General features: G+C 71.9%; 47 protein-coding genes and 2 tRNA genes (1 of these 49 running past the window's edge). 14 read left to right on the top strand and 35 right to left on the bottom strand.

Translation table 11 applies throughout. The annotated features are described in order from the left end of the window. Window positions 1–797, bottom strand: partial view of a folylpolyglutamate synthase/dihydrofolate synthase family protein gene (locus ACIP82_RS07770; RefSeq protein WP_363607553.1) — the 5' portion only. It extends 595 nt beyond the left edge of the window; 797 of the gene's 1,392 nt are visible here — the first part of the coding sequence; its start codon is at window positions 795–797; its stop codon lies off the left edge, out of view. Window positions 798–971: 174 nt separating this feature from the next. Between ACIP82_RS07770 and ACIP82_RS07765 the strand changes: the two genes are divergently transcribed. The 3 genes from ACIP82_RS07765 (at window position 972) to ACIP82_RS07755 (ending at window position 5,269) form a co-directional block, all read left to right on the top strand. Further along, entirely contained in the window at window positions 972–2,405 is a 1,434-nt protein-coding gene (locus ACIP82_RS07765; protein WP_400651940.1) for a glycosyltransferase, read from the top strand. Between the two features lie 25 nt (window positions 2,406–2,430). Beyond that, window positions 2,431–3,576 carry a non-hydrolyzing UDP-N-acetylglucosamine 2-epimerase gene (gene wecB / locus ACIP82_RS07760; protein ID WP_400651937.1) on the top strand — a complete coding sequence of 382 codons (1,146 nt, stop codon included), beginning with the start codon at window positions 2,431–2,433 and terminating at the stop codon, window positions 3,574–3,576. 169 nt (window positions 3,577–3,745) lie between these two features. Then, the gene (locus ACIP82_RS07755) at window positions 3,746–5,269 is read left to right on the top strand and encodes a glycosyl hydrolase family 18 protein (RefSeq protein WP_363607556.1); all 1,524 of its coding nucleotides are present in this window, start codon (window positions 3,746–3,748) and stop codon (window positions 5,267–5,269) included. A gap of 32 nt (window positions 5,270–5,301) precedes the next feature. Here ACIP82_RS07755 and ACIP82_RS07750 read toward each other — a convergent pair whose 3' ends face one another. The 8 genes from ACIP82_RS07750 to ACIP82_RS07715 all read right to left on the bottom strand — a co-directional run bounded on the left by ACIP82_RS07750 (window position 5,302) and on the right by ACIP82_RS07715 (window position 15,384). Continuing rightward, a complete protein-coding gene (locus ACIP82_RS07750) occupies window positions 5,302–5,829 on the bottom strand; it encodes a hypothetical protein (protein ID WP_400651934.1) in 528 nt (175 codons plus the stop codon). Between the two features lie 260 nt (window positions 5,830–6,089). Beyond that, on the bottom strand, window positions 6,090–8,729 hold the full coding sequence (locus tag ACIP82_RS07745; RefSeq protein WP_363607558.1) for a valine--tRNA ligase: 2,640 nt from the start codon (window positions 8,727–8,729) through the stop codon (window positions 6,090–6,092). Between the two features lie 171 nt (window positions 8,730–8,900). Then, window positions 8,901–10,190 carry an ATP-dependent Clp protease ATP-binding subunit ClpX gene (gene clpX, locus ACIP82_RS07740; protein WP_063347569.1) on the bottom strand — a complete coding sequence of 430 codons (1,290 nt, stop codon included), beginning with the start codon at window positions 10,188–10,190 and terminating at the stop codon, window positions 8,901–8,903. Between the two features lie 281 nt (window positions 10,191–10,471). Continuing rightward, a complete protein-coding gene (locus tag ACIP82_RS07735) occupies window positions 10,472–11,134 on the bottom strand; it encodes an ATP-dependent Clp protease proteolytic subunit (RefSeq protein WP_363607559.1) in 663 nt (220 codons plus the stop codon). 56 nt (window positions 11,135–11,190) lie between these two features. Further along, the gene (locus tag ACIP82_RS07730) at window positions 11,191–11,808 is read right to left on the bottom strand and encodes an ATP-dependent Clp protease proteolytic subunit (RefSeq protein ID WP_305067940.1); all 618 of its coding nucleotides are present in this window, start codon (window positions 11,806–11,808) and stop codon (window positions 11,191–11,193) included. A gap of 269 nt (window positions 11,809–12,077) precedes the next feature. Further along, window positions 12,078–13,490, bottom strand: a complete 1,413-nt coding sequence (tig, locus tag ACIP82_RS07725; RefSeq protein ID WP_363607560.1) for a trigger factor — start codon at window positions 13,488–13,490, stop codon at window positions 12,078–12,080. 256 nt (window positions 13,491–13,746) lie between these two features. Further along, complete coding sequence (locus ACIP82_RS07720; protein ID WP_363607561.1) at window positions 13,747–15,201, bottom strand: MDR family MFS transporter; 1,455 nt, start codon at window positions 15,199–15,201, stop codon at window positions 13,747–13,749. Window positions 15,202–15,310: 109 nt separating this feature from the next. Next, window positions 15,311–15,384 (bottom strand) — tRNA-Pro (locus ACIP82_RS07715). 145 nt (window positions 15,385–15,529) lie between these two features. On the opposite strand from ACIP82_RS07715, the gene ACIP82_RS07710 reads away from it, so the two are divergent. Beyond that, window positions 15,530–15,603 (top strand) — tRNA-Gly (locus ACIP82_RS07710). Between the two features lie 92 nt (window positions 15,604–15,695). On the opposite strand, the gene ACIP82_RS07705 is transcribed toward ACIP82_RS07710, so the two are convergent. After that, window positions 15,696–16,310: a hypothetical protein gene (locus ACIP82_RS07705; RefSeq protein ID WP_400651928.1), complete on the bottom strand. Its 615-nt coding sequence runs from the start codon at window positions 16,308–16,310 to the stop codon at window positions 15,696–15,698. A 186-nt stretch (window positions 16,311–16,496) separates the two neighbouring features. Here ACIP82_RS07705 and ACIP82_RS07700 point away from each other — a divergent pair, with 186 nt between their 5' ends. Further along, window positions 16,497–17,294 (top strand): DUF6348 family protein, encoded by a 798-nt coding sequence (locus ACIP82_RS07700; RefSeq protein ID WP_400651925.1) that lies wholly within the window; start codon window positions 16,497–16,499, stop codon window positions 17,292–17,294. Window positions 17,295–17,344: 50 nt separating this feature from the next. Here the strand turns inward: ACIP82_RS07700 and ACIP82_RS07695 are convergent, their stop codons facing one another. The 4 genes from ACIP82_RS07695 to ACIP82_RS07680 all read right to left on the bottom strand — a co-directional run bounded on the left by ACIP82_RS07695 (window position 17,345) and on the right by ACIP82_RS07680 (window position 20,779). Then, window positions 17,345–17,539, bottom strand: a complete 195-nt coding sequence (locus tag ACIP82_RS07695) for a hypothetical protein (protein WP_363607564.1) — start codon at window positions 17,537–17,539, stop codon at window positions 17,345–17,347. A 492-nt stretch (window positions 17,540–18,031) separates the two neighbouring features. Beyond that, on the bottom strand, window positions 18,032–19,186 hold the full coding sequence (locus tag ACIP82_RS07690) for a PP2C family protein-serine/threonine phosphatase (RefSeq protein ID WP_363607565.1): 1,155 nt from the start codon (window positions 19,184–19,186) through the stop codon (window positions 18,032–18,034). A 460-nt stretch (window positions 19,187–19,646) separates the two neighbouring features. Next, window positions 19,647–20,132, bottom strand: a complete 486-nt coding sequence (locus ACIP82_RS07685) for a ribose-5-phosphate isomerase (protein WP_363607566.1) — start codon at window positions 20,130–20,132, stop codon at window positions 19,647–19,649. 47 nt (window positions 20,133–20,179) lie between these two features. Beyond that, the gene (locus tag ACIP82_RS07680) at window positions 20,180–20,779 is read right to left on the bottom strand and encodes a biotin transporter BioY (RefSeq protein ID WP_363607567.1); all 600 of its coding nucleotides are present in this window, start codon (window positions 20,777–20,779) and stop codon (window positions 20,180–20,182) included. A gap of 289 nt (window positions 20,780–21,068) precedes the next feature. On the opposite strand from ACIP82_RS07680, the gene ACIP82_RS07675 reads away from it, so the two are divergent. Beyond that, window positions 21,069–22,478, top strand: coding sequence for an amino acid permease (locus ACIP82_RS07675; protein ID WP_400651921.1), 1,410 nt, complete (start codon window positions 21,069–21,071; stop codon window positions 22,476–22,478). Window positions 22,479–22,548: 70 nt separating this feature from the next. Here the strand turns inward: ACIP82_RS07675 and ACIP82_RS07670 are convergent, their stop codons facing one another. Continuing rightward, window positions 22,549–23,181, bottom strand: a complete 633-nt coding sequence (locus ACIP82_RS07670) for a DsbA family protein (RefSeq protein WP_363607569.1) — start codon at window positions 23,179–23,181, stop codon at window positions 22,549–22,551. A gap of 221 nt (window positions 23,182–23,402) precedes the next feature. Between ACIP82_RS07670 and pepN the strand changes: the two genes are divergently transcribed. Further along, the gene (gene pepN / locus ACIP82_RS07665; RefSeq protein ID WP_400651918.1) at window positions 23,403–25,967 is read left to right on the top strand and encodes an aminopeptidase N; all 2,565 of its coding nucleotides are present in this window, start codon (window positions 23,403–23,405) and stop codon (window positions 25,965–25,967) included. Between the two features lie 85 nt (window positions 25,968–26,052). Here the strand turns inward: pepN and ACIP82_RS07660 are convergent, their stop codons facing one another. Continuing rightward, window positions 26,053–27,354, bottom strand: coding sequence for a glycoside hydrolase family 18 protein (locus ACIP82_RS07660; protein WP_400651915.1), 1,302 nt, complete (start codon window positions 27,352–27,354; stop codon window positions 26,053–26,055). Between the two features lie 176 nt (window positions 27,355–27,530). Next, window positions 27,531–30,188 (bottom strand): aconitate hydratase AcnA, encoded by a 2,658-nt coding sequence (acnA, locus tag ACIP82_RS07655; RefSeq protein ID WP_363607572.1) that lies wholly within the window; start codon window positions 30,186–30,188, stop codon window positions 27,531–27,533. A gap of 401 nt (window positions 30,189–30,589) precedes the next feature. Here acnA and ACIP82_RS07650 point away from each other — a divergent pair, with 401 nt between their 5' ends. Together ACIP82_RS07650 and ACIP82_RS07645 are read left to right on the top strand one after the other, a co-directional pair. Next, window positions 30,590–30,997 (top strand): type II toxin-antitoxin system VapC family toxin, encoded by a 408-nt coding sequence (locus tag ACIP82_RS07650; protein WP_400651912.1) that lies wholly within the window; start codon window positions 30,590–30,592, stop codon window positions 30,995–30,997. Between the two features lie 133 nt (window positions 30,998–31,130). Further along, window positions 31,131–31,697: a superoxide dismutase family protein gene (locus tag ACIP82_RS07645; protein ID WP_363607574.1), complete on the top strand. Its 567-nt coding sequence runs from the start codon at window positions 31,131–31,133 to the stop codon at window positions 31,695–31,697. A 1-nt stretch (window position 31,698) separates the two neighbouring features. Here ACIP82_RS07645 and argF read toward each other — a convergent pair whose 3' ends face one another. From argF to ACIP82_RS07630, 3 genes are all read right to left on the bottom strand, one after another. Beyond that, window positions 31,699–32,700, bottom strand: coding sequence for an ornithine carbamoyltransferase (gene argF, locus ACIP82_RS07640; protein WP_363607575.1), 1,002 nt, complete (start codon window positions 32,698–32,700; stop codon window positions 31,699–31,701). A 126-nt stretch (window positions 32,701–32,826) separates the two neighbouring features. Further along, window positions 32,827–35,550 (bottom strand): polynucleotide kinase-phosphatase, encoded by a 2,724-nt coding sequence (locus ACIP82_RS07635; RefSeq protein ID WP_400651909.1) that lies wholly within the window; start codon window positions 35,548–35,550, stop codon window positions 32,827–32,829. Next, complete coding sequence (locus tag ACIP82_RS07630) at window positions 35,547–37,205, bottom strand: 3' terminal RNA ribose 2'-O-methyltransferase Hen1 (RefSeq protein WP_400651905.1); 1,659 nt, start codon at window positions 37,203–37,205, stop codon at window positions 35,547–35,549. The genes ACIP82_RS07635 and ACIP82_RS07630 overlap by 4 nt, the downstream gene beginning before the upstream one ends. 163 nt (window positions 37,206–37,368) lie before the next feature. Here ACIP82_RS07630 and dapD point away from each other — a divergent pair, with 163 nt between their 5' ends. Next, window positions 37,369–38,358 carry a 2,3,4,5-tetrahydropyridine-2,6-dicarboxylate N-succinyltransferase gene (gene dapD / locus ACIP82_RS07625; RefSeq protein ID WP_400651904.1) on the top strand — a complete coding sequence of 330 codons (990 nt, stop codon included), beginning with the start codon at window positions 37,369–37,371 and terminating at the stop codon, window positions 38,356–38,358. A 161-nt stretch (window positions 38,359–38,519) separates the two neighbouring features. Here dapD and ACIP82_RS07620 read toward each other — a convergent pair whose 3' ends face one another. From ACIP82_RS07620 to ACIP82_RS07595, 6 genes are all read right to left on the bottom strand, one after another. After that, window positions 38,520–39,260 carry a DUF6099 family protein gene (locus ACIP82_RS07620; RefSeq protein ID WP_400651902.1) on the bottom strand — a complete coding sequence of 247 codons (741 nt, stop codon included), beginning with the start codon at window positions 39,258–39,260 and terminating at the stop codon, window positions 38,520–38,522. Between the two features lie 167 nt (window positions 39,261–39,427). After that, window positions 39,428–39,811, bottom strand: a complete 384-nt coding sequence (locus ACIP82_RS07615) for a nucleotide pyrophosphohydrolase (protein ID WP_400652327.1) — start codon at window positions 39,809–39,811, stop codon at window positions 39,428–39,430. A gap of 83 nt (window positions 39,812–39,894) precedes the next feature. After that, entirely contained in the window at window positions 39,895–41,301 is a 1,407-nt protein-coding gene (locus ACIP82_RS07610; RefSeq protein ID WP_400651899.1) for an AAA family ATPase, read from the bottom strand. Between the two features lie 117 nt (window positions 41,302–41,418). After that, window positions 41,419–42,249: a putative RNA methyltransferase gene (locus tag ACIP82_RS07605; RefSeq protein WP_400651896.1), complete on the bottom strand. Its 831-nt coding sequence runs from the start codon at window positions 42,247–42,249 to the stop codon at window positions 41,419–41,421. A gap of 50 nt (window positions 42,250–42,299) precedes the next feature. Next, a complete protein-coding gene (locus ACIP82_RS07600; RefSeq protein WP_400651893.1) occupies window positions 42,300–43,211 on the bottom strand; it encodes a RimK family alpha-L-glutamate ligase in 912 nt (303 codons plus the stop codon). Continuing rightward, window positions 43,208–44,197, bottom strand: coding sequence for an ATP-grasp domain-containing protein (locus tag ACIP82_RS07595; RefSeq protein ID WP_363607583.1), 990 nt, complete (start codon window positions 44,195–44,197; stop codon window positions 43,208–43,210). Before ACIP82_RS07595 ends, ACIP82_RS07600 begins: the two co-directional genes overlap by 4 nt. 251 nt (window positions 44,198–44,448) lie before the next feature. Here ACIP82_RS07595 and ACIP82_RS07590 point away from each other — a divergent pair, with 251 nt between their 5' ends. Further along, complete coding sequence (locus tag ACIP82_RS07590; RefSeq protein WP_400651890.1) at window positions 44,449–45,342, top strand: GNAT family N-acetyltransferase; 894 nt, start codon at window positions 44,449–44,451, stop codon at window positions 45,340–45,342. Window positions 45,343–45,387: 45 nt separating this feature from the next. Here ACIP82_RS07590 and ACIP82_RS07585 read toward each other — a convergent pair whose 3' ends face one another. From ACIP82_RS07585 to ACIP82_RS07575, 3 genes are all read right to left on the bottom strand, one after another. Then, window positions 45,388–45,810: a fic family toxin-antitoxin system, toxin component gene (locus ACIP82_RS07585; protein WP_363607585.1), complete on the bottom strand. Its 423-nt coding sequence runs from the start codon at window positions 45,808–45,810 to the stop codon at window positions 45,388–45,390. After that, entirely contained in the window at window positions 45,807–46,049 is a 243-nt protein-coding gene (locus tag ACIP82_RS07580) for a toxin-antitoxin system HicB family antitoxin (RefSeq protein ID WP_363607586.1), read from the bottom strand. Before ACIP82_RS07580 ends, ACIP82_RS07585 begins: the two co-directional genes overlap by 4 nt. 208 nt (window positions 46,050–46,257) lie before the next feature. After that, window positions 46,258–46,839 carry a hypothetical protein gene (locus ACIP82_RS07575; protein ID WP_400651885.1) on the bottom strand — a complete coding sequence of 194 codons (582 nt, stop codon included), beginning with the start codon at window positions 46,837–46,839 and terminating at the stop codon, window positions 46,258–46,260. Between the two features lie 350 nt (window positions 46,840–47,189). Here ACIP82_RS07575 and ACIP82_RS07570 point away from each other — a divergent pair, with 350 nt between their 5' ends. Continuing rightward, on the top strand, window positions 47,190–47,387 hold the full coding sequence (locus tag ACIP82_RS07570; protein WP_363607588.1) for a hypothetical protein: 198 nt from the start codon (window positions 47,190–47,192) through the stop codon (window positions 47,385–47,387). Between the two features lie 93 nt (window positions 47,388–47,480). Here the strand turns inward: ACIP82_RS07570 and ACIP82_RS07565 are convergent, their stop codons facing one another. Both ACIP82_RS07565 and ACIP82_RS07560 read right to left on the bottom strand, forming a co-directional pair. Beyond that, window positions 47,481–48,845 carry a class I SAM-dependent RNA methyltransferase gene (locus ACIP82_RS07565; RefSeq protein WP_400652326.1) on the bottom strand — a complete coding sequence of 455 codons (1,365 nt, stop codon included), beginning with the start codon at window positions 48,843–48,845 and terminating at the stop codon, window positions 47,481–47,483. A 287-nt stretch (window positions 48,846–49,132) separates the two neighbouring features. Next, the gene (locus ACIP82_RS07560; RefSeq protein ID WP_400652325.1) at window positions 49,133–51,196 is read right to left on the bottom strand and encodes an APC family permease; all 2,064 of its coding nucleotides are present in this window, start codon (window positions 51,194–51,196) and stop codon (window positions 49,133–49,135) included. A gap of 236 nt (window positions 51,197–51,432) precedes the next feature. On the opposite strand from ACIP82_RS07560, the gene ACIP82_RS07555 reads away from it, so the two are divergent. Then, a complete protein-coding gene (locus tag ACIP82_RS07555) occupies window positions 51,433–52,101 on the top strand; it encodes a potassium channel family protein (RefSeq protein WP_400651883.1) in 669 nt (222 codons plus the stop codon). Next, entirely contained in the window at window positions 52,101–52,772 is a 672-nt protein-coding gene (locus ACIP82_RS07550; RefSeq protein ID WP_363607591.1) for a TrkA family potassium uptake protein, read from the top strand. Before ACIP82_RS07555 ends, ACIP82_RS07550 begins: the two co-directional genes overlap by 1 nt. A gap of 71 nt (window positions 52,773–52,843) precedes the next feature. Here the strand turns inward: ACIP82_RS07550 and ACIP82_RS07545 are convergent, their stop codons facing one another. The 4 genes from ACIP82_RS07545 to ACIP82_RS07530 form a co-directional block, all read right to left on the bottom strand. Continuing rightward, window positions 52,844–53,587: a DUF3159 domain-containing protein gene (locus tag ACIP82_RS07545; protein ID WP_363615271.1), complete on the bottom strand. Its 744-nt coding sequence runs from the start codon at window positions 53,585–53,587 to the stop codon at window positions 52,844–52,846. 2 nt (window positions 53,588–53,589) lie between these two features. Beyond that, entirely contained in the window at window positions 53,590–53,997 is a 408-nt protein-coding gene (locus ACIP82_RS07540) for an OB-fold nucleic acid binding domain-containing protein (protein ID WP_363615269.1), read from the bottom strand. Between the two features lie 65 nt (window positions 53,998–54,062). Next, entirely contained in the window at window positions 54,063–54,743 is a 681-nt protein-coding gene (locus ACIP82_RS07535) for a response regulator (protein WP_363615267.1), read from the bottom strand. Window positions 54,744–54,789: 46 nt separating this feature from the next. Next, window positions 54,790–57,396 (bottom strand): sensor histidine kinase KdpD, encoded by a 2,607-nt coding sequence (locus ACIP82_RS07530; protein ID WP_363615265.1) that lies wholly within the window; start codon window positions 57,394–57,396, stop codon window positions 54,790–54,792. Between the last annotated feature and the right edge of the window lie 275 nt (window positions 57,397–57,671).

Genomic DNA, 57,671 nt, shown 5'->3' with positions numbered 1-57,671 from the left:
CCGAGCCCACGCAGCGTCACCAGCTGCCCGCCGATGGCGACCTCACGGCGGATCACGCCGAACTCCATGCCCTCGCGGGCCACCGTGGCGTCCACCTCGACGGCGCGCTTGAGGATGGTCTGGGCGGCGTCCAGCTGCTGCTGGGCGACGACGGCGACCGCGCCGGACTTGATGATCCCGGACTTCTCGACCGCGATCTCGCCGGTGGTCCCGCCCAGCTTGTCGGTGTGGTCCAGGGAGATCGGGGTGATCACCGCGACGGCGGCGTCGATCACATTGGTGGCGTCCCAGGAGCCACCCATGCCGACCTCGACCACGGCGACGTCCACCGGGGCGTCGGCGAAGGCCGCGTAGGCCATGCCGGTCAGCACCTCGAAGAAGGACATCGCGACCGGCTCGCGCTCGTCGACCATCCGCACGTACGGCTCGATGTCCCGGTAGACCTCGACGAACCGCTCGGGGCTGATCGGGGCGCCGTCCAGGGAGATCCGCTCGGTGACGGACTCCACGTGCGGGCTGGTGTAGCGGCCGGTGCGCAGCTCGAAGGTGTTCAGCAGCTGCTCGATCATCCGGGCGGTGGAGGTCTTGCCGTTGGTGCCGGTGATGTGGATGGAGGGGAAGGACCGCTGGGGCTGGCCCAGGATGTCCATCAGCGCCTCGATCCGGTCGAGCGAGGGCTCCAGCTTGTTCTCCGGCCAGCGCTTGGACAGCTCCAGCTCGACGTCGCGCAGGGCGTCGCCGGAGCCGCCGTCGGCGGGGCGGAGGGTGTACGGGTTCGGGTCGGCCTTGTCGCTCACGACCACAGTCTACGGAGCGACGGCGGCCACCCCTCACGGGGTGAGAACGGCCACTTTGCCCAGACTTTCCGATTTACCCCTTTTACTATCGATTCGGCGGGTCTCAGACGCGATGAAGCATCGATTCGCACCCCAAGGAGACAAATCACCTTTGATCATGAGGAGAGCAGCGCCATGCCCGACGCCGTGCGCGACTACATCCTGGACAACCGGAACGGGATCGTCTGGGTCGCCGAGCTGGCCTCCCTGGCGCTGCTCGCCTACATGGTCTTCGTGTTCGGCCGCTTCCTGCTCTACTGGGCCGGCTCGCGGCACGCGTTCACACACGCCAGGCCCGCCGAGCCCGGCGACCCCTCGGCCTTCCGGTGGCACCTGGTGATCCCCTGCCGCGACGAGGAGGCGGTGGTCACCCAGACCCTCGCCGGTCTGCGGCGCAGCGCCCCCGAAGCCCATCTGTGGGTGATCGACGACGACAGCGAGGACGCCACCCGCGACCTGGTACTGGCCGCCGCCGGGCACGACCCGCGGATCCACCTGGTCCAGCGCCGGCGCCCGCACGCCCGGATCGGCAAGGGCGCCGCGCTGAACGCCGCGTACCGCGAGATCTCCGCCTGGCTGCCCGAGGGCACCGACCGCTCCCGGGTGGTGCTCGGCGTGGTCGACGCCGACGGCGAACTGGACCCGGGCACCCTGGAACAGGTCTGCGCCGACAAGGCGATGGGCCGCCCCGACACCGGCGCCGTGCAGATCGGCGTCCGGATGCGCAACGCCGACGACGAACGGCCGCTGCCCGGCCGCGGCCGGCTCGTCAACGCCCTGGCCCGCGCCCTGGTACGGCTGCAGGACATCGAGTTCCAGGCCAACAACACCGGCATGCAGCTGCTGCGCCGGCGTACCGGCAGCGTCGGCCTCGGCGGCAACGGGCAGTTCGTCCGGCTCACCGCGCTGGACTCGCTGACCGCCGAGGAGGGCCGGCAGAACCGGCCCTGGCCGGAGCGGGCACTGCTGGAGGACTACGAGTCCGGCCTCGAACTGCGGCTGGCCGGCTGGCGGTTGACCCACATCACCGAGGCGCAGGTCTCCCAGGAGGGCCTGGTGTCGTTCCGGCGCTTCCTCACCCAGCGCACCCGGTGGGCCCAGGGCAACATGCAGTGCCTGCGCTACACCGGGCGGGTGCTGCGCTCGCCGCACTACCGCTGGGCCGGCAAGGCCGAGGTGATGTACACCTTCCTGCAGCCCGTGGTCTGCGTGCTGCTGGTCGTCCTGACCCCGCTGTCGATCGGGATCACGCTGGCCGGCCTGGCGCTCTTCCCCGAGGAAACCGCCGACTTCCACCTCCGGTTCGGGCCGTTCATGGCCGCCGCCTTCGTGCTCGCGACCCTGCCGATGGTGTTCTGGGGCTTCGCCTACCGCAGGCGCGTCCACCCCGGTCGGCGCCGGCTCACCGGGCTGCTCTGGGGCGCGCTGCTCTGGCTGTACGCCTATCACCTGTTCGTGGTCGCGACCCGGGGCGCCGTCCGGCTGCTGCTCGGCCGCAACGGCTGGGCCAAGACCAGACGCAACGCCGAGAAGGTCGTCCTCGGCGCCCCGACCGCCCTCGAATCCTGAGAACCACCGGAGTCACCCCGTGAGCATGTGCCTTCCCCCCGCCAGCGTCGCCGTCGTCCTCGGCACCCGCCCCGAACTGGTCAAGCTCGCCCCGCTGATCCACGAACTCGGGGACGCCACCCGGCTGGTGCACACCGGCCAGCACTGGGACGAGGCGATGTCCGGCCGCTTCCTGCGCGACCTCGGCCTGCCCCGGCCCGAGCTGCTGACCGGCGTCGGCGGCCGCCCGCGCGCCGGGCAGATCGCCCAGTCGCTCGGCCAGCTGGACGCGGCGTTCGCCGAGAACCGCCCGGCCGCCGTGGTCGTCCAGGGCGACACCAACGCCACCCTGGCCGGGGCGCTCGCCGCCAACGCCCGCGAGATCCCGCTGGTGCACGTCGAGGCCGGGCTGCGCAGCTTCGACCGGGCGATGCCCGAGGAGCACAACCGGGTGATGGTCGATCATGTCTCCGACCTGCTCTGCGCCGCCACCCGGGAGAACGCGGCCAACCTGCGCGCCGAGTCGCTGCCCGAGGAGCGGATCGCCGTCACCGGCAACACCGTCGTCGAGGTGGTCCGGCGGCAGCTGCCCGACGAGGCCGGGCGGGCCCGGCTGCTCGCCGCGCACGGGCTGCGCTCGGACGGCTATGTGCTGGCCACCGTCCACCGGCCGGAGAACACCGACACCGCCGAGGCCCTCGGCGCGGTGCTCGCCGAGCTGGACCGGACCGCCCGGGCCGGCACTCCGGTGCTGTTCCCGATGCACCCGCGCACCCGCGCCGCCGTCGAGCGGTTCGCGCTCGACGGGCTGCTGGAGCGGATCGCCGTCACCGAGCCGGTCGGGTACGCGGAGTTCCTGGGCCTGGCCCGGCACGCCGCGCTGCTGGTCTCGGACTCCGGTGGGGTGCAGGAGGAGTGCACCGTCCTGGGCCGTCCGCTGCTGGTGGTGCGCCGCTCGACCGAACGGCCGGAGGCCGTGGAGGCCGGCTTCGCCGCCCTGGTACGGCCCGGCGAGGAGTTCGGCGAACTGACCCGGGCCTGGCTCGCGGACGCCCCCGAGCGGCTCGCCCGGCTGGCGGCCACCCCCAGCCCGTACGGGGACGGACTGGCCTCGGCCCGCATCGCCCGGCTGACCACGCGGCTGGCCCGAGCCGCCGAACCGGCCGGGGCAGCCGGGGCGCTCGCGGCCTGAGCCCGCCAAGGTCCTCTTGACAGCCGGATTGGTCTACTCCACCTTGTGAGGCAAGTCTCCTTCCCCGACAGGGACTTGATTTGTCGGTAGCTCCCGCACGCGCACCATCGACACCCGGACGGCCCGCCCCCACGCGAGCCGACGGCCTCCCCCCACAGGAGATGGAGTCATGCCACCTGCCCGACACCGGCGCCCACGCGCCGTCCACACCCTGCTCGCCGGAGCCGGCGCGATCGCGCTGGGCCTGAGCGGCCTGGTCCTCACCACCGGTGCCTCCGGTGCACCGAGCGCCGACGTCGACCTGATCGAGAACGGCGGCTTCGAGGCCACCAGCCACCTCGGCGGCTGGACCTGCCCCACCGGCAGCACGGCCCAGACCACCACCGTCCACTCCGGCTCGTACGCGCTGCGCGCCACCCCGGGTGCGGGCGACACCGGCGAGTGCACCCAGACCGTCACGGTGAAGCCGTCGTCGACGTACTCGCTGAGCGCCTGGGTGCAGGGTTCCTACGTCTACCTCGGTGCCCGCGGCACCGGCGCGGCCGCGGACCCGGGCACCTGGACCAACTCGGCGAGCTGGTCCAGGCTCGCCACCACCTTCACCACCGGTGCCACCACCACCAGCGTCACCGTCTACCTGCACGGCTGGTACGGCCAGCCCGCCTATCTGGCCGACGACATCTCGCTGATCGGTCCCGGTGACCCCAAGCCCACGCCGACCGACACACCGACCCCCACCGACACCCCGACGGACTCGCCCAGCCCGACCCCGACGGACACCCCGACGGACCGGCCCGGTCTGCCCAAGCACCTGCTGACCGGTTACTGGCAGAACTTCGACAACGGCGCCACCGTGCAGCGGATCAGCGATGTCCCGGCCGCGTACGACATCATCGCGGTCGCCTTCGCCAACGCCACCGGCACACCCGGCGGGCTGAGCTTCGCCGTGGACGGCAAGCTCTCCTCCCGGCTCGGCGGCTACACCGAGGCCCAGTTCAAGGCCGACATCGCGGCCAAGCGGGCGGCCGGCAAGAAGGTGGTCATCTCGGTCGGCGGCCAGGACGGCACCGTCTCGGTGAACAGCTCCGCCTCGGCCACCACCTTCGCCAACAGCGTCTGGTCGCTGATGCAGACCTACGGCTTCGACGGGGTCGACATCGACCTGGAGAACGGCATCAACGCCACCTACATGGGCCAGGCGCTGCACTCGGTGGCCGCGAAGGCGGGCAAGGGATTCATCCTCACCATGGCGCCGCAGACCATCGACATGCAGTCGACCGGCATGGAGTACTTCAAGCTGGCGCTGAACGTGAAGGACATCCTCACCATCGCCAATATGCAGTACTACAACTCCGGCGCCATGCTCGGCTGCGACGGCGGCGTCTACTCCCAGGGCTCGGAGAACTTCCTGACCGGGCTGGCCTGCATCCAGCTCAAGGGCGGGCTCCGGCCCGACCAGGTCGGCCTCGGCGTCCCGGCCTCCACCAGCGCGGCGGGCGGCGGTTACGTCAGCCCGAGCGTGGTCAACAACGCGCTGGACTGCCTGGCCGCCGGCACCAACTGCGGGAGCTTCAGGCCCGACACCACCTGGCCGGGGATCGGCGGGGCGATGACCTGGTCGACCAACTGGGACGCCGCGGCGGGCGGATCGATCGCGAGCAGCATCGGCGGACATCTGCACGCGATGCCGTAGGCGCCGGGCTGGACCGGGGCCCGGGCCGGGGTTCAGACCCCGGCCCGGGCCTCCGGAATCTCGGGGCACGGACCGCAGTGCCGGCGGCGCAGCTCGGCGGTGATCTCGGCCAGCTCGCCCTCGGGCAGCAGCGGCAGCATCATCGCGACGCCCTGGAGCAGGCCGCCGAGCAGGAAGGTGGTGTCGGCGGTGGTGGACACCAGGCCGCGGACCTCGGCCACCTCACCGGCCGCGACGGCCTCGATCAGCCGGGCCGCGTCGGCGGTCTCCTCGTCCACGGCCACCCCGCCGGTGTCGGCCGGGGCCCGCCGGGCCATCGCGTGCAGGACCCGGTCCCCGACCTCGGGCGCGTACGCCTTGCGCACCGCCTCGGCGGCGATCCAGGCCAGCAGGGTGGTCACCTCGCGTTCCGCGTGCTCCTCGAAGAGCCGGTCCAGCGCGTAGTCGAACGCGAGCTGGTTTCCGTGTCGAAACGCGAGCAGCAGCGTCGCCGCCCTGGCCTTGGCCTCCTCGACCGCCTCAGCAGACAGTTCGTCGGCCAACTCCTCGGTCACCACCACGCCATACCCTCCCGTCGGTCATCGGCTCTGCGGAACTCCTGCACACCGTACACATCCGACCTGTGAACTTCCGCGAACGCGCGCGGGCAAGACCCGAATGAATTCGGACGGAATAGGACCTCACCCGGTCCGGGATGAATATTCGCCGGAAGGGAGCAATGTGATTGGGCTATTAGGACGACGGATTAACGGGTGGCGGGAAATGGCGAGGGGCCGCACCCCGCCGAGGCGGGATGCGGCCCTGGTGAGCCGTCGGCCGGTCAGGCCTGCGGCAGCGCCGCGAGCTGGGCGGTGATCCGGGCGATGTCGGCCTCGGCGGCCTCCTGGCGGGCACGGATCTTGGCGACCACGTCGTCCGGCGCCTTGGCGAGGAACGCCTCGTTGCCGAGCTTGGCCGTGGTCTGGGTCTTCTCCTTCTCGGCGGCCGCGAGGTCCTTGGCGAGACGCTTGCGCTCCGCCGCGACGTCGATGGTGCCGGAGAGGTCCAGCGCCACGGTGGCGCCGGCGACCGGGAGCGAGGCGGTGGCCGTGAAGCCCTCGCCCGGGACGGTCAGCCGCAGCAGCGAACGGATCGCGTCCTCGTGGACGGCGAGCACGGTGCCGGCCAGGCCAAGCTCGGCCGGGACCTTCTGCGCGGGCTGCAGGCCCTGGTCCGAGCGGAACCGGCGGACCTCGGTGACCACCTGCTGGAGCGTGGCGATCTCCGCCTCGGCGGCGGTGTCCCGGTAGCCGCTGTCCTTCGGCCACTCGGCGATCACCAGGGACTCGGCGCCGGTGAGCGTGGTCCACAGGGTGTCGGTGACGAACGGGACGACCGGGTGCAGCAGCCGCAGGGTGAGGTCCAGGACCTCGCCCAGCACCCGGCGCGAGGCATCGGCCTGCGCGCCGCCCTTGGCCAGGGTGGTCTTGGAGAGCTCGACGTACCAGTCGAAGACCTCGTCCCAGGCGAAGTGGTAGAGGGCGTCGGAGACCTTGGCGAACTCGTAGTCGTCGTAGAGCGCGTCCACCTCGGCGACGGTGGCGTTCAGCCGCGACAGGATCCAGCGGTCGGCCGCGGTCAGCTCCTCCGGCGCGGGCAGCGGGCCCTCGACGGTGGCGCCGTTCATCAGCGCGAAGCGGGTCGCGTTCCAGATCTTGTTGCAGAAGTTGCGCGCGCCCTTGACCCAGTCCTCGCCGATCGGCACGTCGGCGCCCGGGTTGGCACCGCGGGCCAGGGTGAAGCGGACGGCGTCGGCGCCGTAGGCGTCCATCCAGTCCAGCGGGTCCACGGCGGTGCCGGAGGACTTGGACATCTTCTTGCCGAACTCGTCACGGACCAGGCCGGTCAGCGCGACGGTCTTGAACGGCGCCTGGCCGTCCATCGCGTACAGGCCGAACATCATCATCCGGGCGACCCAGAAGAAGATGATGTCGTGGCCGGTGACCAGGACGTCGGTGGAGTAGAACTTCTCCAGGTCCGGGGTCTGCTCGGGCCAGCCGAGGGTGGAGAACGGCCAGAGGCCGGAGGAGAACCAGGTGTCCAGGACGTCCGGGTCCTGGTGCCAGCCCTCGCCGCTCGGCGGCTCCTCGTTCGGGCCGACGCAGACGACCTGGCCCTCGGGGCCGTACCAGACCGGGATCCGGTGGCCCCACCAGAGCTGGCGCGAGATGCACCAGTCGTACATGTTGTCGACCCAGTCGAAGTAGCGGCCCTCCAGGCCCTTCGGGTGGATCTCCACCTTGCCGTCGCGCACCGCGTCGCCGGCGGCCTTCGCCAGCGGGGCGACCTTGACCCACCACTGCAGCGACAGCCGCGGCTCGACCACCGTGTGGCAGCGCGAGCAGTGGCCGACGGCGTGCATGTACGGACGCTTCTCGGCGACGATCCGGCCCTGCTCGCGCAGCGCGCCGACCACGGCCGAGCGGGCCTCCAGGCGGTCCAGGCCGAGGAACGGCCCGTGCACGGTGATCAGGCCGCGCTCGTCCATCACGGCCAGCGACGGCAGGTCGTGGCGCTGGCCGATGGCGAAGTCGTTCGGGTCGTGCGCCGGGGTCACCTTGACGGCGCCGGTGCCGAACTCCGGGTCGACGTGCTCGTCGGCGACGACCGGGATCTCCCGGTCGGTCAGCGGCAGCTTGATGGTCCGGCCGATCAGGTGGCGGTACCGCTCGTCCTCGGGGTGGACCGCGACCGCGGTGTCGCCGAGCATCGTCTCGGCCCGGGTGGTGGCGACGACGATCGAGTCCTCGCCCTCCCCGTAGCGGATCGAGACCAGCTCGCCGGGGACCTCCTCGTGCTCCACCTCGATGTCGGAGAGCGCGGTGAGGCAGCGCGGGCACCAGTTGATGATGCGCTCGGCCCGGTAGATCAGGCCGTCGTCGAAGAGCCGCTTGAAGATGGTCTGGACGGCCTGGGAGAGGCCCTCGTCCATGGTGAAGCGCTCGCGCGACCAGTCCACGCCGTCGCCGAGGCGGCGCATCTGGCCGAGGATCCGGCCGCCGTAGTTCGCCTTCCACTCCCAGACCTTCTCGACGAAGGCCTCGCGGCCCAGGTCGTGGCGGGAGAGGCCGGACTCGGCGAGCTGCTGCTCGACCTTGTTCTGGGTGGCGATGCCGGCGTGGTCCATGCCCGGCAGCCAGAGCGTCTCGTAGCCCTGCATCCGCTTGCGGCGGGTCAGCGCGTCCATCAGCGTGTGCTGGAAGGCGTGGCCCAGGTGCAGGGCGCCGGTGACGTTCGGCGGCGGGATGACGATGGTGTACGGGGGCTTGTCGCTCTTGGCGTCGGCGGTGAAGTAGCCCCGGTCCACCCAGCGCTCGTACAGCTCGCCCTCTACCTCCGCCGGGGCGTAGGTCGTCGGGAGGGTGGCTGCGTCGTCCCCGGCGTGAGTGCTCGCGGGGCGCTGGTTCGTCGTGTCGGTCACGACGCACAGTTTACGTAACCGGGGGGGCGGGTTACGAACCGCTTTCACCCGGCGGACTCCGCGCGTCCGGCCGGTCCGCCGCCGGGGACACCGCGGTCGTCGCCAAGTGGCCCTCCCCGCACGGCAAGAGCCCCGCACCGGCCGGTGCGGGGCTCTTCCGTCAGACTCGGGTCAGGCGCTCTTCTCGCGCCGCTCCCGCTTGATCATGTCGCGCGGGACGAGGGTCGGGATGGCGTGCTTGGAGACGACGTCCCCGGTGACCACCACGCGGGCGACGTCCTGGCGCGAGGGGACCTCGTACATCACGGACATCAGCACCTCCTCCATGATGGCCCGCAGCCCGCGCGCGCCGGTGCCGCGCAGGATCGCCTGGTCGGCGATGGCCTCCAGTGCGTCCCGGGAGAACTCCAGCTCCACGCCGTCCAGTTCGAAGAGCTTGCGGTACTGCTTGACCAGCGCGTTCTTCGGCTCGGTGAGGATCTGCAGCAGCGCCTCGCGGTCCAGGTTGTGCACGCTGGTGATCACCGGCAGCCGGCCGATGAACTCCGGGATCATGCCGAACTTGACCAGGTCCTCCGGCATCACCTGACGGAAGTGGTCGCTGGCGTCCGACTCCCGCTTGGAGCGGATGTTGGCGCCGAAGCCGATGCCCTTGGCACCCGCCCGGCCCTCGATGATCCGCTCCAGGCCGGCGAACGCACCGCCCACGATGAACAGCACGTTGGTGGTGTCGATCTGGATGAACTCCTGGTGCGGGTGCTTGCGCCCGCCCTGCGGCGGCACCGAGGCGGTGGTGCCCTCCAGGATCTTCAGCAGCGCCTGCTGCACGCCCTCGCCGGAGACGTCCCGGGTGATCGACGGGTTCTCGCTCTTGCGGGCGACCTTGTCGATCTCGTCGATGTAGATGATCCCGGTCTCGGCCTTCTTGACGTCGTAGTCGGCCGCCTGGATCAGCTTCAGCAGGATGTTCTCGACGTCCTCGCCGACGTACCCGGCCTCGGTCAGCGCGGTGGCGTCGGCGATCGCGAACGGCACGTTCAGCATCCGGGCCAGCGTCTGCGCCAGCAGCGTCTTGCCGGAGCCGGTCGGCCCGAGCAGCAGGATGTTGGACTTCGCCAGCTCGATGGCGTCCTCACGGCCGTTGCCGCCGCTGCGGCCCGCCTCGCCGGCCTGGACACGCTTGTAGTGGTTGTAGACGGCCACCGACAGCGCCTTCTTGGCGAGGTCCTGGCCGACCACGTACTGGTCCAGGAACTCGTAGATCTCGCGCGGCTTCGGAAGCTCCTCGAAACGCACCTCGGAGGTCTCGGCGAGCTCCTCCTCGATGATCTCGTTGCACAGGTCGATGCACTCGTCGCAGATGTACACGCCTGGGCCGGCGATCAGCTTCTTCACCTGCTTCTGCGACTTGCCGCAGAACGAGCACTTGAGCAGGTCGCCACCGTCTCCGATGCGTGCCACGAGGTGCTTCCCCTTCGCCAGGGGCCCCGCGGGGGTTCCGGGGCCTGGTGCTGTGGACCGTCAACGCCGTCGGCGATCGGTCTCGCTATCCGACGGTACTCTGCCGGGCCCCTGATTCCGTCCTCTTCGCCAGGTCTGCCCTACGCCCTGGGCGAATTGATACCGAACAGATGCCGACACCGATGCCGCCGGTGTGCCGGAGGCGGGGCGCGCAACGGCTTGCGCGCCCCGCCCCTGGACCCCTCCCGCCCGATGGCGGGCCAGGAGGGAAGGTGCCGGCCTCAGGAGGTCAGCGAGGACTTGCGGGTGGAGATGATCTGGTCGATCAGACCGTACTCGAGGGCTTCCTCGGCGGTGAGGATCTTGTCGCGCTCGATGTCGTCGCGCACCTGCTCCACCGGCTTCTTGGAGTGCTTGGAGAGCATCTCCTCCAGCTGCTCGCGCATCCGGAAGATCTCCTTGGCCTGGATCTCCAGGTCGGAGACCTGGCCGCGGCCGGTCTCGGTGTACGGCTGGTGGATCAGGATCCGGGCGTTCGGCAGCGCCATCCGCTTGCCGGGGGTGCCGGCCGCGAGCAGCACGGCCGCCGCGGAGGCCGCCTGGCCCATGCAGACGGTGGTGATGTCCGGCTTCACGTACTGCATGGTGTCGTAGATGGCCGTCAGGGCCGTGAACGAACCGCCGGGCGAGTTGATGTACATCTGGATCTCGCGGTCCGGGTCCATCGACTCCAGGCACAGCAGCTGCGCCATGATGTCGTTCGCGGAGACGTCGTCCACCTGCGAGCCGAGGAAGATGATGCGCTCCTCGAACAGCTTCGCGTAGGGGTCGTACTCACGGACGCCCTGCGAGGTGCGCTCGACGAAGCGCGGAACGATGTAGCGGCCCTCGGCACGCATGTCCTCGACGCGCGACTTGGCGCTGGAGAGGCTGGGGATGTTCATGGGGGTTCTTGTCCTCCGGAGCGTTGTGGCTGTGGTCTCGTCGGCCGGGCCGAGGCTCAGGCGCCGGTGCCGCCGCCGCCGGGGACGTCCGCGGCGCTGTGCATGATCGCGTCGATCAGGCCGTACTCCAGGGCCTCCTCGGGCGTGAACCAGCGGTCGCGGTCGGAGTCCGCGGTGATCTGCTCGAAGGACTGGCCGCTGTGGAAGGCGATCAGCTCGGACATCCGCTTCTTGGTGCGGAGCAGCTGCTCGGCCTGGATGCGGATGTCGGTGGCCGAACCGCCGAGGCCGGCGGACGGCTGGTGCATCAGGATGTTGGCGTTCGGCAGCGAGAAGCGCTTGCCCTTGGCGCCGGCGGTCAGCAGGAACTGGCCCATCGAGGCGGCCATGCCCATCGCGATGGTGACGACGTCGTTCTTGATGTACTGCATGGTGTCGTAGATCGCCATGCCGGCCGAGATCGAGCCGCCCGGGGAGTTGATGTAAAGGAAGATGTCCTTGTCCGGGTCCGCGGCCAGCAGCAGCAGCTGGGCGGTGATCTTGTTGGCGATGTCGTCGTCGACCTGCTGGCCGAGGAAGATGATCCGCTCGTTGAGCAGCCGGTTGTAGACCTGGTCCCCCAGGCCGCCGAGCACGTCACCAGAGGCGGCGTGCGGCGCCATCGGGCCAGGCATCTGCATCTGCGGGAACGTCACTTAGCCACCTGCTCAGTCGTTTTGGACGGTCGCTCCACGGCCGTCACGCTGTCGCACAGCTTCCGGGTATCACGTCGTGATTGTTGCTGTCCAAGGACCCTAACGCGCAGGCCGGGCCGCAGAATCCCTCACGCAGAACTGTTCGCTGTGAGCGCAGGGTCCGCGCGGCGCCCCGGGGGAACGCACAGCGGGCCCGGACACCACGTACGGCGTCCGGGCCCGCTGTCACGTCAGGGCGACCGGGGCGATCAGGCCTCGGTCTTCTCCTCGGCCTCGGCCTCGACGGCCGGGGTCTCGGCGGCGGCCTCGACGGTCTCGCCGGACTCGTCGGTCTCCTCGTCGTCCGCGAAGTCGACGACGTTGCCCTCGGTGTCGACGACCTTGGCGGCCTCGACCACGGTGGCGAGCGCCTTGCCGCGGGCGACCTCGCCGACCAGCAGCGGCACCTGGCCACCCTGGACGACCTGCTGCGCGAACTGGTCCGGGGTCAGGCCCGAGCCGGCGGCGCGGCGGATGAGGTGCTCGGTGAGCTCCTCCTGGTTAACACCCAGCTCCTCGTCGGCGACGATCTGGTCCAGGACGAACTGGGTCTTGATGCCCTTCTTCGCCTGCTCCTCGGTCTCCGCCAGGAACTCCTCCTCGGTCTTGCCCTGGGTCTCCAGGTACGAGGCGAGGTCGAGGCCCATCGGCTCCAACTGGTGGTGCTCGAGGTTGTGCTTGCGGGTCTCGATCTCGTCCTTGAGGAGCTTCTCCGGGAACTCGATCTCGACCAGCGCCAGCAGCGCGTCCAGGACCTTCTCCTGGGCCTGGGTGGCCTGGTCGTACTCCTTCATGCGCTCGAGGCGCTTGCGGGAGTCGGCGCGCAGCTCGTCCAGGGTGTCGAACTCGCTGGCCAGCTGGGCGAACTCGTCGTCCAGCTCCGGCAGCTCCTTCTCCTGGACGGCGGTGACGGTGACGGTGACCTCGGAGGTCTTGCCCGCCTGGGTGCCGCCCTTGAGCTCGGTCTCGAAGGTGGCGGTGCCACCGGCCTCCAGGCCCACGACGGCGTCGTCGATGCCGTCGATCAGGCGGCCCGAGCCGATCTCGTAGCTGACGCCGTTGGCGGTGCCGTCCTCCGGCACCTCACCGTCGACCTTGGCGATCAGGTCGACGACCACGATGTCGCCGGCGGCCGCGGCGCGCTCGACGTCCTTGACCGAGGAGAAGCGCTCGCGCAGCTGCTCCAGCGACTTGTCGATGTCCTCGTCGGTGACGACGATCGGGTCGACCGTCACCTCGATGGTCGAGAAGTCCGGCAGGGTGATCTCCGGACGGATGTCCACCTCGGCGGTGAACTTCAGGTCGCCGCCATCGGCGATCTTCTCGACACCCTCGATGTTGGTGATGTCGGGCTGGCCGAGGACCTCGATCTTGCCCTCGTCGACGGCCTGCGTGTAGAAGCGCGGCAGGGCGTCGTTGACAGCCTCTTCCAGCACGGCACCACGGCCGAAGCGCTGGTCGATGACCCGGTTCGGGATCTTGCCCTTGCGGAAGCCCGGGACCGAGACCTGCTGGTTGATCTTCTTGTACGCCGCGTCGAGGCTGGGCTTGAGCTCCTCGAAGGGCACCTCGACGGTGAGTCGAACCCGGGTCGGGTTCAGAGTCTCGACGGCGCTCTTCACGGTTAGGTCTCCTATGGGCTTGCGGTCAGGTTGCCTCCGCCCTTCCCGGCCGCCGGCCGAGGCCGGTTGATGCGGGTCGGGCGAGACGGGCGATGGGCGGTTGGAGCTGCATCTCCCGTGGGGGGGGGTGGACGGTGAGCGTGACTCCTCGCCCTCATGCGGTTGACCTGGGTGGACGCCGCAGGGACTACCGCCAGCGCCCCATCCTACCGGTACCACGAAAGGCGGACGCCAGGTCACCGCCGCCGGCGGCCGCTCAGGCCTTCGCGGCGGGCTCCGCGGCCGGCTCCGAAACCTGGCCCCCGGTACCCCCGGCCGGTACCTGCCGCATGGTGGCGACGGCGTCGGAATCCCTTACCAGCAAGGCGATCACGGCCGCGGCCAGGGCCAGACCGGCGGCGGTCAGGAAGGCGGCGCGGTAGGCGGCGAGGTTCGCCACAGGCGTACCCGAAGCGTTCACGGTGACGGCTCCGACGGCGGTCAGCACGGTGCCGAGCACCGCGACCCCGAGCGCGGAGCCGAGCTGGCGCTGCGCGTTGTAGAGGGTGGAGGCGGCGCCGGTGGAGCGCGGGGTGATGGTGGCGAAGGCGGCGGTCTGCGAGGGCATGAAGACGTGCGCCATCGCGAAGCCGGTCACGAACATCAGCGCGCGCACCGCCCAGAGGTTGCTGTCCGGGCCGATGGCGGCCATCAGGGCGAGGCAGCCGGCCACCACGACGGCACCGGCGGCCAGGATCCGGCGCGGGCCGATCCTCGGGTAGAGCCGGCTCGCCACCTGGGAGGCGAGCATCACGCCGAGCGCCTCGGGGAACACCATCAGACCGCTGTGCAGGGCGTCCATGCCGAGCGCGTCCTGCATCAGCAGCGGGAAGAGGTAGAGCATGCCGAGGAAGGCGGCGCCGGAGAACAGCGAGAGCAGGTTGGTGGTGCGGAAGATCCGGTCCCGGAAGAGCCGCAGGTCGAGCATCGGCTCCGGGAGGCGCAGTTCGACCACCACCAGGGCCACCAGCGCGAGCAGGCCGACGAGCGCCGACACCAGGATCCGCGCGCTGGCCCAGCCCTCGGACGCGCCCTCGGAGAGCGCGTACATCGCGGCGCCGAAGCCGACCGCGGAGAGCAGGAACCCGGCCGCGTCGAACCGGCCGGCCCGCTCGGCGCGGTAGTCGGGCAGGAAGAGCAGGCCGAAGACCAGCGCGGCGATGCCGACCGGGACGTTCACGATGAAGACCCAGTGCCAGGACCAGCCGTCCACCAGCCAGCCGCCGAGCACCGGCCCCGCGGCGGGCGCGACGGCGGTCGGCAGCATCAGGATCCTGGTCGCCCGCATCCGCTCCTCCTGCGGGAAGGCGCGGAAGAGCATGGTCATCCCGACCGGGGTGAGCAGGCCGCCGGCCGCGCCCTGGAAGATCCGGTAGAGGGTGAGCGAGGTCATCGAGCCGGCCGCGCCGCAGAGCAGCGAGGCGAGGGTGAACAGGGCGAGCGCGACGAGGAAGACCCGGCGGGTGCCGAAGCGGTCCCCCAGCCAGCCGGAGAGCGGGACGAAGACCGCCAGGCTGACCAGGTAGCCGACGTTGATCACGCCGACCCCGGCCGGGTCGGTGCCGAACTGGCGGCCGATCGCGGGCAGCGCGACGTTGACGATCGTGGTGTCCATGATCGACATGAACAGCGAGGCGACGAAGACGACTCCGACCGCGATCTTGGGACTCATCCTCATCGGGGCTCCAGCATTTGGGTGAAAAATCAACGACCCACGATGCCGGACCGGGCGGGGAAACGACAACAGGGCCCCGCCGACGGCGAGACCCTGCCGCACACTGTCGGGGTGACCGGATTCGAACCGACGGCCTTCCGCTCCCAAAGCGGACGCGCTACCAAACTGCGCCACACCCCGTGGTGCCGAGAGGAAGCGTACACGCCGGGCCCTCCCCGTTCGGCGACATGTCCGAGGCCCTTGGAACGAATGTGGTGTGCGCGCAGCCGACCGGACCAGGTACGCTGTTCCCCGACCTTCCGTCCGGCGACGGCCGGAGGATCATGCGGGCGTAGCTCAATGGTAGAGCCCTAGTCTTCCAAACTAGTCACGCGAGTTCGATTCTCGTCGCCCGCTCCAACTGCCCGGCCCCGGGGAGACGGTCACCGTCTCCCCGGGGCCGTTCGCGTTCCCGAGGGTCCGTCAGGGCCGGCCGGACGCCGCCCGGGTCTTCAGAGTCCCAGTCGCAGCGCGCGGGCGGCGGCGCGGTCGAGCAGCCGGTGGATGTCGGACTGCCTGGTCGCGGGGCGGTCGTTGAACTCGTCCGGGGAGGCGACCGGACGGCCGGTGGCGTGCAGCACCTCCATCAGCTGGACCCTGGCGATGCGGACGGTGACCGGGGTCCCGTAGCCGTGGGCCAGGACCGCGGCCTGGGCGCCGAGCAGGCAGACCCGGCCGGCGGTGTCCCACATCGCGCCCTGCACCCAGCCGAAGGCGCCGATGTAGCGGGAGGCGAGCCGCAGGTGGTCGGCGGCGGTCACCGGCACCGGGCGGGCCGGGCGGCGGAGCGCCCGGTCGAGCAGGGTGGCCCTGGGCAGCGGCCAGCCGGCGTGCCAGGGGCTCAGGGCGGAGCCGAGCGGACAGACGTACGGCGGCGGGGTGCGCGCGGGGGCGGGCAGTGAGGCCAGGTACGCCTCGATCTCGGCGACCAGGCCGGAACCGAGCAGGCCGGGCCCGAGCGGACCGGGTCCGGCCGCAGCGGCTCCGACCCGGCCGAAGCCGTCCGGAGCGGAGCCGTCCGGGGCGGGCGGGAGCAGCGGAGACGGCCTCGGGTCGGTGCGGGGCATGCGGGTTCTCCAGGCGGTGGCCTACGGTTACCGCTACCCAAAATGGTGCATACAGGGCATTCCCGCGACCGGAGGGCCCCGCGTCATGACCCCGCGACAGTTTCCCGGCGGGGCTCCGGGCCGATAGCCTCGGCGGCGTTCGACCGTAGTTCGAGAGCGTTGCGAACCCGAGGTGAAGGAGTTCCGGTGCGTCCCCAGGACCGACTGGCCGTCATACAGCGCTGTGTGGTCCGCGAGATGGCGCGCCTCGGGCAGGAGTTCACCGCCGACGGCGAGGTGGTCCGGGGCCCGGGGACGACCGCGGTGGCCGTCCGGGAGCACCCCGGCGACGAGGGCACCGGCCATGTCGACCTGGGCTTCGTGCTGCACCTGGGCCGCGCCGACGCGCCGGTGGTCTGGGACTGCGCGGCGGGGCTCGGGAAGACCGAGGAGGAGAAGCTCGCCAACGCGGTGCGGATGTGGGCGACCACCACCGCCTCGGTGCTGGTGGAGCTGCGGGACGGGCACGGTGGGCTCGCCGACCACGCCGACCACCCCGAACTGCCCGGCTGGCACGCCGTCCAGGGGCCGGCGGCGGTCTTCGGCTTCGGCAACGAGCGGCTGGCGGGCTGGCTGGCGGAGCACCGGGTGCTGCCCGCGCTGGCGCCCGCGCTGCTGCCGGAGCTGGCCGGCCGGAGGCTGCACGGGGTGAAGCTGTTCCTCGGCGGCAAGTCGGGGGACGACGTCGCCGAGGTCAGGGTGAACGGGGAGGTGTCGGAGGCGGCGTCGGCGGCGCTGCGCGCGCTGGACTGGCCGCGTGGTGAACGGCTCTGCTGGGCCCGGCTGTTCGTCCTGCTGGCGGCCCCGGGCGCTGCGGACCCGGGCCCGGAGACCTCGTCGGCGGGCGCCCTGACGCCCGCCCCGACCCGCCCCGGGACCCCGGCGGCGGCGCGCCCCCGGGGACTGTTCAGCCGCTGGCGGCAGGCCAGACGGGCCGGCCGGTGACGCGCACGGACGGCCCCCTCCCCCACCGGCCCCACCGGGGGCCCGGCCGGTCAGCCGGCGATGTTGGAGATGCTCTTGGCGATCTGGCTCAGGAAGTCCTGGATCGGCTTGGCGGCCGTGCTCTGGTTGAGCATGAAGCCGAAGAGGGCGGCCAGGATGGCGTGCCCGACTTTCAGCTGCTTGTTGCGGATGAAGATCAGGCAGATGACGCCGAACAGGACCAGCGCGGAGACGGAGAGTGCCACCCGGACTCACTTCCTCGTTTCATAGCGGGACGCCATCGGCTGGCAGCCCCTGCGAAGCCGGACCCCGGCCTGTCCGACGGTCCCGAGGCGGAATTGGGGATCGTCCGACACGTCGCGGTCGGAGAGGGAGCCCGCTATGGCCGCACGGTGTCTGTCCTGCCGCACGTGACGCCCCCCATCCCCCGAATCCTGACCAGTCCCGCCCGGACTCAGTGTGGTCGAACGTGCCGATTGCGTAAAGGTCTGACTGTCAGTCGAACGCCGATATCCTGCGATGCGAGACGACTTTCCGCCGACCGAGACGATAGTCGAGTCGTTCTGACGAAACATCGGCGGGGCGCCGCTGAGCGGCCGGAAAACGCCCGGCGGGCCGGAGCGGAACAGGCTGGTCCGCTCTGCTGACGGCGGACCGGAAATGGCTGAAGATCAGCTACCAGGCTTGACAGCGGCTGCCCTTGGCATGTGCCCCGTTCAAGGGCGGCCGAGGAGGCGTCAGTCACGCCAGAGCAGCAGCACCGCGCGGTCGTCGTTGATGTCCCGGGCGACCGTCTCGATCAGCCGGGAGGCCGCGCCGCTGCCGGCGTCGGGACCGCTGCCGGGGACCAGCCGGTCGGCCTCGCCCATCAGCCGGTCCATCCCCTCGGAGAGGTCCCGGCCGGGCGCCTCCACCATGCCGTCGGTGCAGAGCAGCAGCACGTCACCGCGGTTCAGCCGGCCGCGGACGCCCTCGAACTTGGCGCCGTCGTAGATGCCGAGCAACGGGCCCTCGGTGGCCTCCTTGATCTCCCAGCACCCCGCGCCCGCGAGCCGCTGCATGCCCGGCAGGTGCCCGGCCGAGAGCAGCTCGTACTCACCGGTGTCCAGGTCGAGCACCAGGTGGACGGCGGTGGCGAAGCCCTCCTCCCAGGACTGGCGGAGCAGGTAGCCGTTGGCGGCGGGGAGGAAGTCGTGCGCGGGCAGCGAACCGACCAGGCCGCCGAAGGCGCCGGAGAGCAGCAGCGCCCGGGAGCCGGCGTCCATGCCCTTGCCGGAGACGTCCGCGAGGACCACCTCCAGCACCCGCTGGCCGGGGCCGGTCCGGGCGGCGACCACGAAGTCCCCGGAGAAGGACTGCCCGCCGGCCGGGCGCAGCGCCATGTCGGCGTGCCAGCCCGCGGGCAGCTCGGGGACGCGGCTCTGCACCCGCAGCCGCTCGCGCAGGTCGAAGAGCATGGTCGAGCCGCCCCACCAGGGCACGCCGACCCGGCTGCGGAACTGGGCCAGCAGCAGACCGCCGACCCCGGCCGCACCGACCACCAGGGCGGCGCCGGGGGTGACGCCGTAGGTGTAGGCGTCCGGGTTCTCGCTGGCGACCCGCTGGCCGGTGTGGATGACGGACTCGGCGGAGAGGCCGAGCGCGGCCAGCGCGTACAGCACCACCAGGGAGCCGGGGCGAAGCAGCAGGGCGGCGGCCAGGATGGGCAGCACCAGGGAGGTGGGCGGGGCCCAGGCGGGGATCCAGATGTTGAGCAGGATCAGCAGCGGGACCAGCAGGGACAGTGCGCAGAGCACGGGCCAGTCGGCGGCGCCGCCGCGGAAGTAGTCGACACCGGCGGTGCGCAGCCTTCGGCGGACCCGGCGGAGCCTCTTGCGCAACCGGGCCGTCACGGGGTCCGACACCACAGCGGCGCCGGGCCTCGTCGCAGTCGTCTGGGGCGGTGCGCCCGGCGGTCTGCCAGCCATGGGGCCCGACCCTATCCAGCGGTACGGGTCGGCGTCGACGGCTCGCGCACGGGCGGCAGCGGCGTGGCGCGGGCGCGTCAGCGGGTTTCGGCCGATTGCGGCGGTCGCAGCCGCTGCGTCAGGAAGCATGCGCCGGTTGGGCGTACGAACCACACGGACGGCGCCTGCGCCCCGCGCGCACCATTGTTTGCGCGCCGGCCAGGCGGAGTGGGCGCCGTGGGCGCTGTGGCCGATGACACAGCCGGTGACACAGCCGTCGGCGGGGCCGGTGACGGCGGCGGTGACAGCGTCGGTGACTCCGCCGCCGGCGCTCGCTCCACCGCACGCACGACGGCCGGCCGCGGTGGGGACACGCGGCCGGCCGTCAAGGAGTCGGGAGGGGTGATCAGCCCTGCGGGTGATGGGCCGGGATGGGCGGGAGCTCGCCGGTGGTCTCGTAGTCGCTCAGCATCTCGATCCGGCGGGTGTGCCGCTCGTCGCCGCTGTACGGGGTGTTGAGGAAGACCTCGACGAACTTGGTCGCCTCCTCCCGGGTGTGCATCCGGCCGCCGATGGAGACCACGTTGGCGTTGTTGTGCTCGCGGCCGAGCGCGGCGGTCTGCTCGCTCCAGGCCAGCGCCGCCCGCACGCCCTTGACCTTGTTGGCGGCGATCGCCTCGCCGTTGCCCGAGCCACCGATCACGATGCCCAGCGCCTGCGGGTCGGCGGCGGTGCGCTCGGCGGCCCGCAGGCAGAACGGCGGGTAGTCGTCGGCGGCGTCGTAGATGTGCGGCCCGCAGTCGACGGGCTCGTGGCCGGCCTCCTTCAGCCACTCCACGAGGTGGTTCTTCAGTTCGTATCCGGCATGGTCGGAGCCCAGGTACACGCGCATGCCCATGAGTGTGGCATGCGCGCGCGCCCGGGCCGCGCAGGGGGCGCTCAGCGGCGGCCGAGAAGCTTCCAGGCGAGCGGCAGGGCCCCGGCCGCGAAGGCGGCCTTCAGGGCGTCGCCGACCAGGTACGGGTAGAGGCCCAGCTCGGCGGCCCGGGCCAGCGGGACGTCCAGCGAGAAGGCCAGGTACGGCACGCCGACGGCGTAGATGGCGAGGCTGCCGAGGACCATGGTGGCGGCGGTGTTCAGCGGGGTGCGGTCGGCGCCGCGGCGGGCCAGCGCGCCGGTGAGGCCGGCCGCGAGGACGAAGCCGAGCACATAGCCGAGCGAGGGCATCGCCCAGCCGGAGGTGCCCTCGGCGAACCAGGGCAGGCCCGCCAGGCCGGCGAGCAGGTAGAGGCCGAGCGAGGCGATGCCCCGGCGGGCCCCCAGCGCGGTGCCGACCAGCAGCGCGGCGAAGGTCTGGCCGGTGACGGGCACCGGCGAGCCGGGGATGTTCACCGAGAGCTGGGCGGCCACACCGGTCAGGGCGGCGCCGCCGGCCACCAGGGCCAGGTCGCGGACCTGGGCGCCCAGCCGGGTGCTCGCGGCGGGCAGCAGGTCGGCCAGAACGGCGCGGCTCGGTATCGGGGTGCTGGCAGTGGCCATCGGGGTTCCTCCGCACGGTGGGGACGGGTCGGCGATCGGATGATCAGGTGAGTGAACATCTGTGAACCTACGCGCTGATCCACTTCGTCACCGTCGGGGAACCTGACAAACCGCCGCGGGCGGACGTTGTCGGGTCCGGCCGAGACGACGCAATGTGACCTCCTGTGCCGCTTACCGTCACCGGCCGGTCCGCATCGTGGTCCGGAATGGGGCATTCTTGGCATGGACAGCCGTGTCACCGGATATTGGGCAAATCGCACCGCATTCCGAACAGTCTGGATCCACCCTCATGGCCCGTACCACCGCGCCGTCGACGCCGGGGACGACCTCCACCGCTTCCCCGGCCGGCGGCCAGCAGCTCTCCCACGGCCTCAAGCAGCGTCACCTCTCGATGATCGCGCTGGGCGGGGTGATCGGCGCCGGCCTCTTCGTCGGCTCCGGGGCGGGCATCGCGGCGGCCGGGCCCGCCATCATCCTGGCGTTCACCTTCTCCGGCCTGCTGGTCATGCTGATCATGCGGATGCTCGGCGAGATGTCGGCCGCGCGCCCGGCCTCCGGCTCCTTCTCCGTGCACGCCGAGAAGGAGCTCGGTCCCTGGGCCGGGATCACCGCCGGCTGGATGTACTGGGTGATGCTCTGCTGCGGCGTCGCCGCCGAGGCCACCGCCGCCGGGCGGATCGTCAACGGCTGGGTCCCCGGCGTCTCGTCCTGGGTCTGGGTCGCCCTGTTCATGGTCTTCTTCTGCGCCAGCAACCTCACCGCGGTGAAGAACTTCGGCGAGTTCGAGTTCTGGTTCGCCGCCATCAAGGTCGCCGCGATCATCGCCTTCCTGGTGCTCGGCGCGCTCGGCGTCACCGGCGTGCTCGGCCCTGGCGCGCCCGGCACCCACAACCTCACCGGCCAGGGCGGCTTCCTGCCCACCGGCGTCAGCGGGCTGATCGTCGGCCTGCTCGCCTCGGTGTTCGCCTACGGCGGTCTGGAGACCGTCACCATCGCCGCCGCCGAGTCCGACGACCCCAAGAAGAACGTCGCCAACGCGGTGCGCACGGCGGTCTGGCGCATCGCGATCTTCTACATCGGCTCGATGGCCCTGGTCGTCACCCTGGTCTCCTGGAAGGACCCGGCGGTCGTGCAGAACGGCCCCTACGTGACGGTCCTGCGCCACCTGGGCGTGCCCGGTGCCGGGACGATCATGGAGGCCGTGGTGCTGATCGCCCTGCTCTCCGCGATGAACGCCAACATCTACGGCGCCTCCCGGATGGCGTACTCGCTGGTCGGCCGCGGCCAGGGGCCCAAGGCGCTGGCGAAGGTCGGCGGCGGGGTGCCCCGGCGGGCCGTGCTGGCCTCCTGCCTGTTCGGCTTCGCCGCGGTCCTGGCCGCCAAGTTCTGGCCGGACACCGTCTTCACCTGGCTGATGAACACCACCGGCGTCGCCATCCTGGTGGTCTGGCTGTTCATCTGCGTCGTCCAGCTGCGGATGCGCCGCCGGCTGGAGCGCGAGGCACCCGAGCTGCTCAGCGTCAGGATGTGGGGCTACCCGTACCTGACCTGGATCGCGATGGCCGCCGTGGTCGGCATCCTCGGGCTGATGACCACCACCGAGGGCGACCGGCAACAGCTGTACGCGGCCGGTGTGCTGGTCGCCGTACTGTCCGCGGCGGGCCTGCTCAAGCAGCGCCGGGACGCCCGGGCGCACTGAGAACGGCACAGCACGAGGGCCCGGTACCGCTCGCGTCGGTACCGGGCCCTCGTGGTGTGCGCTGCCGGGGCTACTCGAAGGACGGGCCCGCCGTGCGGGTGCGCTTGATCTCGTAGAAGCCGGGGGTGGAGGCGACCAGCAGGGTGCCGTCCCACAGCCGGGCGGCGGCCTCGCCGCGCGGGGCCGGGGTGACCACCGGGCCGAAGAAGGCGACCCGCTCGCCGTCCACGCCCTCGACCGCGATCACCGGGGTGCCGACGTCCTCGCCGACCAGGGTGATGCCCTCCTGGTGCGAGGCGCGCAGGGCCTCGTCGTACGCGTCGGTGTCGGCCGCGTCGGCCAGCTCGGCCGGCAGGCCGGCCGCGACCAGGGCGGCCTCGACGGTCTCGCGGTTCTGCGGCAGGGCCTGGTTGTGGAAGCGGGTGCCCAGCTCGGTGTAGAGCCGCCCGAGCACCTCCTCCCCGTGCTTCTGGGCGGCGGCGACGCAGACCCGGACCGCGCCCCAGGCGTTGTCCAGCAGGTCGCGGTACTCCTGCGGAAGATCACGGTGCTCGTTCAGCACGGACAGGCTCATCACGTGCCAGTTCACGTCCACCGGGCGGAGCTGCTGGACCTCGATCAGCCAGCGGGACGTCATCCAGGCCCACGGGCAGGCCGGGTCGAACCAGAAGTCGGCGGTCTTGCGCTCAGCGGCAGTCGTCACGGCTGTCGTCCTTCGTGAGTGGTGAGGCGGGCCCCGCACGGGGTCTTCCCCGGACCCAACGCCCGCCCCGCACCGCTGATTCCGGGACGACGGAGTCGGCCTGTGCAATGGTACCGGCGTGGCGAGCCGTGAAAGGATGCCATCGGTGCGTACGACACCGCACCCAGACCGCATCACCCGATGAACGCACCACCATGCGAGCCGGACAAAGGAGTACCGCCGTGCCGGGTAAGAACCTGAGCCGCGACGAAGCCCAGCAGCGGGCCAGCATCCTGGCCGTGGACGGCTACCAGGTCCGGCTGGACGTGACCTCCGCCCCCGACCCGGCGGCCGCCACCTTCCGCTCCACCACCACGATCGCCTTCCGCTGCACCGAGCCGGGCGCCTCGACCTTCCTCGACCTGCTCGCCCCCACCGTGCGCTCGGTCGTCCTCAACGGCCGCGCGCTCGACCCGGCCACCGCCTTCGACGGCGCCCGGGTGCACGTCGACGGCCTGGCCGCGGAGAACGTCCTCGTCGTGGACGCCGACTGCGCGTACAGCCGCACCGGCGAGGGCCTGCACCGCTTCACCGACCCGGTGGACGGCGAGACCTACCTCTACACCCACTACGAGCCGGCCGACGCCCGCCGGGTCTTCGCCGACTTCGAACAGCCCGACCTGAAGGCGCCGTTCACCTTCACCGTCGCCGCGCCGGCCGCCTGGGACGTCCGGTCCAACGCCGTCCACGAGCGCGTGACCGACGAAGGCGCCGCCCGCGTCTGGGAGTTCGCCCCCACCCAGCCGATCTCCACCTATCTGACCGCCGTCGTCGCCGGCCCGTACCACGTCGCCCGCGACCACTACAGCCGCGTGCTGCCCGACGGCACCACCCTGGAGATCCCGCTCTCCGCGCTGTGCCGCAAGTCGCTCGCGCCCTACTTCGACGCGGACGAGATCCTCGGCGTCACCAAGCTCGGACTCGACTTCTTCCACGAGGAGTTCGACTACCCGTACCCCTTCGGCAAGTACGACCAGGCCTTCGTGCCCGAGTACAACATCGGCGCGATGGAGAACCCGGGCTGCGTGACCTTCCGCGAGGAGTTCATCTTCCGTTCGAGGGTCACCGACGCCGCCTACGAGAGCCGGGCCAACGTCATCCTGCACGAGATGGCCCACATGTGGTTCGGCGACCTGGTCACCATGCGCTGGTGGGACGACCTGTGGCTGAAGGAGTCGTTCGCCGACTTCATGGGCTCCTACGCGCTGATCGGCGCCCGCACCCGCTACTCCGGCGCCTGGGTCACCTTCGCCAACCAGCGCAAGGCCTGGGCCTACCGGCAGGACCAGTTCCCGACCACCCACCCGATCACCGCGGACATCCGCGACCTCGAGGACGCCAAGCTCAACTTCGACGGCATCACCTACGCCAAGGGCGCCTCGGTGCTCAAGCAACTGGTGGCGTACGCCGGTTCGGAGGCCTTCTTCGAGGGCGCCCGCCGCTACTTCAAGCGGCACGCCTTCGGCAACACCGAACTCACCGACCTGCTGGACATCCTGGAGGAGACCAGCGGCCGCGACCTCAAGTCCTGGGCCGCCACCTGGCTGCAGACCGCCGGTGTCAACTCGCTCACCCCGCAGGTCACGGTGGACTCCGAGGGCCGGATCACCGAACTCGCCCTCCTCCAGGACGGCGAGACCCTGCGCCCGCACCGGATCGCGGTCGGCCTCTACCACCGGGACGCCGACGGCACGCTGGTGCGCACCGAGCGGATCGAGCTGGACGTCACCGGCGCCCGCACCGTGGTCGCCGAGGCCGTCGGCCGCGCCCGGCCCGCGCTGGTGCTGCTCAACGACGACGACCTGACGTACTGCAAGATCCGTTTCGACGCCGAGTCGTTGGAGACGCTGCGCACCGGTCTCGGCGACATCCGGAGCGACCTGGCCCGGGCGCTCGCCTGGTCCGCGGTGTGGAACCTGACCCGCGACAGCCTGATGCCGGCCCACGACTACGTCGCCCTGGTGCTGCGCTTCGCCGGGCAGGAGTCCAACATCGGCGTGCTGCAGTCACTGCACCAGCAGGCCAGGAGCGCCGTCGACCTGTACGCCGACCCGGCCTGGCGCGGCGAGGGCGGCCGGCTGCTGGCCGACGGCGCGCTGCGCGAGCTGCGCGCCGCCGTCCCCGGCAGCGACCACCAGCTGGCCTGGGCCCGCTTCCTGGCGCAGACCGCCAGTGGTTCCGAGCACCTCGGCCTGGTGCGCGGTCTGCTGGCCGGCACCGCCCGGATCGACGGCCTGGACGTGGACCAGGAGCTGCGCTGGTCGCTCTGGCTGGCACTGGCGGTGGCCGGCCAGGCCACCGACGAGGAGCTGGCCGAGGAGCTGAAGGCCGACCACACCGCCAGTGGGAAGCGGCAGTACACCGAGTGCCTGGCCGCCCGGCCGACCGCCGAGGCCAAGGCCGCCGCCTGGTCGGCCGTGGTCGACTCGGACGAACTGCCCAACGCCCTGGTCGAGGCGAACATCGCGGGCTTCGCGGTGCCCGCCCACCGCGACCTCACCGCGCTGTACGCGGCGCCGTACTTCAAGCTGCTGGAGCGGGTCTGGGCCGAGCGCACGATCGAGATCGCGATGCGGATCGTCGGCGGCTTCTTCCCCCGCGCGCAGACCAGCGAGCAGACCCTGGCCGAGGTGGACGGCTGGCTCGACGGCCACCCGGGCGCCGCGCCCGCGCTGCGCCGGCTGGTGCTGGAGTGCCGTGACGACCTGGCCCGGGCGCTCTCCGCGCAGGCCTGCGACCGCGGCTGAGCCCGGCCGTCCGAAGGGAGGACCCCGCCGCGAACGTTCGCGGCGGGGTCCTCGGTTTGCGGGGCCTGTCAGCCTGCGGCGGGCCTCAGTTGCCGCGCAGACCGCGGTCCAGGGCGGCGATCCCGCTGCCCTGGGCGTCGTCGCCGTCCAGCGACCAGACCATCACACCGGCCAGGTCGTTCCAACGGGCGTAGCGGGCCTTCTCGGTGAGCACCTCGGCGCTGTCGTAGCTGTAGAAGGTGCTGCCGTCGTACTTCCAGGACGCGCCGTGGTCGCGGTCGACGTAGACCTTGCCGGGCAGCGCGTTGATCTCCTTGTAGGACAGGTCGGGGGCGGCGCTGCTGGCCGGCTGGTGCAGGCCGTTGCGGTTGCCGGCCGGGACGTTCGTCCAGCCGTGGCCGTAGAGCGGCGTGCCGAGCACGGTCTGCTGGGACGGCAGGCCGAGCTGGGCGTAGTGGTCGACGGCCTTGTCCGCGCTGCGCTGGCGCGGCTCGGGGTCGTGCGGGTCGGAGTAGAGGTTGGCCTGGTGGTTGGTCGGGCCCTTGCCCTCCCACGGGCCGTGCAGGTCGTAGGTCATCAGGTTGAGCCAGTCGATCGACCGGGCCAGCTCCGGCAGCTCCAGCCGGTCCGCGACGGTCTCGTTGGCGGCCACGGCGGCGGTCAGCAGGTAGTGCGGGCCCTTCTTGCCGCTGAGCGCGTCCAGCTGGCGGCGGAACTCCTGCACCAGCAGGGTGAAGTTGCGGCCGTCCTCGGGCCGGACGATGTTGCCCTCGTCACCGCCGCCGCCCGGGTACTCCCAGTCGAGGTCGATGCCGTCGAAGACGCCCGCGGCCACACCCGTGCCGCCCTCCGCGGTACCGAGGCGGGGCAGGTTGCCCTTGAGGTAGAGGTCGACGCAGGAGGAGACGAACTTCTTGCGGGAGGCGTCCGTGGCGGCCGCGTCCGAGAAGTACTTGGACCAGCTCCAGCCGCCGAGCGAGATCACCGTCTTCAGCTGCGGGTTCTTGGCCTTGAGCTTGCGCAGCTGGTTGAAGTGGCCCTTGAGCTGCTGGTCGGCGGTGTCGGCCACGCCGTCCACCGACTCCGCGGCGCTGAACGGGCGCTGGTAGTCGTTCAGGGCGTCGCCCTGGCCCGCGTCGTTGGTCTCGAAGCAGGTGCCGTCGGCGGAGACGTTGCCGAAGGCGTAGTTGATGACGGTGATCTTCCCGGCCTGGCCGGACTCCTGCACCCGCTTGGCGGAGCTGTCGGCGCCCCACTGGGTGAAGTAGCCGACCCGCTGCCCCTTGAGCTTCGGGCCGTTGTCACGGTCCTGGGCCTGGGCCGTGGGGGCGGCGATCGTGGCGGCCACCGTGGCGGCGGCGATGAGGGCAGCGGTACGACTGAGCATGCGCATACGAGAAGACCTGCGGCTTTCTCTGATTCAGCATCAAATGGTCTGGACCAAGCTGACACAGAGGTTTAGTCCATTTGATCGAGACGCACAAGAGGCCGGACCACAGTGACGCGATCCGGCCTCTTGACTGTCTCTTTACCGACGGGGGATCAGCCCCGCCGCCCCGGCTGTCAGCCGATCAGGCTGCGCAGCACGTACTGCAGGATGCCGCCGTTGCGGTAGTAGTCCGCCTCACCGGGGGTGTCGATGCGGACGACCGCGTCGAACTCGATGGTCGCGGCCGCGCCGACCGCCTTGACCTTGACGGTCGCCGGGGTGCGGCCCTCGTTGAGCTCGGTCACACCGGTGAAGGAGAAGGTCTCCTCGCCGGTCAGGCCGAGGGAGTCGGCGTTCTCGCCCTCCGGGAACTGCAGCGGCAGGACGCCCATGCCGATCAGGTTCGAGCGGTGGATGCGCTCGTACGACTCGGCGATGACGGCCTTGACGCCCAGCAGCGCGGTGCCCTTGGCGGCCCAGTCACGGGACGAACCGGAGCCGTACTCCTTGCCGGCCAGGACGACCAGCGGGGTGCCGGCGGCCTGGTAGTTCTGCGCGGCGTCGTAGATGAACGACACCGGGCCGTCGGCCTGGGTGAAGTCGCGGGTGTAGCCGCCCTCGGTGCCCGGCGCGATCTGGTTGCGCAGACGGATGTTGGCGAAGGTGCCGCGGATCATCACCTCGTGGTTGCCACGGCGCGAGCCGTACGAGTTGAAGTCGCGCTTCTCCACACCGTTGGCGGTCAGGTACTGCGCCGCCGGGGTGCCCGGCTTGATGTTGCCGGCCGGGGAGATGTGGTCGGTGGTGACCGAGTCGCCCAGCTTGGCCAGGACGCGGGCGCCGGCGATGTCGGTCACCGGGCTCGGGGTCTTGGCCATGCCCTCGAAGTACGGGGGCTTGCGGACGTAGGTGGACTCGGCGTCCCACTCGAAGGTGTTGCCGGTCGGGACGGGCAGCGACTGCCAGCGGTGGTCGCCCGCGAAGACGTCCTGGTAGCCCTTGTCGAACATGGCCTCGTCGATGGAGCCCGCGACGACGTCGGCGACCTCCTTCTCGGACGGCCAGATGTCGGCGAGGAAGACATCGTTGCCGTCGGCGTCCTGACCCAGGGCGTCCTTGGCGATGTCGATGTTCATGTTGCCGGCGAGGGCGTAGGCGACCACCAGCGGCGGCGAGGCCAGGTAGTTCATCTTGACGTCCGGGTTGATCCGGCCCTCGAAGTTGCGGTTGCCGGAGAGCACCGAGACGACCGCCAGGTCGGCCTCGTTGACGGCGGCCGAGACCTCCTCGGGCAGCGGGCCCGAGTTGCCGATGCAGGTGACGCAGCCGTAGCCGACCAGGTTGAAGCCCAGCTTCTCCATGTACGGGAGGAGGCCGGCCTTCTCGTAGTAGTCCATGACGACCTTGGAGCCGGGCGCCAGGGTGGTCTTGACCCAGGGCTGGACCCGCAGGCCCTTCTCCACGGCCTTCTTCGCCAGCAGGGCGGCGCCCAGCATGACGGAGGGGTTGGAGGTGTTGGTGCAGGAGGTGATCGAGGCGATCACGACCGCGCCGTTGTCGATCTCGTACGTCGAGCCGTCGGGGGCGGTGACGGTGGTCGGCTTCGAGGCCTCGGCGGAGTAGGCCGGCAGCGCCTCGGCGAACTTCTCGGCGGCCTCGGCCAGGATCACGCGGTCCTGCGGGCGCTTCGGGCCGGAGATCGACGGGACGACGGTGGAGACGTCCAGCTCGAGGTACTCGGAGTAGACCGGCTCGACCGACGGGTCGTGCCAGAGGCCCTGCTCCTTGGCGTACGCCTCGACCAGGGCGAGCTGCTGCTCGTCGCGGCCGGTGAGCTTCAGGTAGCTGATGGTCTCGGCGTCGATCGGGAAGATCGCACAGGTCGAGCCGAACTCCGGCGACATGTTGCCGATGGTGGCGCGGTTGGCCAGCGGGATCGCCGAGACGCCCTCGCCGTAGAACTCGACGAACTTGCCGACCACACCGTGCTTGCGCAGCATCTCGGTGATGGTGAGCACCAGGTCGGTGGCGGTGGTGCCGGCCGGCAGCTGGCCGTTGAGCTTGAAGCCGACCACGCGCGGGATCAGCATGGAGACCGGCTGGCCCAGCATCGCGGCCTCTGCCTCGATGCCGCCGACGCCCCAGCCCAGCACGCCCAGGCCGTTGACCATGGTGGTGTGCGAGTCGGTGCCGACGCAGGTGTCCGGGTACGCCTGGCCGCCGCGGACCATGACGGTACGGGCCAGGTGCTCGATGTTCACCTGGTGGACGATGCCGGTGCCGGGCGGGACGACCTTGAACTCGTCGAACGCGGTCTGGCCCCAGCGCAGGAACTGGTAGCGCTCCTTGTTGCGGCCGTACTCGATCTCGACGTTCTGGACGAAGGCGTCCGGGGTGCCGAACTTGTCGGCGATGACGGAGTGGTCGATGACCAGCTCGGCCGGGGCCAGCGGGTTGATCTTGGCCGGGTCGCCGCCCAGCTCCTTGACGGCCTCACGCATGGTGGCGAGGTCGACCACGCACGGCACACCGGTGAAGTCCTGCATGATCACGCGGGCCGGGGTGAACTGGATCTCCTGGCTCGGCTGAGCGGTGGCGTCCCAGTTGCCGAGGGCGCGGATGTGGTCGGCGGTGATGTTCGCGCCGTCCTCCGTGCGGAGCAGGTTCTCCAGCAGCACCTTGAGGCTGTACGGCAGCCGCTCGGAACCCTCGACGGCGGAGAGCTTGAAGATCTCGTACGACTCGTCGCCCACCTGCAGCGAGCTGCGGGCGTCGAAGCTGTTCGCGGACACGACTGACTCCTTCTAGGTGCTTCGTGCGGTATCCGGCCCACGCGGTGGTAAGGTCAGCCTTACTTAGGCTTACCTTTCCCGCATCGCCGGCGAGCGCCTCTCGGCAAGTATCTTGATGTCGAGATATATCGTAGTGGGCAGTTATCTCGATGTCGAGATAAACCATAGTGCATGGTGCCGCGTTCACCACGTCGGCACCACCCCCCACTCCACCCTCCGCCCACCAGCGGCCTTCGCGCAGCTTTTCGACGGCCTTCCCGTCGCCGGAACACCCTCTCCGGGCCTCCCCTCGCACCCCGCGCTCCCCTCCCTCCGGGCTCTCCCCCCTCCCCTCCCGGCGGCTCCGCGCCCGGGTACGGTGGCCGTCAGTTGACACGCTGGGACAGGCCGGGGGCCTACTGATGATCGTGGTGGACGCGTCGGCACTGGTGCTCGCGCTGGCGGACGAGGGCGAGCGCGGGGAGGCCGCCCGGGCCGAACTCGCGGCGGGCGGCGAGTGGGTCGCCCCCGAGCACCTGCTGATCGAGGTGATGCAGTCGCTGCGCGGGCTCTACCTGGCGAAGGAGCTCACCGCCGAACGGGTCGGCGAGCTCGCGGCCCGGCTGCCCTCACTGGCGATCCGGAAGGTCGAACTGGCACCGCTGCTCGGCCGGATCTGGGAGCTCAAGGACAACCTCACCCCGGACGACGCCGCCTATGTAGCGGTCGCCGAACAGTACGGGGCGCCGCTGGTGACGGCGGACCTGCGGCTGATGCGCGCCAGCGGACCGCGCTGCGAGATCCGGGGCATCCGGCGCTCGGCGGAGTGAGACCGGGCGAGGTGCGGGCGGGCGGGCCGGGGCGGACTCATGGGCGGGGGTGTCCGTTGGCGGGGGTGTCCGTTCGGGGCGGCGGCCGTTGAGCAGGGGGCACGCCCGTTCCGCAGCCCCGAAAGGCCCTCCGATGCCCGCTTCGTACGCCGCCGCGCTGCTCCCGCTCGCCCTGCTGGCGCCCGCCGCGCCCGCCGCAACGGCTTCGACCGCCGTCCCCGCCCTGCCGCTCCTGGTGATCGAGGCCGACTTCGATCCGGCCACGGCCTTCGTCCCGCCGGCCGCCATCAGCCACGCACCGGACCTGGTGCCCTACGGCTCCCACGTCCGGGTGGTGGTGGACCGCACGGTGGCCGGGCGGACGGTGCTGACGCTGACCACCGCCGGCCTCGCCCCGGACCATGACTTCCCGGCCCATCTGCACACCGGTACGTGCGGCGCCGACCCGGCCGCGTCCGGCCCGCACTACCAGGACGCCGTGGACCCGGTGCAGCCGTCCACCGACCCCGCGTACGCCAATGAGAGCAACGAGCTGCGGCTGACCCTGCACACCGACGACCGGGGCGACGCCGCTGCGACGACCTCGGTGGCCTGGCACCCCCGGCCGGGCGAGGCGCGCTCGCTGGTGCTGCACGCCGGCAGCCCGGCCGGCCCGCACGGCGCGGGCGACCGGGCCGCCTGTGTGAACCTGGAGTTCTGAGCTACGCCCCGAGAGTGGCGACCAGCACGGCCTTGATGGTGTGCAGGCGGTTCTCCGCCTGGTCGAACACGATGGAGTGCTCCGACTCGAACAACTCGTCGGTGCACTCCAGCTCGGACATCCCGGTCGCCTCGTGCATCTGCTGCCCGACCACCGTGCCGAGGTCGTGGAAGGCGGGCAGACAGTGCAGGAACCGCACGGCCGGGTTGCCGGTGGCCCGGACGGTGTCCATCGACACCTGGTACGGCTTGAGCAGGGCGATCCGCTCGGCCCAGACCTCCTTGGGCTCACCCATCGAGACCCAGACGTCGGTGTAGAGGAAGTCGGCACCGGCCACGCCCGCGTCCACGTCCTCGGTGAGGGTGATCCGGGCACCGGTGGACTCGGCGAGCGCGTTGGCCGCCTTCTGGACGTCCTCGGCCGGCCAGAGCGCACGGGGCGCGACGATCCGGATGTCCATGCCGAGCAGGGCGCCGGTCACGAGCAGCGAGTTGCCCATGTTGGAGCGGGCGTCGCCGAGGTAGGCGAGGGCGACCTCGGTGAGCGGCTTGGCGGTGTGCTCCTTGATCGTCAGCACGTCGGCGAGCATCTGGGTGGGGTGCCACTCGTCGGTGAGGCCGTTCCAGACCGGAACACCGGCGAACGCGGCCAGCTCCTCGACGATCTCCTGGCCGTGGCCCCGGTACTCGATGCCGTCGAACATCCGGCCGAGCACCCGAGCGGTGTCCTTGATCGACTCCTTGTGGCCGATCTGCGAGCCGGCCGGGTCCAGGTAGGTGGTGGTCGCGCCCTGGTCGTGGGCGGCGACCTCGAAGGCGCAGCGCGTCCGGGTGGAGGTCTTCTCGAAGATCAGCGCGATGTTCTTGCCGCGCAGCCGGGGCTGCTCGGTGCCCGCGTACTTCGCCGCCTTGAGCTGGGCGGCGAGGTCCACCAGGAAGCGGAACTCCTGGGGCGTGAAGTCGAGCTCCTTGAGGAAGTGCCTGTTCCGGAGGTTGAACGCCATGCCGGGCTCCTGGGGTGACGGGACGGAGATGAAGCGGAAATTGTATACGATACTCGGAATTTGTATGCAATAACTACGGTGGTACGGGCCCCACGGAACGACCGTAGGGCCCGTACACCTCTGCCGCTACAGCCGGGGGTCGACCGGCTCGGACTCCAGCGCGAGCACCGCGAAGACCGGCTCGTGCACCCGCCAGAGCGGCTCGCCGGCCGCCAGCCGGTCCAGCGCCTCCAGGCCGAGCGCGTACTCGCGCAGCGCCAGGGAGCGCTTGTGGCCGAGGAAGCGCTGCCGCAACTGGTCCAGGTACTCGGTGTAGTCCGGGCCGTAGATGATCCGCAGATACTCCCGACCGCGTACCTTCACCCCGGGCTGGACCAGCCCGCCCGGCCTGCCCTCGCCCGCCTTGCCGCGGACCAGGGACGCCAGCGGCTTGACCACCATGCCCTCGCCACCAGCCCCGGTCAGCTCCTCCCACCAGGCGATGCCCGCGGCGACGGACGCCTCGTCGGTGGTGTCCACCAGCAGCCGGCCGGTCCGGTGCAGGATCGGGGTGCGCGAGCCGTCGCCGCCGTCATCGCTGTCCGTGCCACCGGCGTGGTCGGCCTCGCCCAGGCGGTCGACCCAGGCGAGGTGCTCGTCGTGCGGGCGCACCGCGAGGTTCGCCCCCTCGGCCGCCAGCACCTGGAACGGCGCCAGCCGGATGCCCGACAGGCCCTCGGTCGGCCAGCAGTACCGCCGGTAGGCCTCGACGAACGCCTGCGCGTCGGCGGCGCGCTGCCGCTGGCGAGCGGTCAGCCCTGCCACGTCCAGCCCACGGCCGGCCGCCTGCTCAAGCACGGAGAGCACCGGGGGCAGCGCCGCGCCCGCCGCCGCGCCGACCGCCGCGTACTGGCGGCGCAGCAGCTCGACGGCCTTGAGCGACCACGGCATCAGCTCGGCGTCCAGCAGCAGCCAGCCGGTGCCCAGCTCCTCGAACAGCCCGGAGCGCTCGGCCGCGGCCCGCACCCTGCCCAGCACGGCCGAGGTGAGCTCGTCGTCACTGAGGAACGCCCGGCCGGTCCTGGTCCAGATCGCGCCCGGCCCGGCGATGCCGAACCGCTTCTCCAGCGCCGTGTCGTCCCGGGCGACCAGCACCACCGCGCGGGAGCCCATGTGCTTCTCCTCGCAGATCACCTGCTGGACGCCGTCCTCGCGGTAGGCGAAGAAGGCCTCCTCCGGGTGTTCGAGGTAGCCGGACCGGCGCGAGGTGGCGCTCGGTGCCATCGTCGGCGGGAGGTACGCCAGCAGCCGCGGGTCGATCGCGAACCGGCTCATCACCTCCAGCGCGGCGGCCGCGTTCTCCTCCCGGACGGCGACCCGGCCGTGCAGCGTCGTCTCGACGACCCGACGGCCCGCCACATCGGCGAGGTCCAGCGGACGGCCCTCGCGTGAGCCCGGCGCGTCCGTGAGCATCGGCCGGACCGGCTCGTACCACTCCCGCTCGGCCTCGACGCCGACCAGCTCGCGCTCCGGGTAGCGCAGCGCGGTCAGGCTGCCGCCGAAGACGCACCCGGTGTCCAGGCAGATGGTGTTGTTGAGGAAGCTCGCCATCGGCACCGGCGTGTGGCCGTAGACCACCAGCGCCCTGCCCCGGTACTCCTCCGCCCAGGGGTAGCGCACCGGCAGCCCGTACTCGTCGGTCTCGCCGGTGGTGTCCCCGTACAGCGCGTGCGAGCGCACCCGGCCGGAGGCGCGGCCGTGGTACTTCTCCGGCAGACCGGCGTGGCAGACCACCAGGGCGCCACCGTCCAGCAGGTAGTGGCTGATCAGACCACGCATGAACGCCCGGACCTCGGCGCGGAACTCCTCCGACTCACCCGCCAGCTGGTCCAGCGACTCCTGGAGGCCGTGCGAGACGGTGACCTTCTTGCCGTCCATCGCCCGGCCGAGCTTGTTCTCGTGATTGCCCGGGACACAGATCGCGTGCCCGGCCGCCACCATGCCCATCACCAGGCGCAGCACACCCGGCGTGTCCGGGCCGCGGTCGACCAGGTCACCGACGAAGACCGCCGTCCGGCCCTGCGGGTGCACGGCGTCCACCGGGCGGTTCACGGCGTCCCGGGTGAGCGTGTAGCCGAGGCGGGTGAGCAGGGTCTCCAGCTCGGAGCGGCAGCCGTGGATGTCGCCCACGATGTCGAACGGGCCGGTGAGGTGGCGCAGGTCGTTGAAGCGCTTCTCCGGCACGATCTCGGCGGACTCCACCTCGGCCTCACCGCGCAGGATGTGCACCTTGCGGAAGCCCTCACGCTCCAGCCCGCGCAGCGAGCGGCGCAGTTCCCGGTTCTGCCGCGGGATCACGTGGGCCGGCAGCTGCCGGTCCGGCCGGGTCTTGTTGCGCTCGGCGCAGACACCCGGCGGGATGTCCAGCACGATCGCGATCGGCAGCACGTCGTGGTCACGGGCGATCCTGACCAGCTGCTTGCGCGCCTCCTGCTGGACGTTGGTGGCGTCCACCACGGTCAGCCGACCGGCGGCCAGGCGCTTGCCGACGATGTAGTGCAGCACGTCGAAGGCCTCGGAGGAGGCCGACTGGTCGTTCTCGTCGTCCGCCACCAGGCCCCGGCAGAAGTCCGAGGAGATCACCTGGGTCGGCAGGAAGTGCTTGCGGGCGAAGCTGGACTTGCCCGCGCCGCTGGTGCCGATCAGCACGACGAGGGAGACGTCCGTGACCGGCAGCCGACGGCCCCGGCCGGAGGCATCCGGCTCGGCGGGGGTGGCCGGCTCGGCGGGGTTCACGGCCCCGGCGGTGCCCGCCTGCCCGGCAGGGGCTGCCTCGTCCAGCGGCGACTCGGACAGTACGTCGTCGGTCATCGGGTCTCGCCCCCTTCGGGCGTCGTGCGGGCAACAGCGTCGGTGTCAGTGTCGGTGTCGGTGTCAATGCCGGTACCAGTACTGGTACCGGCAGGGGTAGTACCGGCGATGGCGGTACCGACGACGGTAGCCGCGACCGGGGTACCGATCCGGAAGAGGGCGAGCTGAGTCGGCGCGCCCACCTCCGGGTCTTCCGGGCCGACCGGGCGGACCACGACCGTGTAGCCGTACGTCGCCGCGACCCGCTCGGCCCAGGCACGGAACTGTGCGCGGTCCCACTCGAAGCGGTGGTCGGCGTGCCGGACGTGACCGGCCGGCAGGCTCTCCCAGCGGACGTTGTACTCGGCGTTCGGCGTGGTGACGACGACCGCCGCCGGGCGGGCCGCGCCGAGCACCGCGTACTCCAGGGCCGGCAGTCGGGGCAGGTCCAGGTGCTCGATGACCTCGCAGAGCACGGCCGCGTCGAAGCCCTTCAGCCGCGCGTCGGTGTACGTCAGCGCGCCCTGGACCAGCGTGACCCGGGCCGCCTGGCGCTCCGACATCCGCTCCAGCCTCAGCTTGCGCGCGGCCGCGGACAGCGCCCGCGCGGAGACGTCCACGCCGAGGACCTCGGCGATCCGGGGGTCCTTCAGCAACGCGCCGATCAACTCGCCCTGCCCGCAGCCGAGATCGGCCACCCGGGCCGCCCCGACCTCACTCAGCGCGGCCAGGATCGCCACCCGGCGCCGCTCGGCGAGGGAGATCTGCTTCTCCTCCTGCTCGCCCGGCCGCACCGGGGCGTCGGCCGCAGCGGCCCCGGCGTCCGGCGTGCTCCCGGTCCGGTCGGTGTCGTCGACCGCGTTGTCGATCTCCTCGACCTCGCGGTCGTCGGCCTCCGCCAGCCGGGCCAGCTCCAGCCGCTCCATCGCCGTCCGGGTGAGCGACCAGCGCCGGGACAGATAGCGACGGGCGATCAGAGCCCGCTCGGGGTGGTCGGCGAGCCAGCCCTCCCCGGCCGCGAGCAACTTGTCGACCTCGTCCGGGGCGACCCAGTAGTGCTTGGCCCCGTCGAGCACCGGCAGCAGGACATAGAGCTGCTGGAGCGCGTCCGCCAGGCGCAGCGCGTCGGAGGTCAGCTCGATCCGGACGTAGCGCGACTCGCCCCACTCGGGGAAGGCCGCGTCCAGCGGGATCGCCGCCGCCTCGACCTGCCAGCCCAGCGGCTCGAAGAGCCTGGCCACCATCGCCACGCCACCGCCCTCGCCGACGCCGTTGGCGGGCACCGCGGGCAGGGAGATGCGCAGTGGCCGGGCCTGGTCGGCCAGCCCGGGGCGGCCCTCGCAGACGCCCTTCATCGCCGTCCGGAACACCGTCCGCAGGGCCACCGCCAGCAGTGAGGACGCGGCGTAGGGGCGGTCGTTGACGTACTGGGCGAGCGCGAAGTCCGGGGAGCCGCCGCGGCCCTTGCCCCGGCCCCGGCGGACCAGCGCGATCGGGTCGACCTCCAGTAGCAGAGCGGCCGTGCAGAGCTCGTCGCTCGCCTCTGGGTAGAAGACATGGGCCTCGCCGTGCGAAGTCCCGAACCGCTGGACCTTGCCCGGGTGCTTGTGGAGAAGAAAGCCGAGGTCGGTGGCAGGGCTCTCGGCGGTGCCTGTGGTGGAGATCGACATGAACACCTGCACGAGTATTGCCCAGCACCACCCCTCTGAGCACCGGGTTTATCCGAGGTCCGGAGCCGGCGCGGGCGGCCGCGCGGCTCCCCCGGCGGACGGCGGGCCGCCGCGTCCGCACGGTGAGCGTGTTCGGCACCGACGGCCCGCATTCGTTAACGTGCACGATGTGACTGCTGAATCCACCTCCCGCGCAAGCGGCGCCGTCGCCGCCGGTCTGGCCACCATCGCCGCCGACGGCACCGTCCTCGACACCTGGTACCCCACCCCCGCGCTGGCCGCCGAGCCCGGCCCGGCCGGCACCGTCCGTCTGACCGCCGAGCAGGCCGAGGCCGAGCTGGGCGCCGGCGCCGCCGAGGCGCTCCGCACCGACGTACGCCGCGGCGTCGAGGTGGTCGCCGTGCGCACCACGATCGCCTCGCTGGACGAGAAGCCGATCGACGCGCACGACGCCTACCTGCGCCTGCACCTGCTGAGCCACCGTCTGGTGAAGCCGCACGGCCAGAACCTGGACGGCCTGTTCGGTCTGCTGGCCAACGTGGCGTGGACCAGCATCGGCCCGGTGCAGGTGGACAAGGTCGAGCAGGCCCGTCTGGCGGTGCGCGCCCAGGGCGGCCAGCTCGCCGTCTACGGCATCGACAAGTTCCCGCGGATGACCGACTACGTCGCCCCCTCGGGTGTGCGCATCGCCCACGCGGACCGCGTCCGGCTCGGCGCCCACCTGGCCACCGGCACCACCGTGATGCACGAGGGCTTCGTCAACTTCAACGCCGGCACGCTGGGCACCTCGATGGTCGAGGGCCGGATCAGCGCGGGCGTCGTGGTCGGCGACCACAGCGACATCGGCGGCGGCGCCTCGATCATGGGCACCCTGTCGGGCGGCGGCAAGCAGATCGTCTCGGTCGGCGAGCGCTGCCTGCTCGGTGCCAACGCGGGCATCGGCATCTCGCTGGGCAGCGACTGCGTCGTGGAGGCCGGCCTGTACGTGACCGCCGGCACCCGGGTGACCACCCCGGACGGCAAGGTGGCCAAGGCGGTCGAGCTGTCCGGCCAGGACAACCTGCTGTTCCGCCGCAACTCCCAGACGGGCGCGGTCGAGGTGATCGCCCGCTCCGGCTCCTGGGGCGGCCTGAACGCCGAGCTGCACGCTCACAACTGACCGCCTCTCGTGTTGCCGCATCAGCGCTGCGGCAACACGACTGTGCGGGGTGGCCCCGGTGCCGGGTGACGGCGCCGGGGCCGCTGCGCTTGCCGTCCGCCCGCCCTGTCGTCCAGCCGCCCTGTCGTCCGCGCGGCCCGACCGGACCGCCGCCGGCCGCATCACCGTGCACGGCCGACCGAAACGGCGGCCCTCCGCTCCGAACCCTGTTCCGAGGCGGCCGCCGCGCCCGACGCCCGACAGCCCGGCGGAGCGGCCCTGCCTTCCGCGGCCCCACCCTGCTCAGCCCCGCCCTCCGCAGTGCCACCGACCGGAGGACCGAGCCGGAGGACCAGTGGCGGCGATGCCCGCCCGGTCGCCGAAGCCCAGGGCGGCGGTGGACCGGCCGCGCCGTCCGCCACCCCGCCGGGACCGGATGCGGTATCGGCGCCCTCCTCCCCCGCCGCCGCGCCGACGGTCTGTCTCAGCCGACCGACCACGTCCTTGCACTCCGCCCCGGCGTCGACCCCGTCGATGCAGGTCCAGTACAGGCTCTCGGTGTCGGCGCCGCAGGCCAGCACCACCAGCGCCTCGCCGACGTCCTGCAGCAGGCCGCCGAGTTCACCCAGGGCCGGGGCGAGCTCACCGAGATCGGTGAGCCGCCCGGCCCGTCCGCTGCCACCCCAGCCCGGCGGGGCGCACCGGTCGGACCAGGTCTGGTCCAGGCAGCCGGCCGCGTGGGCGCCGGCCTCGGACAGCTGCCGGCCGAGCCCGGCCAACTCGCCGTCGTCCAGCTCGGACAGCCGAGCGCCCACCGCCTCGGTGAGCAGCGCGGCCTGCCGCGCCTCGGCCAGCACCTCCGGTACCTCCCTGGCCTCGGCCAGCGCGTGCCTGGCCGTCCTGATGAGTCGCAGCGCCTCCATCGGCCCGCCACCCCCTTCTCGCTCGTTTCGCCGTCGACCGCGACCGCCGGTATGGCGGTCACGTGGTCACGGCGAAAGCGTGCGTCGGGGCGCGGCCGGATGCGGCCACCTCGTCAAAGCCTGTGGAAAAGCCCGGGGGTGTGGATAACTTCCATCCCCCACAAGGGTTAATCGCCTACGTTCGAGTCGACGCCGAACCCCGATCCGCCCCCTGTCCCACTCCCCGATCCCAACCCCAACCCCGACCCAGGCCCAGGAACCGGGAAGCGCAGTTCGTTCCGTTCGATCTTGGCCGCGAGGGCCGCCAGCGGATCCACTCCCAGTACCGAACAGAACTGCACCAGATACGCGAGGACATCGGCCACCTCGTCGCGCACCCGATGGGCGCTGTCCGGATCGGACATCACCGACGCGGCCTGTTCCGGTGTGAGCCACTGGAAGATCTCCAGCAGCTCGCCGGCCTCCACGGTCAGCGCGGCGGCCAGATTCTTGGGCGTGTGGAAGGGCTCCCAGCCACGCGCGGCGGCGAACTCCACCAACCGCTGCCGCAGGCTCTCCAGCGTGGGGACCGCGGCCTCGCCGGACGCCGCTCCGGGCTCCACCGGGCCAGCCCCGGACTCCGTCACTCGTTCACTCACCCGTCCAGGTCTACCGCATCCACCACCGTCTCCGGCACCGCCCCCGGCTCCGTCCCCACGGTCACCCCGGGCTCCCCTACCGGCCCGCACCCGCGCACCGCCTGGGCCGGTACCCGCGCCGTCTCCGTCCGCAGCACGGTGTGGCCGGAGCCCGGGTCCCGTCGGCACTCGACCAGCGTGGCCCCCGGCGGCAGCCCGCCCGACCCGCCGAACGCCTCCCGGGCGGCAGCCGGTTCCTGGAGCGCCGCCAGCACGCGCAGCTGGTTGCGCCCGGACATCTCACGGGCGAGCCGCAGCAGCGAGGCGGCCTGCTCGGTGCTGAGCCCGGCGCCGAGGTCGTCGGCGAGCACGGTGAGCTGCCGGTGCGCCCAGGGGACCTCGGCGGCCGCATCCAGGTCGAGCACGCCGGCCCCGGTGAGCAGCACGGCGGCGAACGCGAGGTGGCGCAGCATGCCGTCGGAGGCCTGGTCGACGCCGGTGCGGCCGAGGACGCCCTCGTCGAAGACGGCCAGGACCCGCTGGTCGGCGCCGGTACCCCGGTGCGCGAGGTCGAGCCCGAGCAGCGGGTGCGGCGCGGCGGACTGGACGACGCGCAGCAGTTGGCCGTACCGGCGGCCGCATTCGTTGCTGAGCCGGGCGATCACGGCGGAGATGTTGGCGGCGGTGCTGAGCAGCCTGGCCTGCGGGTTCGGGCGGGCCCAGCCGCGCATCAGGGCGGGTACGGGGTGGACGGGGAAGACCTCGCGCAGGGCGGTGAGCAGCTGTTCGGCGGCGGCCAGCACCTTGCGCTCGCCGGGGGAGGATCCGGCCACCCGCAGGGGGATCTGCGAAGTGATCATGGTGTTTCCGGGGAAGGGCGCCCGGATGTCGCCCTGGCGGGTGTCGTTGTGCCAGCTGACGTTGACCCGCTGGTTGCGGACGTCCTGTTCACCGGTCTCGACCAGGGTCCGGCCGTCGAGGGTGAGCCGTTCACGGGCGATCCGGACGGGCCCGTCGGTGCGGATCACGAGCTCCAGGCGGATCGGCCCGTCACCGGAACGGACGGTGCAGCCGAGGATGATCGCGTTCCGGCCGTGCGGGACGCAGCCCTCCAGGCCGCCGCGCACGGGGACGGCCAGTGGTCCGGTCCGGCCCGGCAGGCCGTTGAGGGAGTCGGCGATCTCCTCGCCGAGGGCGAGCCGGGAGAGGACGGCGAGCCCGTCGAGGGCGTTCGACTTGCCGACGCCGGCGGGGCCGTGCAGCACGGTCAGGGGCGCGAGCGGCAGTGTCGCGCGCCGGTAGGACTTGAAGGAGGCGAGCCGGATCTCCTCGACGATGGGGCGCTGGACGGGCGGTCGACCGGGCCCCGGAGCGCTCGGACGGGGGTGGGCCGGCACGGCGGGCCGGGTGGCGTCGCGGTTCACCCGTCGGACGTTAGCCGCAGGTCGGACGGGAGAAACGTGCCTGCTCGGCAGATTCATCCCAACGAGGTCCCGGGGACAAAGCGCTCGTCGCCCCGACAGCCACCACCCGCCGTACCGTCAGCGCCGATAGACCGCCACCGTCACCGAGGCGGTCACCTCGACCGGGTCGGCCAGCGCGGCGAGCCGGTCCTCCAGCACCTCCCGGTCGGTGTGCCAGGCGCTCGGGCCCATCCCGACGACGGTGCGGACGTCGGCCGCCGACAACCGCATCGTGAACTCGACCTCCCGCTGCCCGGCCGGGTCGAGGTAGGGGCCAAGCTTCTCCTCGATCCGGCGCTGTTTCTCCTCGTCGACCGAGAGCAGGCCCAGGGCGGCGACGAGTTCGCGCAGGTGGCGGGAGGTCGGCGAGACCAGCAGCAGCGTGCCGCCGGGGCGCAGCACACGGCGGATCTCCGGGCCGTTGCGCGGCGCGAAGACGTTCAGCACGAGCCCGGCGGACCCGTCCCGCAGCGGCAGCGGGCGCCAGGCGTCACAGACGACGGCCCCGATCCGGGGGTGGGCCCTGGCGGCCCGGCGCAGCGCGTACTTGGAGATGTCCAGGGCCGCGCCGGGGCTGCCGGGAAGGGCGTCGAGGACATGGGCGAGATAGTGGCCGGTACCGGCGCCGAGGTCCGCGACGAGACCCTCCGGGGCGGCCGCCGCGGCGGCCTCGGCGAGGGCGTCGGCAATCGGCCGGTAGTGGCCGGCGGCGAGGAAGTCGCTGCGGGCGGCGACCATCCCGGCGGTGTCGCCGGTGCCGGTGTGGGCGTCACCGGCGAGCAGGCTGACGTAGCCCTGCCTGGCGATGTCGAAGCTGTGCCCCGACGGGCAGCGCAGGGTGCGCCCGTCCGGGGTGAGCGCCTGCGCGCAGTGCGGGCAGGCCAGGTAGGGCTCGATGTCCTGCAGCAACGTCCGTCTTCTCCCGCCATCCGGTTCGCCGTCCGACCGGAAGGGCAAGCCTAACGACTGCTGGTGGGCCACCCCGCACCGCGCGGTCCGGGCACCCGGGGGCCGCCGGCGCCGCCCCGGCCCGCCACCCGCAGCGCCAGCGCGGCCAGCGCCTCGGGCGCGCCGGCCTGCCCGCGGACGCCGGGAAAGGCGTTGACATCGACGATCACGGGTTCGGCGGGCCCGTCGAGCAGATCGACGCCGTACACGTCGAGGCCGAACACCTCGCCGACCCGCCGCGCGAGGTCCACCCGCTCGGCCGGCAGGTCCCCCGGCCCGAACGGGCTGCCGTGGGCGGCTCCCGCGGCGGCCCCGGCGGGTGCCGGCTCGACAAGCACCGGCTCGACAAGCGCGGGCTCGGCGAGCTCGGACCGGCGCCGGGCGCAGAACACCTGCCCGGCGATCACCCACAGCTTCTGGTCCCAGCCGGAGTTGGCGAGGTACGGCTGGGTCACCACGGGCTCGTCGGGCCAGCGCTCGGCGAGGGCACGCAGCCCGGCGGCGTCGTCGACCCGGGCGACGAGGTCGTGGCGGCGGCTGTAGCGGCTCTTGACGACCAGCGGGAAGCCGGGTTCGGCCAGGTCGGCGAGGCGGGCCGCGGTACGGGTGGCGGCGAACGGCAGACCGGCCGAGCGGGCCAGCTCGGCCATGCCGGTGCGGTCCTGGCAGAACCGGGTCGCGGCGGCCGAGTTGATGACCGGGGCGCCCCGCTCCTCCAGGTGGCGGGCGAACGCGAGGGCCCGGGGCGTACGGGCCTTGAGCAGGTAGACGTCGGCGAGCGGGCCGGGGCCGAGCCGGTCGGCGGGCGGACCGTCGCCCGCGTTGGGGTCGAGGCTCTCCACCAGGTGGCGGGGCCTCAGCAGCCCTGCGGTGGCGGCGAGCAGCGGGTGACCGGGGTCGGGCGTGAGCAGGCAGATCCTCATATCGAGCCGCCGAGGCGGGCCCCGTCGTACCCGGCTCCCCCGAAATCGGCGCCGAACGCGGAACCGCCCACCTGAGCGGGCACCCCGAGGGCGGCCCCTTGCGCGGGCAGCCGTACGACCCCCGGTGCCGGGGCGGGAACGGACTCCAGGGCGGGCGCCGGGGCGGAGACGGCCGTCCCGGTACGGGCCAGTCGCAGCACCGCCCGGGCGACCCGGGCGACCGCGTCGGGCACCTGACGGAAACTCGGGAAGTCGTTGATGTCGACGACCACTGGACCGTCCGGGCCGAGCAGCACGTCGACCCCGTAGAGATCGAGACCGAACACCTCCCCGACCTGGGCGGCGATCCGCGCGACATCGCCGCTGAGCGGCACCTGCCGTTCGCGTACGCCCTGGCCGGGGTGGAGCGGCGAGCAGCGCTCGGTCGCGTACAGCTCGCCGTCGACGCAGTACACCTTGAGATCGGTACCGGAGTTGGGCACGTACGGCTGGGCGATCAGCAGGCTCTCGCCGTCCAGTTCGGGACCGAGTTCGGCGAGGTGCTCCGGGGTCGGGACGAGCCTCACGGCCCGCCCCGAACTGCCGTCGGCGGGCTTCACCACGAGCGGGTACTCGGAGGCGGGGATCTCCGCGAGCCGTTCCCAGCGGGCGGCCGCGTAGGTGACCGGGACGGGCAGACCCCGGGTACGGGCGATCACCGCGGCGAGCGCCTTGTCCCGGACGCCGCGGATGGAGCGGACGTCGTTGATCGTGGTGAGGCCGACGGCGGCGGCCGCCTCCAGCAGGGTCAGGCCGGGACCACCGGAGACGGTCTTGAGCACCCAGGCGTCATGGCTGCCCGCCCGGACCGCCTCGGAGATCGCCATCAGCGCGTTGCCGGGGCGCAGCAGGTCCACCCGGTGGCCCCACGCGGTGAGTTGGCGCGCCACGTCGAGCGGCATGCCGTCGTGCCGGTAGTGCTCCTCCACCAGAAAGCAGAGCCTCATGAGCCTGTCATCCCCCTCGCCTTGCCCAGCAGGACGTCCGCCGTCCCGTCCGGCAGAGCTGTAAAGGCCCCAGAATGCCACGCCGCCCACACACAAGATCGCCCGGCCTGTAAGCATTGGGCAACAATCGATCCGAAATGCCCCTGTCGGAACGGCCCCTGACGAACCGCCGGACCGCCTCACCGCCGCCGGTCCCGCCCGCATCCCGACGGCGCCCAATGCGGTGGCAGGAGCGGCGGCCGCCTGCTTGGATGCACGGCGTGACTACTGCTGCTCCTGACTCCGTCCACCCCGACCACCACGGCCACCGGACCCTCCTCGACGAGATCGAGCGGTACTACGACGCCGTACCGCGCAGCGCCGCCCGGGTCGAGGACTTCGGTCCGCTCAGCCTGTTCGTCCGCGAGGGCGAGGGCTGGCCGTACTACGCCCGGCCGGCGCTGGGCCGCAGCGGCCCCGCGGCCACCGCCGAGGACGTCCGCCTGGTCCTGGCCCGCCAGCGCGAGCTGGGTCTGCCGGAGGCCTTCGAGTGGGTGGCCGAGCACGATCCGCTGCTGCGCGCGGCGGTGGAGGAGGCCGGGCTGGTGGTGCACGAGCACCCGCTGCTGGTGCTGGGCCCCGAGGACGCGGCGGCCGGGCCGGCCGGGCCGCCGGACGGGGTGTCGGTCCGGGTGCTGGCCGCCGGCGACCCCGACCTGGCGAGCGCGGTGACCGTCCCGCACCTGGCCTTCGCCGAGCCGGGCACCGGCGTGGGCGGCGCGGGTACGGACGAGCTGGCGGCGGCGGCCGAACGCTCGGTGGCCGACGGCTCCGTCGCGCGGATCGCGGAGCGGATCGCCGCCGGGCGCACCGTGCTCGCCGCGGCCGTCCAGAACGGCTCGGCGCTCTGCGCGGGCCAGCACAACCCGGTCGGCCCGGTCACCGAAGTGGCCGGTGTCGGCACCCTGCCGTCGGCGCGCCGCCGCGGCCTCGGTCTGGCGGTCACGGCGGCGCTGGTCGCCCACGCACGGGCGAACGGCGTGCGGACGGTGTTCCTGTCCGCCGCCGACGAGGACGTCGCCCGGATCTACCGCCGGGCCGGCTTCCGCCCGTTCGCGACGGCCCTGATCGCCGAGCCCGCCGGGACCGGCCCGGCCGGCGCGTAGACCGTACGGCGCACCCCGCACAGGGTGCGCCGTGGGGGGAGGTCGTCAGTCCGAGTCCTCGTCGTCCTCGCCGCTGACGCCCTCCCCCTCGGCCTCGTCCACCACCCAGGCCGCCAGCCGTTCCGCGACCCCGGCCACGCCGAGCCGCCCCTCACGGATGGCCCGGGCGAGGCTGCGCACCTCGCGGGCGGTGGTCGCGACCGTGCAGCCGCTGGCCACCAGGTAGGCGTAGGCGACGGCGGTGGCGTACAGCTCGTTGGTCTTCTCCAGGGCCGGCACCCGGATCAGCTGGTGCATCAGGGCGGCGGCGCGGTCCTGCGGTTCGGGGTAGACGGCGATGTCGAAGATCTCGGCCTGATGGCGGGAGACCGCGGCGAGCAGCGACCCGTAGTCGGTGACCTGCGGGTCACCGGGTGTGTACTGCTCGGCGGTCATGAGCAGCCACGAGAGGTCGACCTCCAGGTTCAACGGCGCACGTCCTGCAGGTCGGCGCCGCCCCGCTCGCCGAACTCGGCCAGGAAGGCCGTCTCGTACTCCTTCATGAACTGCGCCGCGGCGTCGACGAACGCCCGCCCGGCCTCGCCCATGTCCTGCTGGACCAGGCGCTCGATGTACTGGTTCATGCTGATCCCCTGCTGCTCCGCCCGCTCCCGGGCCATCTCCGCGGTGGTGGCGTCCACCCGGACGTTCAGCTGCTTCTTACCCATGAATCTCAAGCTAGCGCCGATGTGCTAGCACAACAAGGGCGCATGCAAAGCCGTCGCACGCCCTCCCCGTTGTCGGGCGGCGCGAAGGAGTTCCGTTCGCGAGCCGGGGGAAGCGCCCACCGGACTCTTCGCTCCGGCAGGAAGTCGACCGGTCCGGCGTCCTGCGCCACGGGTCCCGGATCCGGCTCACCGACCCGGTGGGCCGGGGTCAGTTCGACCAGAAGGGGTCGTCGTCCCTGGGGAGGATGTCGGGATTGCCGTTGGACATGGTCGGCTCGGGGGTGGGGGTGCCGAAGGAGTCGTGGCCGTCGGCCACCGGGACGGGGCCGACCGACGCCCCGATGTCGATGTTGCCGGCGGGGTGGATGGTGATTCCCACGCCGGAGCCGTCCGGGGTGGTGGCGGACACGGCAAGCCGGTCCGGGGCGGCCGAGTTGACCGTGTAGCCCCTGGCCTGCAAGCCGCGCCGGACCATGTCCAGCAGGACGCCGTACTTGGCCGGCGAGACCTTGGTCATGATGTGGCGCCGGCGGGAGGCGGTCGCGTAGCCGAGGGAATGCTCGTCGAGCCCCCTGGAGTACTGCTCGGTCGAGCGGGGCCACTCGTCCCGGTACCGCAGCTTCGGCCGGACCTCGGACAGCGACTCGTCGAGCAGGGCGCTCAGCTGCTGGACGGCCTGCTCGGGAGGGATGAGCCGCTTCGAGGCCTTGCCCGTGGCGCCGGACGAGCAGGCGGTCAGAGCGAGCGCCAGTGCGGCGGCCGCGATGCCCAGCCGGCGTGTACTCCGCAACGACCCGTTCATCGCCGCCCCCTCGCTGTCATGTTGCACCTGCCCGCCACGATCCGGCACGCAGGCAGGTGGCCACTCGCTTCACGCCGAGGCACGGCACGGCGAAACTAGCAGATCAGCCATGCCGCGGGCCGCGCCCGGTGCCGCGAGGGCGGAGCCCGGGCGACCGGGACGAGAATGGCGGTGCCAGTGACGGCCGGACCACCGGCCAGGACATCCGGGGGTGAACACCGCCGGGCGCACCGGAGCGGTACCGATCGGAGCGAGACTTGAAGAGTTCTTCACCTTCGTAGACTCTGAATTGCCCTGAGCATTCCCTGGAGCGGCACCGACCGGTGTGGAGGCCGGCAATGACAGCCATGTTCGACCAGGAGCTGCGCGAGCAGCTCGACCAGGCCCGCAAGGAACTCGCGGCCGCCCGGGCCGACGGGGACGCCGACGGCGTCCAGGCGTACGAGGGCCGGATCGCCGGACTGCTCCGGCTCGCCGCCCAGCACGGGATCACCCTGCCGCCCAGCGCCGACGAAGGGGAGCCGGACCAGCGCTGAACGGCACGCCCGCCCGGGCGCTCACACCCGCGGACACACGGAGGCGGCACCCGGGAAACCCCGGATGCCGCCTCCGTCACAACTGGGCCGCCGCTACTGCGCGAGCTCCCCCACCGGCTCCAGGATCGCCACGCACTCGAAGTGGTGGGTCATCGGGAACAGGTCGAAGGCCCGCAGCGAGACCGGCCGGTAGCCGCCCTCGCGGAAGTACGCCAGGTCCCGGGCGAGCGCGGCCGGGTCACAGGCCACGTACGCGATCCGGCGGGCCGCCAGGCCGGCCAGGTGCGCGACGGTCTCCCGCCCGGCGCCCGCCCGCGGCGGGTCCAGGACGATCAGGTCGGTGGCGGTGATGCCGGTGCGCGGCAGCAGCGTCTCCACCCGGTCGCACTCGATCCGGACGTTGTCCAGCGCGGCCAGGTTGTGCCGGGCGTCCTCCACCGCCTGCTTGGCGGACTCGATGCCGAGCACCGCGCCGTCCTCGCCGACCCGGTCGGCCAGCGCGCCCGCGAACAGGCCCACACCGCAGTACAGGTCGAGCGCGTTCTCGCCCCACTGCGGGTCCAGGCCGTCCAGGACCGCGTCCACCAGGGTGTCCGGTGCCTCGGGGTGGATCTGCCAGAAGCCGCCGTTGCTGACCCGCCAGGTCCGCCCGGCCGCCCGCTCGCGCACGAAGGCGCGGCCGTGCACCCGGTGGACGTTGCCCTGCTCGTCGATCCGGCTGATCGACACCGGCTTGTCCAGCTCCACCAGCGGCAGCTGCGCGCCCGGCGCCGGGGTCAGCACCACCTGGCGGTCCGAGGAGCCGGAGGCGGCGATCACCTCGACCGAGGCGACGCCCGGCCAGTCACGGGCCTCGATCCCCAGCTCGCTGACGCCCTCGGCGGCGATCAGGCAGTGGTCCACCGGCTGGATGTCGTGCGAACGGTGCTTGCGCAGGCCGACCTTCCCGGTCCCCGCGTCCACCGTGTACTGCACCCGGGTGCGCCAGGCCGGCACCTGCCCGGCCGGGAGCTTGCCACCGACCGGCTCGACACTGCCGTCCCAGCCGGCCTCGGCCGGGGTGAGCCCGGCCAGCTTGGCCAGCTGCTCGGTGAGCACCTGCACCTTGAGCTTGCGCTGCCCGCCGGGGGTGACGTGCTGCCAGTCGCAGCCGCCGCACTTGCCCGGCCCGGCGAACGGGCACGGCGGGGCGATCCGGTCCTTGGCCGGCTCCAGGATCTCCACCGCGTCGGCCCGCAGGAAGCGGGACTTGGTGGTGCCCTCGGTGACCAGCGCGATCACCCGCTCACCGGGCAGCGTGTGCCGGACGAACAGCACCCGGCCCTCGTGCCGGGCCACGCAGTGCCCGCCGCCGTGCGCGACCGGGCCGACCTCGACCTCGTACCGCTCGCCGACCAGCGGGTCGCCGCCGGGTCCCTTGGGGGCGGCCTCGGCGCGCGGCGGGCGCGGGGTGCGCAGCGCCTTGGGCGGGCGGACGGTCTGCTTGCGCGGACGGTCGCCCGTGGGCTTTGCCGACTTCGCCGGCTTCGGCTGCTTGGCCGCGCCCTCGGCGGCTTCCGCCGGGCGCTCGGGGGCGCGCTCGCCCGGGGCGAGCGGGGCGGTCTGCGCGGTGAAGCCCTCGCGGTCGGTGGCAGCCGGACGCACCGGCTTGCCCCAGCGCGGACGGGCGACCTGGCCGGGCTTGGCACCGCCCTTGCGGGCGCCCTTGCCCGAGGAGCCGTTGGAGCGGGACGGGGTGTTGCGGGTCACTGGGAGAAGTCCTTGCTGCTGTCAGCGGTGGCGTCGGGCGTTGCGGAGACCTTCGACTTTACGGCCTTCGGTGCGCGTGGCTCACCACGCCGGACGGCACCGGGCGCCGACCACGCCTTCTGCGGCCTGCGCCGTTCGGAGGACTCCAACTGCCAGGGTACGGAGGTCACCATCACACCGGGCTTGAAGAGCAGGCGTCCCTTGAGCCGCAGCGCGCTCTGGTTGTGCAGCAGGTGCTCGTACCAGTGGCCGACCACGTACTCGGGGATGTAGACCGACACCACCTCGCGCGGGCTGCTGCGGCGCAGGTTCTTGACGTAGTCCAGCACCGGCCCGGTGATCTCACGGAACGGCGAGTCCAGCACCTTGAGCGGCACCTCGATGCCGCGCTCGTCCCACTCCTTGCGCAGCGCCGCGGTGTCCGCCGGATCGACGTTCACGGTCACGGCCTCCAGCGTGTGGGCGCGGGCCAGCCGCGCGTACGCCAGGGCGCGCAGCGCCGGCTTGTGCAGCTTGGAGACCAGCACGATGGCGTGCACCCGGGTGGGCAGCACCACGTCGTCCGGCTCCTCCGCGGCGACCAGTTCCTCGGAGACCCGGTCGTAGTGCCGGCGGATGGCCTTCATCATCACGAACAGCACGATCATCGCGGCGATCGCGATCCAGGCGTGGCTGATCTTGGTGGCGAGGACGACGATCAGCACCGCCATGGTCATCACCAGACCGAAGGTGTTGATCGCCCGGCTGCGCTGCATGTGGCGGCGGCGGGCCGGGTCGGTCTCGCCGCGCAGCTCCCGCGTCCAGTGCCGGATCATGCCGGACTGGCTCATGTTGAAGGAGACGAAGACGCCGACGATGTAGAGCTGGATCAGCCGGGTCGGGTCGGCGTCGAACGCGATGATGAACAGGATCGCGGCCAGCGCCAGCAGGATGATGCCGTTGGAGAACGCCAGGCGGTCGCCGCGGGTGTGCAACTGGCGCGGCAGGTAGCGGTCCTGGGCCAGGATCGAGCCGAGCACCGGGAACCCGTTGAAGGCGGTGTTGGCGGCCAGCACCAGGATCAGGCCGGTGACGGCGGCGACGAAGAAGAACCCGGGCGTGAAGTTCGAGAAGACGGCCTCGCTGATCTGGGCGAGCGCGGTCTTCTGGTGGTAGTCGGCCGGGGCGCCGCCGAGCTGCTCGACGGGGTTCTCGGCCATCTGGACGCCGGTGAGCCGGGCCAGCCAGATGATGCCCATGAACATCACGACGGCGATGGTGGCCATCATCAGCAGGGTGGTCGCCGCGTTCTTGCTCTTCGGCTTGCGGAAGGCCGGCACACCGTTGGAGATCGCCTCCACACCGGTCAGCGCGGCACAGCCCGAGGAGAACGCCTTGAGCAGCAGGAACACCATCGCGAAGCCGGCCAGCGAATCATTGCCCGGGGTGGCCGCCAGATGGAAACCGGAGCTCTCGGCCGGCATCTCCTGCCCGAAGGCGAAATGCCGGATCACCCCGTAGACGACCATGCCGAGCACACCGGCCATGAAGGCGTAGGTCGGAACGGAGAAGGCGGTGCCGGACTCACGGACCCCGCGCAGGTTCATCCCCATCAGCAGGATGACCACGACGACGGACAGGGTCAGCTCGTGCCCGCGCAGCGCGGGCACCGCGGAGACCACGTTGGCCACACCCGAGGTGGTCGAGACCGCCACGGTCAGGATGTAGTCCACCATCAGCGCGCTGGCGACCACCAGACCGGAGTTCGGCCCGTGGTTGACGGTGGCGACCTCGTAGTCACCGCCGCCGCTGGGATAGGCGTGGACGTTCTGCCGGTACGAGGCCACCACCGCGAGCATCACGATGGCGACGACAACGCCGATCTGCCAGGAGAAATGGATGGCCGAGGCGCCCGCCAGGGAGAGCGTCAACAGGATCTCCTCGGGCGCGTACGCGACCGAGGAGAGCGCGTCCGAGGCGAAAACGGGCAGCGCGATGCGCTTGGGGAGCAGCGTTTCCCCGAGCTTGTCGCTGCGCAACGCACGCCCGATCAGGATGCGTTTCGGAAGGTCAGTCGGCATAGGCACGTTAAGGAATCGTAGGGGCTGTTCGGAGCGTGGTCTGACTTATCTCCCCCCCTTCGTCGCGACCGCGTTCGACGGACCGGCTAGCGTGTCGGATACGAGCAGGCGGGCAACACTTGGATTGTCGCGCCGAGCACCCCTGAGGACGCTCGCCCCGCACGGCGGGGCGGGGAAGGATGACGAACGGTGTTTGCGCAGGTCAAGAACCCAACGGGACGGGTGAGGTAGCGCCGGTGCACATCGTCATCATGGGCTGCGGCCGCGTGGGCTCCGCCCTCGCCAGGGCGCTGGAGAAACAGGGCCACTCGGTGGCCGTCGTCGACCAGGACCCGACGGCGTTCCGCCGGCTGGGCGCCGGGTTCAACGGGCGCCGGGTGACGGGCGTCGGCTTCGACCAGGACACCCTGCGCGAGGCGGGCATCGAGGAGGCCGGCGCGTTCGCCGCCGTCTCCAGCGGAGACAACTCCAACATCATCGCGGCCCGGGTCGCCCGGGAGAACTTCGGCGTGGAGAACGTCGCGGCCCGGATCTACGACCCCCGGCGCGCCGAGGTCTACCAGCGTCTGGGCATCCCGACCGTCGCCACCGTCCGCTGGACGGCCGACCAGATGCTGCGCCGGCTGCTGCCGAGCGGCGCCGAGCCGCTCTGGCAGGACCCGAGCGGCACCGTGCAGCTCGCCGAGGTGGCGTACAACCCGGTCTGGGTCGGCCACCGGCTGAGCGCGCTCGAGGAGGCCTCCGACACCCGGGTGGCGTTCGTCACCCGGCTCGGCGAGGGTGTGCTGCCCACGCCCCAGATGGTGGTGCAGGAAGGCGACCTGGTGCACGTGATGCTGCGCCGGGCCGACCTGACGGCGGTCGAGGCCGCGTTCGCGCAGGGGCCGAAGGAGGAGGGTCACTGATGCGGGTCGCCATTGCCGGAGCCGGGGCCGTCGGCCGCTCGATCGCGGGCGAGCTGCTGGAGAACGGCCACGAGGTCCTGCTGATCGACAAGAACCCCAACTCCATCTCGGTGGAGCGGGTCCCCATGGCGGAGTGGCTGCTGGCCGACGCCTGTGAGATCACCTCGCTGGACGAGGCGGCGCTGCATCGCTGCCACGTGGTGATCGCCGCGACCGGTGACGACAAGGTCAACCTGGTCGTCTCGCTGCTGGCGAAGACCGAGTACGGCGTGCCGCGGGTGGTCGCCCGGGTGAACAACCCGAAGAACGAGTGGCTCTTCAACGAGTCCTGGGGCGTGGACGTGGCCGTCTCCACCCCGCGTCTGATGTCCGCCCTGGTCGAGGAGGCGGTCAGCGTCGGCGACCTGGTCCGGCTGATGCGCTTCAGCCAGGGCAACGCCAACCTGGTCGAGCTGACCCTGGCCTCGGACACCGAACTGGTCGGCACCCGGGTCGGCGACGTGCCGTGGCCGCCCGACACCGCGCTGGTGACCATCATCCGCGAGGGCCGGGTGCTGACGCCGGGCAAGGACGACACCCTGGAGGGCGGCGACGAGCTGCTCTTCGTCGCCGCGCAGGAACGCGAGGAGGAACTGGAGGACCTGCTGTCCGCCTCCTCCGGCGCCCAGTAGCGCCACCGCCATGCGAGAGGGCCCGCACTCGGTGAGTGCGGGCCCTCTCGCGTGGCCTGGTCGGACACGCCCTACGGCCGGTCGGCCTCTTCGGCCGGCTCGTCGTCCAGCTGCGCCTTGATCGGCGGCGGCGCCTTCAGCAGGATCTGCCAGGTGACGTACATCGCCAGCAGCATCGGCGGGATGCCCAGGGCGACCTTCAGCCAGCCGAGCAGGTTGACGTTGTGGGAGAAGTACAGCGGGAAGAGGATCAGCGGCTTGATGCCCATGATCACCACCCAGGCCCAGGTGGCCTTGGTGTAGGCGGCCAGCCGGCCCGGGTTCTCCTTGCGCCAGGTGAACATCTCCCCGGTGATCGGGCCCAGCATCACGCCGATCAGCGGCCAGCGGACCAGGGCCGAGACGGCGAAGCCGAGGCAGTAGCCGACGTTCCAGAGCAGGCCCGGCAGATAGAAGTCCTCGGCCTTGCCGGTCTTCATCGAGATCCAGACGCCGAGGCCGACCCCGAACACCCCGCTGAAGGCGTGCTGGACGGTCTCCCGCCTGGCGAGCCTGGTCACCACGAACAGCGCGCAGAGGCCGAGCGCTGCCCAGCCGGCCGGCGCCACCTCGTGGGTGATGTTGTAGGTGACGATGAAGACCAGGCCGGGCAGGGTCATGTCGATCATGCCGCGCACGCCGCCGAAGGCCTGCATCACGGTGTCGGCGGCCTCCTTGGAGGCGGCGGCCCGCCGGGCCGCCTCGTTCTCGGCGGCGTCGTTGATCCCGGCCAGGTCGAGCTGGGCGGCGGACTCGCCGCCGGGCTGGTTGCTCACGCTCATTCGCTCCCGTGTCCGACCGGACGCAGCTCATAGCGGGGGTTGAACAGCACGCGGCGCCCGCGTGCCAGGCTGATCCGGCCGCTGGCAACCAGCCGGCGGCCGGGCTCTATGCCCGCGATGGAGCGGCGGCCGAGCCAGACCACGTCCAACGCCTCGGTGCCGTCGAAGAGTTCGGCCTCCAGCGCGGGCACGCCGGCCCGCGGGCGGAGGGTCACGGTCCGCAGGGTGCCTGCCACGGTGACCACTTCACGGTCTCCGCAGCGGGCGATCGGGGTGCAGCCCGACTCCGCCGCGCTCTCCTGGCGCAACTCCTCGGCCTGCAGCTCCTCGGTGGAGGAGGTCAGCCGGCTGAGCATGCGGCGGAAGCGGCCCTGCGGCTGGTCGCTGCTGATGTCACCACTCATGCCGGAAGGGTACCGGTTTCGGGGGCCCCGAGGGCAGGCCGCGATATCGGGGCGGTGCCCGGGGCTCACCCCTCGAAGCGGTAGCCCATGCCCGGCTCGGTGATGAAGTGCCGCGGGTGCGAGGGGTCACGTTCCAGCTTGCGCCGCAGCTGGGCGAGGTAGACCCGCAGGTAGTTGGTCTCGGTGCGGTAGGCCGGGCCCCAGACCTCCTGGAGCAGCTGGGTCTGGCTGACCAGTCGGCCTGCGTTGCGGACCAGTACCTCCAACAGATGCCATTCGGTCGGGGTGAGGCGGACGTCGGTGCCGTCCCGGTTTACCTTCTTCGCCGCGAGGTCGACGGTGAAGCTGTCGGTGACCACCAGCGAGTCGTCCTCCCCGGCCACCGGCTCGGCCCGGCGGACGGCGGCGCGCATCCGGGCGAGCAGCTCGTCCATGCCGAACGGCTTGGTCACGTAGTCGTCCGCGCCGGCGTCCAGCGCCTCGACCTTCTCGTCGGAGGCGTGCCGGGCCGAGAGCACGATGATCGGCACCCTGGTCCAGCCGCGCAGGCCCTTGATCACCTCGACGCCGTCCATGTCGGGCAGACCGAGGTCGAGGACGACGACGTCGGGGTGCCGGGCGGCGGCCAGCTCCAGCGCGCTCGCGCCGTCGTGGGCCGCGTCGACCTCGTACTTGCGGGCCTTGAGGTTGATCACCAGCGCGCGGACGATCTGCGGTTCGTCGTCCACGACGAGGACCCGGGTCATACGGGCTCCGCCTTTCACAGCTGTCGGAAGGGAAGGTCTGACGTGGTCATACACGGGACGGGCTGGTCGCCGCCTCGGGCGGGGCCGCGTCGGGCGGCCCGCTCTCGTCCGGCTCCGGCGGGCGGTCGGCGGCGGGCAGGGTGACCACCATCGTCAGGCCCCCGCCGGGGGTGTCCTCCGCGGTGACGGTACCGTCCATGGCCTCGACGAAGCCGCGCGCCACCGCGAGCCCCAGGCCCACTCCGGCGCCGCGCGGGGCGTCCCCGTACCGCTGGAACGGCGCGAAGATCCGTTCCTTGGCGTCCTCGGGCACCCCCGGGCCGCGGTCGACGATCCGCAGCTCGACCCGGCCGGGGCCGCCCACCGGGTGCAGGGCGTCGGCCTTGACCAGCACCTTGACGCCGTCCGGGCTGTACTTGACGGCGTTCTCGACCAGGTTGGCGAGCGAGCGTTCCAGCAGCCCGCCGTCGGCCCGGATCATCGGCAGGGTCTCCGGGACGTCCAGCCGCACGGAGTCCGGCGGCACGCCGCCGAGCGCGAACGGCACCACCTCGTCCAGGTCGGTCTCCTGGATCAGCGGGGTGACGGTGCCGGTCTGCAGCCGGCTCATGTCGAGCAGGTTGTTGATCAGATGGTCGAGCCGGTCGGCGCCGGCCTCTATGCCAGCCAGCAGCTCCGCCTCGTCCTGCTCGTCCCATTCGACGTCCGCCGAGCGGAGCGAGCTGACCGAGGCCTTGATGCTCGCCAGCGGGGTTCGCAGGTCGTGCGAGACGGCGGCGAGCAGCGCGGTGCGGATCCGGTTCCCCTCCGCCTCCCGGCGGGCAGCGACGGCCTCCCCGGCCAGTCGACGGCGCTCCAGCAGCACCGCGGCCTGGGCGGCGAAGGCGCCGAGCAGCCGGCGGTCCTCGGCGGGCAGCACCCGGCCGCGCAGGACCAGGGCCAGGGTGTCACCGACCGGCACGTCCACGTCGGCGGCCTCGGGACGCCCCGGCGGGTGCGGGCCGGCCGTCGCGACCGCCTGCCACGGGCCGAGCGGGTCCGGCCGTTCCAGCAGCGCGGCGGAGTCCTGCTGAAAGGTCTCCCTGACCTGCTCCAGCAGCGCCGTCAGCACGCCCTCCCCGCTCGGCGCGCCACGCAGCACGGTGCCCGCCAGCGCGCTGAGCGTCTGCGCCTCGGTCTGGCTGCGGGCCGCCTGATGGGTGCGCCGGGCGGCCAGGTCCACCACGGAGGCGACCGCGATGCCGACGGTGGTGAATATCGCCACCGCGATGATGTTCTGCGGCTCGGAGATGGTGAAGGTGTGAATCGGCGGCGCGAAGTAGTAGTTCAGCGCCGAGGAGCCGACCAGGGCGGAGGCGATCGCCGGGAACAGCCCGCCGACCAGCGCCGCGCAGACCGTCAGCGACAGGAACAGCAGCATGTCGGTGGAGAGGCCGAGTCCGTTGGTGTGGGTGAGCAGCAGCGCCAGCAGCGGCGGCCCGCCCACCCCGATCAGCCAGCCGGTGACGGTCCGCGGACGGCCCAGGTCGGTGACCCGGCGGGTCGGGAGCCGGCCGCGCCCCTTGGCGGCGTGCTCGTGGGTGACGATGTGCACGTCGATGTCGCCGGAGTCCCGGGTCACGGTGGTGCCCACGCCCGGACCGTAGATGTACTGCCAGGCCGGCCGGCGGCTGGTGCCCAGCACGATCTGGGTGGCGTTGACGCCCCGGGCGAAGTCCAGCAGCCCGGCCGCCGGATCGTCGCCCAGCACCGCGTGGAAGCTGCCGCCCAGGCTCTCCACCAGCGCCCGCTGTTCGATCAGCGCCTGCGGCGAGCCGGAACCGGAGCCGACCAGGCCGTCCGAGCGGGAGATGTGGACGGCCAGCAGCTCGCCGCCGGAGCCGCGCGCGGCGATCCGGGCCGCCCTGCGGATCAGCGTCGCGCCCTCCGGCCCGCCGGTGAGGCCGACCACGATGCGCTCACGGGCCTGCCAGGTACCTTCGATGCCCTGCTCGGCCCGGTACTTCTGCAGGTACTCGTCGACCCGGTCCGCGGTCCACAGCAGCGCCAGCTCGCGCAGCGCGGTCAGGTTCCCCGGGCGGAAGTAGTTGGCCAGGGCGGCGTCGATCTTCTCCGGCGCGTACACGTTGCCGTGTGCGAGGCGGCGGCGGAGCGCCTGCGGTGACATGTCGACCAGTTCGATCTGGTCTGCCCGCCGGACCACCTCGTCCGGGACGGTCTCCCGCTGCCGTACCCCGGTGATGCCCTCGACCACGTCGCCGAGCGACTCCAGGTGCTGGATGTTCACGGTCGAGATCACGTCGATCCCGGCCGCCAGCAGTTCCTCGACGTCCTGCCAGCGCTTGTCGTTGCGGCAGCCGGGGACGTTGGTGTGCGCCAGCTCGTCCACCAGCGCCACCTGTGGGCGGCGGGCCAGCACGGCGTCCAGGTCCATATCGGTGAACGCGGCGCCCCGATGGACCAGCTCGCGGCGCGGCACCACCTCCAGGCCGGCCACCAGCGCCGCCGTGTACCGCCGCCCGTGGTCCTCGACGAACCCCACCACGACGTCCGTGCCACGCTCCAGTCGCCGGTGCGCTTCGGCGAGCATGGCGTACGTCTTGCCGACCCCGGGGGCCGCCCCGAGGTAGATGCGCAGCCTGCCTCGTCCCATGAGCACCATTCTTGATCCGGCCCGGCCCGGGGGCCACCCCCGGACACCTGTTCCCCTCCCCTTCGAGACTACGGCGTGGGAGGCGATTTTCCGCTGATCAGGGCGCTGATCAGGCGGTTTTAGCGGCATATTGACGGCGGAGCGGCGCGCCGGGGTGCCCTGTCCGAGCAGCCGTCGCGACCGTGCCCTGCGCGTGATGCCGTAAATACACAGCAATACACGGCCGTAAACGCAGAGAACCCCCACCCGGAATCGGGTGGGGGTTCTCTGGAATA

The organism is Kitasatospora sp. NPDC088548 (genome assembly GCF_044753005.1).
Classification (GTDB): Bacteria; Actinomycetota; Actinomycetes; order Streptomycetales; family Streptomycetaceae; genus Kitasatospora.
This window is presented reverse-complemented; position numbering and strand designations above follow the sequence as displayed.

Coding starts and splice junctions, on each gene's coding strand:
- ACIP82_RS07765 (WP_400651940.1), top strand. CDS start 972: ATGCCCGACGCCGTGCGCGACTACATCCTGGACAACCGGAACGGGATC.
- wecB (WP_400651937.1), top strand. CDS start 2,431: ATGTGCCTTCCCCCCGCCAGCGTCGCCGTCGTCCTCGGCACCCGCCCC.
- ACIP82_RS07755 (WP_363607556.1), top strand. CDS start 3,746: ATGCCACCTGCCCGACACCGGCGCCCACGCGCCGTCCACACCCTGCTC.
- ACIP82_RS07735 (WP_363607559.1), bottom strand. CDS start 11,134: ATGAACATCCCCAGCCTCTCCAGCGCCAAGTCGCGCGTCGAGGACATG.
- ACIP82_RS07730 (WP_305067940.1), bottom strand. CDS start 11,808: ATGCCTGGCCCGATGGCGCCGCACGCCGCCTCTGGTGACGTGCTCGGC.
- ACIP82_RS07720 (WP_363607561.1), bottom strand. CDS start 15,201: ATGAGTCCCAAGATCGCGGTCGGAGTCGTCTTCGTCGCCTCGCTGTTC.
- ACIP82_RS07705 (WP_400651928.1), bottom strand. CDS start 16,310: ATGCCCCGCACCGACCCGAGGCCGTCTCCGCTGCTCCCGCCCGCCCCG.
- ACIP82_RS07685 (WP_363607566.1), bottom strand. CDS start 20,132: ATGCGCGTGTACCTGGGCTCCGACCATGCCGGATACGAACTGAAGAAC.
- ACIP82_RS07680 (WP_363607567.1), bottom strand. CDS start 20,779: ATGGCCACTGCCAGCACCCCGATACCGAGCCGCGCCGTTCTGGCCGAC.
- ACIP82_RS07675 (WP_400651921.1), top strand. CDS start 21,069: ATGGCCCGTACCACCGCGCCGTCGACGCCGGGGACGACCTCCACCGCT.
- ACIP82_RS07660 (WP_400651915.1), bottom strand. CDS start 27,354: ATGCTCAGTCGTACCGCTGCCCTCATCGCCGCCGCCACGGTGGCCGCC.
- ACIP82_RS07650 (WP_400651912.1), top strand. CDS start 30,590: ATGATCGTGGTGGACGCGTCGGCACTGGTGCTCGCGCTGGCGGACGAG.
- ACIP82_RS07645 (WP_363607574.1), top strand. CDS start 31,131: ATGCCCGCTTCGTACGCCGCCGCGCTGCTCCCGCTCGCCCTGCTGGCG.
- argF (WP_363607575.1), bottom strand. CDS start 32,700: ATGGCGTTCAACCTCCGGAACAGGCACTTCCTCAAGGAGCTCGACTTC.
- ACIP82_RS07635 (WP_400651909.1), bottom strand. CDS start 35,550: ATGACCGACGACGTACTGTCCGAGTCGCCGCTGGACGAGGCAGCCCCT.
- ACIP82_RS07620 (WP_400651902.1), bottom strand. CDS start 39,260: ATGGAGGCGCTGCGACTCATCAGGACGGCCAGGCACGCGCTGGCCGAG.
- ACIP82_RS07600 (WP_400651893.1), bottom strand. CDS start 43,211: ATGAGGATCTGCCTGCTCACGCCCGACCCCGGTCACCCGCTGCTCGCC.
- ACIP82_RS07595 (WP_363607583.1), bottom strand. CDS start 44,197: ATGAGGCTCTGCTTTCTGGTGGAGGAGCACTACCGGCACGACGGCATG.
- ACIP82_RS07590 (WP_400651890.1), top strand. CDS start 44,449: ATGCACGGCGTGACTACTGCTGCTCCTGACTCCGTCCACCCCGACCAC.
- ACIP82_RS07580 (WP_363607586.1), bottom strand. CDS start 46,049: ATGGGTAAGAAGCAGCTGAACGTCCGGGTGGACGCCACCACCGCGGAG.
- ACIP82_RS07570 (WP_363607588.1), top strand. CDS start 47,190: ATGACAGCCATGTTCGACCAGGAGCTGCGCGAGCAGCTCGACCAGGCC.
- ACIP82_RS07560 (WP_400652325.1), bottom strand. CDS start 51,196: ATGCCGACTGACCTTCCGAAACGCATCCTGATCGGGCGTGCGTTGCGC.
- ACIP82_RS07550 (WP_363607591.1), top strand. CDS start 52,101: ATGCGGGTCGCCATTGCCGGAGCCGGGGCCGTCGGCCGCTCGATCGCG.
- ACIP82_RS07540 (WP_363615269.1), bottom strand. CDS start 53,997: ATGAGTGGTGACATCAGCAGCGACCAGCCGCAGGGCCGCTTCCGCCGC.
- ACIP82_RS07535 (WP_363615267.1), bottom strand. CDS start 54,743: ATGACCCGGGTCCTCGTCGTGGACGACGAACCGCAGATCGTCCGCGCG.
- ACIP82_RS07530 (WP_363615265.1), bottom strand. CDS start 57,396: ATGGGACGAGGCAGGCTGCGCATCTACCTCGGGGCGGCCCCCGGGGTC.